Consider the following 53,764-nt stretch of genomic DNA (forward strand, 5'->3'; position numbering starts at 1 on the left):
GACGCCCCACAACCGGGACGGCCGCCCGGCGCGAGCCCGGACCGCACCTCAGCCTCCGCCACCACCACAGCCGACACCCCGCGCTCAGGATGACCGCCCGGCACGCCCCACAACCGGGACGGCCGCCCGGCGCGAGCCCGGACCGCACCTCAGCCTCCGCCACCACCACAGCCGACACCCCGCGCTCAGGATGACCGCCCGGCACGCCCCACAACCGGGACGGCCGCCCGACGCGAGCCCGGACCGCACCTCGGCCTCCGGCACTGCCGCGCCCCGCACCCGGGCACCAGCGGCGTCGGCCGGCGCCCTACGGTCGGATTGGGGACCCGACGCGAGCACGCGCCGTACCCCCACCTCCGCCACTGCCCCACCCCGTACTCGGGCACCCGCAGCCGCGGCCGCGGCCAGCGTCCTTCGGTCGGGGTGACTGCCCGGTGCGAGCACGGGCCGTACCTCGACCTCCGCCATCAGGCCTCGCGCCGACACCACGCGCCACAGCGAGACGAGCAGCGGGTCGTCACCGACGAACGCGGCCGCGGTGCCCGCCGCGCCGTCGCGGTCCCGGTAGCGGATGTGTACGGGCTGCACCGGCACCCCGGCGTCCAGCGCCGCCTGGAACACGGCCCGCCGGAAGTGTCCCTGGGCGCGGCCGCACCAGGTGCTCCCCTCGGGGAACACCGCGACCGCCTGCCCGGCGCGCAGCGCGTCGGCGATCCGGGCGACCGTGGCGGGCAGCGCGCGCAACCGGTCGCGGTCGATGAACAGGACACCGCCGCGGGCGACCAGCGCACCCGCCACCGGCCACCGCCGGATCTCGTCCTTGGCGAGCATCCGGGCCGGGCGGACGGCCGCCAGCAGCGGGATGTCCAGCCAGGAGATGTGGTTCGCGACCAGGAGCAGCCCGGTGCCGGTGGGCGCGCTCGCGCCGGTCGTCCGGACCCGCACCCCCGCCGCCCGTACGACGGACCGGCTCCACCACCGCACCGTGCGGGCCGGGAGCCTGCCGCTCAGCGGCGCAAGCACCACCCCGGCCGCGACCAGCACGACCACCGTCATGAGCCGCAGTACCGCCCGGGGCACGCCCGTGCGGGACACGGTCGTCCTCACGCACGCCCGCGGGGTGCAGGGCGCGCTGGGCAGCCAGACGCTCATCAGGCCGGGACGAGGGAGAGGAAGTGCCGCAGGTAGCGCGGGTTGACCCGGCTCATCGGCAGCAGCACGTACAGGTCGGCGACGCCGAAGCCGGGGTCGTGGGCGGGCTCCCCGCACACCCAGGCGCCGAGGCGGAGGTAGCCGCGCAGCAGTGCCGGGAGTTCGGTGCGGACGGCCCGGCCGGTGGGGTTCGGGGTCCAGGGCAGCAGCGGCCGTACCCGGTACTCCGGCGGCGCGAGGTGCTTGTCGCGCACCCGGTCCCAGGTGACCGTCGCGAGGACGCCGCCGTCGGCCAGCGGGACCGAGCAGCAGCCGGCCAGCCACTCGTGGCCCCGGTCCACCATGTAGCGGGCTATCCCGGCCCAGATGAGTCCGATGACGGCGCCGTCGCGGTGGTCGGGGTGCACGCACGAACGGCCGACCTCGACCAGGCCGGGCCGGATCGCGTCGAGCGGGCTCAGGTCGAACTCGCCCTCGGAGTACAGCCGTCCGGCGACCGCGGCCCGCTCGGGCGGCAGCAGCCGGTAGGTGCCGACCACTTCGCCGGTGGCGTTGTCCCGGATGAGGAGGTGGTCGCAGTACGCGTCGAAGGCGTCCGTGTCCAGGCCCGGTTCGGGGCCGTCGAGCCGGGCGCCCAGCTCCCCGGCGAACACCTGGTGCCGCAGCCGCTGCGCGGCCCGGACGTCGTCCTGGTCGCGGGCGAGCGACACGACGTAACCGGAACCGCCGGGCGGGACGGCGAGGGCGGGGGGCGAGAGGGGCATGGCGGTCATGGAGGTCTCCTGCGCCGAGCGGAAGAAGCATGGGGACGGTGCACGGGGAATCTGCACCTGCTTTCTTCCGCGCCCGGCTGGCCTCGGCGTGACCGGCGCGGGGCCCATGGATGTGCGGCTGCTGAATGCCGGGAGTCAGCGCCCGCCCCGCGCCTCGGATGCCTGGCGGGGCCGGGGATGAGCACCACTCCCGGCCCCGCCCGTCCGCACCTTGCCGGCGAACGTCTCTCTCGTGGAGCGGTGGAGCGGGCGTCAGGGCACTCCCCTGAGGGCGCGGGGAACCGCGACCGGCCCGAAGGGGCCCGCAGACCGAAAACGACGCTCCGCCCTACGGCGCTACCGCTTGGCGGCCTTGCGGGTGGCCCGCAGCCACTCCTTGTTCATCCCGGTGATGGACATCAGCGGGATGCCCTTGGGACAGGCCGTCGCGCACTCCCCGGCGAGCGTGCACCCGCCGAACCCCTCCTCGTCCATCTGCGCCACCATGTCCAGCACCCGCGTCTCCCGCTCGGGCGCGCCCTGCGGCAGGACGTTGAGGTGGTTGACCTTGGCGGAGGTGAACAGCATCGCCGCCCCGTTCGGGCAGGCGGCCACGCAGGCGCCGCAGCCGATGCACTCCGCGTGCTCGAAGGCGAAGTCGGCGTCGGGCTTCGGCACGGGCGTCGCGTGCGCCTCGGGAGCGGCGCCGGTGGGGGCGGTGACGTACCCGCCGGCCTGGATGATCCGGTCGAAGGCGCTCCGGTCGACCACCAGGTCCTTGACGACCGGGAAGGCGGCGGCCCGCCACGGCTCGACGTCGATCGTGTCGCCGTCCCGGAAGGACCGCATGTGCAGCTGGCAGGTGGTGGTGCGCTCCGGTCCGTGCGCGTCGCCGTTGATGACGAGCGAGCACGCGCCGCAGATGCCCTCACGGCAGTCGTGGTCGAAGGCGACCGGGTCGTCGCCGCGCAGGATGAGCTCTTCGTTGAGGGTGTCGAGCATTTCGAGGAAGGACATGTCGGGCGAGATGCCGTCCACCACGTACGTGGACATGGCGCCGTCGGCGTCGGCGTTCCGCTGCCGCCAGACGCGCAGGTTGAGCCTCATGCGTAGCTCCGCTGGGTGGGGTGGACGTACTCGAAGACCAGGTCTTCCCTGTGCAGGGCCGGGGCCTCGCCCGTCCCGGTGAACTCCCAGGCGGCCGCGTACCCGAACTCGTCGTCCCGCCGGGCCGCCTCGCCGTCCGGGGTCTGTGACTCCTCGCGGAAGTGGCCGCCGCAGGACTCGGCGCGGTGCAGTGCGTCGAGGCACATCAGCTCGGCGAGTTCCAGGTAGTCGACGACGCGGTTGGCCTTCTCCAGGGACTGGTTGAACTCCTCGCCGGTGCCTGGCACCTTGATGCGCCGCCAGAACTCCTCGCGGATCTGCGGGATGCGCTCGAGGGCCTTGCGCAGCCCTGCGTCGGTGCGGGCCATGCCGCAGAACTCCCACATCAGCTCGCCGAGTTCACGGTGGAAGGAGTCGGGAGTGCGGTCCCCGTCGACGGAGAGGAGCAGGTTGAGCCGGTCCTGGGTCTCGGCCAGCACCTCCTGTACGAGCGGGTGTTCGTCGCTCACCTCGCCCAGGTGGGGGTTGCGGGCGAGATAGTCGGCGATGGTCGCCGGGAGGACGAAGTAGCCGTCGGCGAGACCCTGCATCAGGGCACTCGCCCCGAGCCGGTTGGCGCCGTGGTCGGAGAAGTTGGCCTCGCCGATCGCGAACAGGCCGGGGACGGTGGTCTGCAGGTCGTAGTCGACCCACAGCCCGCCCATCGTGTAGTGCACGGCCGGGTAGATCCGCATCGGGACCTCGTACGGATCCTCGTCGGTGATCCGCTGGTACATGTCGAAGAGGTTGCCGTACCTGGCCTCGACGGCGGCCCGCCCCATGCGCCCGATGGCGTCGGCGAAGTCGAGGTACACGCCCTGTCCGCCGGGTCCGACGCCCCGGCCCTCGTCGCAGACGTTCTTCGCGGCGCGGGAGGCGATGTCACGCGGGACCAGGTTGCCGAAGGAGGGGTAGACGCGCTCCAGGTAGTAGTCGCGCTCCTCCTCGGGGATCCGGTTCGGCGGACGGTCGTCGCCGCGGGCCTTCGGCACCCAGATCCGGCCGTCGTTGCGCAGCGACTCGCTCATCAGTGTCAGCTTCGACTGGTGGTCGCCGGTGCGCGGGATGCAGGTCGGATGGATCTGTGTGAAGCAGGGGTTGGCGAAGTACGCGCCACGCCGGTGCGCCCGCCAGATCGCGGTGGCGTTGGAGTTCATGGCGTTGGTCGACAGGTAGAAGACGTTCCCGTAGCCGCCGCTCGCGAGTACGACGGCGTCCGCGAAGTACGTGTCGGTCCTCCCGGTGATCAGGTCCCGTGCCACGATGCCGCGCGCCCGGCCGTCGACGACGATCAGGTCGAGCATCTCGGTGCGCGGGTGCATCTCGATGTTGCCGGCGGCGATCTGCCGGGACAGCGCCTGGTAGGCGCCCAGCAGCAGTTGCTGGCCCGTCTGGCCGCGGGCGTAGAACGTCCTCGAGACCTGTACGCCGCCGAACGAACGGGTGTCGAGCAGTCCGCCGTACTCCCGCGCGAAGGGCACGCCCTGCGCCACGCACTGGTCGATGATCTCGACCGAGATCTGCGCGAGCCGGTGCACGTTGGACTCCCGTGCCCGGAAGTCGCCGCCCTTGACGGTGTCGTAGAACAGGCGGTGGACGGAGTCGCCGTCGTTGCGGTAGTTCTTCGCCGCGTTGATCCCGCCCTGCGCGGCGATGGAGTGGGCGCGGCGCGGGGAGTCCTGGTAGCAGAACTGGACGACGTGGTAGCCCTGTTCGGCGAGGGTGGCGCCGGCCGAGCCGCCCGCGAGGCCGGTGCCCACGACGATCACCGTGTGCTTGCGCCGGTTGGCCGGGTTGACCAGCCTGGCTTCGAAGCGGCGCTTGTCCCAGCGCTCGGCGACGGGGCCGGAGGGCGCCCTGGTGTCGGCGACGGGCTCGCCGGTCGAGTATGCGGTGTAGGTCATCTTCAGCTCACCACTCCGGTCATGACGCCCACGGGTACGGCGACGAAGCCGGCCGTGAGCAGCAGCGCGAGGACGTTGGCCGTGGTCTTCAGGGCGCGGTCGCGGGTGCGGCTGCCCGCGCCGAGGGTCTGGGCGGCGGCCCAGAAGCCGTGCCGGACGTGCAGGCCGAGGGCGAGCATCGCGACGATGTAGACGACGTCGCCGTACCAGGTGGAGAAGGTGTCCACGACGTTCTGGTACGGGTGGCCCTCCTGGAAGCCGCCGCTGTGGACCGTGCCGGTCGTCAGGTCCAGGAGGTGCCAGACGATGAACAGCGCGAGGATGATCCCGCCCCAGCGCATCGTGCGGGTGGCGTAGCTCGCCCGGGGCTTCCTGTGCACGTACCTGCTGGGCCGCGCGCTGATGTCGCGCCGGCTGAGCTGGTAGGCGGAGGTGGCATGGGCCACGACGGCGGCCACCAGCACGACGCGGATGAGCCAGAGCGTCCACTCGTAGTGCATGAACGGTTCGCCGACGGTGCGCAGCCAGTGCGCGTAGTGGTTGAACTCGCCCGCCCCGAAGAAGATCTTCAGGTTTCCGACCATGTGGACGACCAGGTACAGCAGCATGATCAGGCCGCTGACGGCCATCACCGTCTTCTTGCCGACGGAGGAGTCCCATACCGTGCGCGCCATCGACGGCCGTCGGTCCGTCCGTGTTGCCAGAGCCATGTCTCAAGACGCTAGGGCCGGTACCCCTCATCGGTCCAAGACATGGTCCGGCTCGTTTCCATAGCCTGTGCCTATCATGAGGCATGCAGTTCCAGCAGCTCCAGTACTTCGTGGCCGTGGCCGAGACCCGGCACTTCACCCGGGCCGCCGAGCTGGTCCATGTCGCTCAGCCTTCGCTGTCGCAGCAGATCAAGGCGCTGGAGCGGGAGTTGGGCGCGGACCTGTTCCAGCGCGCGCGGGGCAACATCACGCTCACCGACGCGGGCGAGGCGCTGCTGCCGCTGGCCCGGCGGATCCTCGCGGACACCGAGACCGCCCGGTACGAGGTACAGGAGCTGGTGCAGCTGCGCGGCGGGCGCGTGCGGCTGGGGGCGACACCGAGTCTGTGCACGGGCCTGCTGCCGGACGTGCTGCGGGCCTTCCACGACCGCTACCCGGGCGTCCGACTGCTGATCGAGGAGGGCGGCTCGCACGACCTCGTACGGGAGCTGGCCCGCGGCGCCCTCGATCTCGCCCTGGTCGTGCTGCCGTTGCCGACCCCGTCCCCCGCGCTGACGACGGTGGAGCTGCTGCGTGAGGACCTGGTGGTGGTGTCCTCGCCGGAGGCCTCCCGGCCGGGGAACGGGCGGCGGACCGTACGGATCGCCGATCTGGAGGGCGAGCGCCTGGTGATGTTCCGGCACGGCTACGACCTGCGGGAGCTCACCGTTGCCGCGTGCCGGGCGGAGGGGTTCGAGCCGGACTTCGCGGTGGAGGGCGGAGAGATGGACGCGGTGCTCGGGTTCGTGCGGGCCGGCCTCGGCGTGGCCGTCGTCCCCCGGATGGTGGCCGCCCGGTCGGGCCGGGGGCTGCGGGTCACGCCGCTCGCCCGGCCCGGCCTGCACCGCGCGATCGCCCTCGCGCACCGCAGCGACGTGGCGCCGCCCAGAGCGGCCCGCGAACTCCAGCGGATGCTGCTGGAGCGCTGAGGCCCGGCCGCGGTCAGGTGCCCGCGCCGAACCGACCGGGCCCCGCGTCCGCACATGGTCCGCCGACCCGCCGCCATGACCTGCCCGGCCGCTCACCCCACGGGAGAACGACGCCGACGACCGGCCCGGGCGGCCGGCTCCCGCACGTGCACCCGGGGAACCGGACCCCGCATCCGCGACACGGTCCGCCCAGCCGGCGTCAGGCCTGGACGGCTGGTTCGAGTAACTCCTCGCACCACTGGCGGAAGCTCATGGGCGCCGTGCCGGGGGTGCTGGGCTGGGCGGAGCCGTAGAAGCCCTGGCTGTTCAGGGCGTCCACCGTTTCGGCCACGCCTCACGCTCGTCGGCCTGGGCGGTCTCGTCGGCCTGCTCCCCGCGTCCGTCGCCGGTCGCCATCCCCGGCCGGGCGTCGTCCACCGCCCCGTCCTGGACGCACCCGCCGCCGTCATGGCCGTCGCCTGGCCCCGGCCGTCGCCCTCGACGGCGACGGCAGCGCTCGTCCGGGCCGCCGTGTCGGTGGCCGGGGACGTCCGCGAAAGGAAGGCCGGCTGACGGCTACTCGGCCTCCGGCGGCACCGGTGTCCCCTGGTGGTAGTACATCCGCCAACCGGTCTCCTCGCCGCACTTGCGCCACAGCGAGCTGCGGCGGGTGCGCCGGCCGTCGAAGTCCGTCTCGAACGTGAGGTGCACCAGGCCGGGGGCCAGGACGACGCCCGTGATCGCCGACGGCTCGTAGCGGGGTCCGTCCCGGGCGGCCCCGGGACGGCCGGGCAGCCAGGCCACCATGTCCTCGTACGTGTAACGGCGGCCCGAGGAGCCGACCTCGACGAACTCGGGGTCGAGCAGCCGCTCGAAGAGGGCGCGGGAGGCGCGCACGGCGGGGTCCATGAGGGCGAGCTCGCCGGCGATCGCCTCGGCCGTGCCGTTCGCGTCGTCGTTCACGCCGCAGTTCACGCCGCAGTTCGAGTCGTCGTTCCCGTGGGTCGCCCGCCCGTCTTCGTGGGTGCCCCCCGCGCCCCCGCAACCGGGTTGTCCGCTCACCCCGTCGCATCCACCAGGGCGAGCTGGTGCAGCCTGTCCGGCGGGCCAGGGCGGGCGTAGTACCAGCCCTGGGCCGTGTCGCAGCCCAGTATCCGCAGCTGCTCCGCCTGCGCGCCGGTCTCCACGCCCTCCACCGTGACCGCGAGGTTCAGGCTGTGCGCGAGCGAGACGATCCCCTCGACGATCTTGAGGTCGACGGGGTCCGCCGGGAACTGCTGCATGCCCTGGGTGAAGGAGCGGTCCAGCTTGAGCACGCTCACCGGGAGCCGGCGCAGATTGGCCAGGTTGGAGTAGCCGGTGCCGAAGTCGTCCAGGGCGATGTCGACGCCCATCTCGGCGAGCCGCCGCAGCGGCTTGAGCAGATCGTCGTCGGCGCCGATCAACGCCGACTCCGTCACCTCCAGGCACAGGGCCTGCGGTGCGACGCCCGCGCGCTCGAGGATGTCGACGGTGTCCTGCACCAGACCGGGATGGGTGAGCTGGCAGGGGGAGAGGTTGACGTTGATGCGGAGCGGGTCGGTGCCCCCGTTGCGGTCCCGCCACTCCCCGGCCTGGCGGACCGACTCCTCCAGGACCCAGCGCCCCAGCGGCACGATCAGCCCGGTGTGCTCGGCGAGCGGGATGAACCGGTCGGGGCCGAGCACCCCGTGCTGCGGGTGCAGCCAGCGCACCAACGCCTCCGCGCCGCGCACACTGCCGTCGCCGAGGTGGACGAGCGGCTGGTACTCGATGAAGAACTCGCCGCGGTCCAGGGCCGCCGGAAGCGCTGTGGTCAGGCCGTGCCGGGTGATCGCACGGGCGTCGGCCTCCGGGTCGGCGAGCTCGAAGCGGTTGCCGCCCGCCGACTTGGCCCGGTACATGGTGATGTCGGCGCTGCGCAGCACCTCCGCCGCGCTGCGCTCCCCGGCCGGCCCCTCGACGATGCCGATGCTGCCGCGCACGGTCAGGTCGCGGCCGTCGATGCTGACCGGCGCGAGCAGGGCGTTCATGATGCGCGCGGCGAGTTCGTCGACCTCGTGGCGGGTGTCGGGACCGGTGGTCAGCGCCACGAACTCGTCGCCGCCCAGACGCGCGACCATCTCGCCGGGCGCCGTCGCGCAGGACTGCAGCCGGTCGGCGACCTCGACGAGCAGCCGGTCGCCGGCGGCGTGCCCGAGGCTGTCGTTGATGGTCTTGAAGCCGTCCAGGTCGAGGTAGCACAGACCGAAGCGCTGGCCTTCGCCGGCGCCGAGCGCCTTCTCCAGGCGTTCGAAGAACAGGGTGCGGTTGGGCAGACCGGTGAGCGCGTCGTGGGTGGCCTCGTAGCGCAGCCGCAGGTTGAGCAGCCGGCGCTCGGTGGTGTCCTCCATCAGGGCCAGCTGGTACTGCGGGTTGCCGTCGGCGTCCCGCAGCAGGGAGACCGTCAGGTTGGTCCACAGGGCCGTTCCGTCGGGGCGGCTGAACGCCTTCTCCGTGTGGTAGTGCTCGCGTTCGCCGCGGACGAGCTCGTCGTAGAGCTTCCAGGTCTGGGGCGCGTCCTCGGGATGGGTCAGGTCCTGGACCCTGCGGCCTCGCAGGTTCTGCTCGGAGCCGCCGAACATGCGCAGCAACGCCCCGTTGACCTGGAGGACGTTGCCGTCCAGGTCGGCGATGCCGATTCCTATCGCGGCGCCCTCGAAGACCGCGCGGAAGCGGGCCTCGCTCGCGTGCAGCGCCTGCGCGACCACGCCCTGGGCCCGCAGCGCGGCCTGGGCGATGGCCTCCTGTTCGGCGAGGGTGCGTTCGCGCAGCGCCTGTGCGTACCCGGCGGCCATGGCGTGCTGGAGCCGTGAGGCGCGGGTGCGCAGGTCCTCCTGGGGCCCGTCCTCACCGCAGTAGAGCACCAGGTAGGCGTCGACGCAGTCCAACGTCCGGCCGAGCGCCTCGGGGTCGGTGCAGTGCGCGTCGACGAGGGCGGCGCCGACCGCCCTGCCGGTGTCGGCGTCCAGGGCCCGCTCCAGCAGCGCCCCACGCAACCGCCGCGCCAGTGGCAGGAGTTGCTCCTCCAGTTCGGGCCTGGTCAGCGACGTCGAGGTCACCGGGTACACGGCCCGGCTCCAGATCGTCGCGAACCGCCGCAGTCTGTCCTCCGGCCCGTCCGGCTCCGCGGTCACGCCGTACGCCCCACGCCGGCGAAACCGGAGAGGGCCCAGGGGTCCTCGTCCTCCGGCGCCGTGTCCGGCCGCCAGTGCGGCATCGGCACCAGTCCGGGTTCCACCATGTCGTACCCCTCGAAGAACCGCCCGATCTCGTCACGCGAGCGCATGACGAGCGGGTTGCGAATGTCCTTGTACACGTCCACCGCGCGCTCGGCCCGCTCCGGTGGCAGCGGGATTCCCTCGTACGAGGCATGCGTGAGCACGAGCAGACTGCCCGGCGCTAGCGCGGCACCGAGTTCGGCCACCGCCGCGTACGGGTCGTCCGCGTCCTCCACGAAGTGCAGTACGGCGACGAGCAGCAGCGCCACCGGCCGGTCCAGGTCGATCAGTCGCCCCACCTGCGGGCTGTGCAGGATCTGCTGGGGTTTACGCAGGTCGGCGGCCACGACGTCGGCGTCGGCGTTGCCCGCCAGCACCGCCTCGCTGTGCGCGACGGCCACCGGGTCGTGATCGACGTAGATCACTCGCGCCCCGGGGCTGACCGTCTGGGCGACCTCGTGCACATTGCCGAAGGTGGGGATCCCGGAACCGATGTCGAGGAACTGGGTGACGCCCTCGCCGACCGCGTACCGCACGGCGCGGCGCATGAACGCCCGGTTCGCCTGGCTGATCTTCGGAAGTCCCGGCATGAACTCCATTGCCTTGCGGGCTGCTTCCCGGTCGACCTCGAAGTTGTGTGATCCGCCCAGGTAGTGGTCGTAGATCCGCGAGACGCTGGGCACCGAGATGTCGATGCTCCGAGGGGCCCAAGCGGGTCGCTCCATCTCTCTCTCCAAGGCGTAGGCGATCCGGTGTTCGAGCTGAGGCTACTGATCGCCCGCCAAAGGGGCGAGTGGAAACGGAAATTGACCGTCCGTTCCCGGTCACTGCCTGCGGCACGTGCCGAATCGACGTCCCCCCAGGGGCTACTCAAGGTACCCGGGCCGTTCCGGAGAGTCTCCGCAGCGGCCTTCGGGGCGGCGAAAGTCTACGCACAGGATGCGGCGGCGGGACAAGCACGCCGGACAAGCACAACGGTCCGCCCCCTCCGTGCGGCGCGGAGGGGGCGGACCAAGGTCGTGCGCGATGTGGCAGCTGCGGGGAATCAGCCCTGGGGAGGTGATCCCTACTGCGCCGGCGCTCCGACCAGCTTTCCGTTCGGCGCGACGGCGTACCAGGTGCCGCCGACGCCCTGGCCGTTGATGTCACCGGGCGCCTTGTCACCGGAGAAGGTGTAGATCGGCGAGCAGTTGATCGTCTGCTGCTTGGTGCCGTCGCCCCGGGTGAAGTTCATGTAGCCCTTCTTCTGGATGCCCTCGGTCTCGTTGAACTCGACGGGCGCGACGGCAGGCCACTTCTCCAGGCAGGCTCCGTTGCAGTTCGAGACCGGCTCGGGCCAGGCCTTGTCCTTCAGGAAGCGGTAGACCGTCATGCCGTTCTTGTCGACGACGATCTCACCGAGGTTGGCGTCCTTGCGGACGGACAGCCCGGGCAGCGAGGCCTCCGACGCGGAGCCCGACCCGGAGGCCGACTTGGCCTTCTTGCCGTCGGGGGCCAGCGCGAACCACTTGTTGCCCACGCCCTGGCCGGTGGTGTCACCGGCCTTGGCGTCCTTCGCGTAGTAGTAGGCGGGCCAGCCGCCGACGGTGAGCTGCTTGCTGCCGTCGGTGCGGGTGACCTCGCCCAGCAGCGACTTGTCGATGCCGTCACCGGCGGAGATGTCATCGGCGGAGACCGGCGGCCAGGTGGTCGCGCAGTCGCCGTCGCAATTCGACTTCGGGGGTTCCGCGGTGTCCGCGTCGAAGCGGTAGAGGGTCTTGCCGGCGCTGTCGGTAAGGATCTTGCCGAGCTGGCCGTTCGCGGATATGGCCAGCTCGCCGGCGCCCGTGGCCTGGGCACCGGTACCGGTGCCGGTGCCGCCGGTGGCGCTGGCGCTCGCACCGGCGCCGACACTGCCGTAACCGCTGCCGACGCCCGCGATGCCACCGGCCGGGGCCGTGGCCCCGACGTTCTGGCTCGACGCCGACGTGCCGCTCTCAGAACCGCACGCCGTCGTCAGCGCCAGAACGGCCACAGCACTAGCCGCGAGTGAGGCGCTCCGCCAGGTGGTCTTCATCGTCAACAACTCCCCGATCGTCACAAGGGTGTTGCAGCGCCCTGCTGCGCCGCCGCACGACATTGAGTACGCATGGTGACGGTCGTTGTGTTCAAACCCGGCACAAAAATCTTTCCGCGACCTGTGACGGCGCCCGGGACAGGCCTGCGGATCGCACACGCGCACGACGCGCCGGACGCGCGAACGCACGCCCGGCAAACCCGCGGACGAGAACTTCCCCCGTTCGGGGCAATCCCCACCGGGCATGGGCGTGGGCCGGTACGAGAAGCCGCATGATCTCCGTCGTGCATGGACCCGAACCGACCCGATCCGCCCTCGCCACCAGGGTGTTGGCTCTGGTGACCGTGGCCTGGATCCTCGCGGCCGCCCCGGCCGGGGTGGCCGCGGCCGACGCGTGCGCGTACGCCTCCACCGGTCCTGACGGCACCGAGGCGGTGGCGGTCGCGGGGAGTCACTCGTGGCCGACTCCCCCGGTGTGCCAGGAACCGACGCCGACGCCGACGCCCACCCCGACCCCCACACCCACCCCGACCCCGCCGAAGCCGAAACCGCCGCCCGAACCGAAGCCGAGCCCCACACCCACCCCGGCCCCGCCCCCGAAACCCACGCCGCCCCCGAAACCGGCTCCTCCACCGAAACCGGCCCCCGCTGCCCGGCCGCCGGCGCCGGAACCACGCCCGAAGCCGCCGGCGCCCGCACCGCCCCGCCCCGCGGCGCCGCTCCCCCGGCCGGCCCCCAGGCCCGCCCCGGTTCCCGCACCCGCGCCGACCCCCAGGCCCACGCCACGCCCGTCGGCGATCCCGGTGCACTACCCGGCGTACCACCCCTCTCCGCATCAGCGGACCGTCCGCCATGGCCAGTCGCCGGTCATCTACGTCCTGCTCATCACCGTGCCCGCGGTGATCGCCGTCGCCGCGCTGCGACCGCGCTAGTGCCGACCCTGGAGGCATCCCTTGCCGGAATGGCTTGTTCTCACCCTCGCGATGCTCGCCGCCTGCGCGGTGGTGGTCGTCATCACCCTCCTACGGCACCGCAGGGCGCCCGAGGACGAGGACCCCTCCGAGACCCCGGACGTCATCGAGTACATGACGATGTGGATCGGCGTGGTGTACGCCATCGTCCTGGGCCTGGCCATCGCCGGTGTCTGGGAGGCGCGCAGCGTCGCCCAGGACCACGTCCAGGCGGAGGCGCAGGCGCTCCACGAGATCTCGGAGCGGGTACGGGTCTACCCGCCCGACGTGCGTGACCGCATTCGGGAGGATGTCAACGCCTATGTCGGACAGGTCGTCACCACCGAGTGGAAGTCGATGGCCGACGGCCGCGGGGTGACGAAGCGGGGCGACGCACTCCTCCAGCGCGTCCGGGTGGACGTCACCGACTACCAGCCGGCGTCCGACTTCCAGGCGCAGGCCTATCAGCCGCTGCTCGACCAGATGGCCGCCGCGGACCAGGCACGCAACGCCCGCTCCGAGTCGACGGGGGCGACCATGCCCGGCGTGGTGTGGTTCGGGCTGCTGGCCGGGGCCGCCATCACCATCGGCATGGTCTTCGCGCTGCAGATCCGGCGTACGCCCCGCGAACTGGTCCTGGCCGGGCTGTTCTCCGCGCTGATCGCGTTTCTGCTCTTCCTCATCTGGGACTTCGACGCGCCCTACAGCCGGGGCGTCACCGCGTCGGCGGAACCGTTCCTCCATCTGTTCCCGGGCCTCAAGGGCTGACATCCGCTCACCTCACGTTCCCGTGACGGGGGCGGCCGCCACGCCGCCGCCGTCCCCCGGTTGCGGGAACGGTGTCCCCTGGGCGGCCCACATGGTTGCCCCATTCGCGCGACTGCGATCGCGGGAGCGCACACAAGTTCCTAGCGTTTCGGTCATCGAGGTGCATTTACGGCGCAAGCGGAAATGGTCCGCGGCTGCTCCTCGGGGACCGGAGGATCCACCATGCGCGCGATACGCGTCGCTTCGGCCGCACTGCTGGGCGTCACCGCCCTGACCTTCTCCGCACCGGCCGCTGCCGCGGGCGACGACGACAACCACTACGTCATGTCCAACGGCTACAGCGTGCTGCCCTCCACGATCGCGGCGGGCGGCCAGGTGATCCTCCAGGTGGACCGCGGCACCAGTGGCTGCCGAAGCTCCGTGACGGTCCACTCGGGGGTGTTCAACACGGTCGTCATCCCGAGAGGGTCCTCGTCGGCGGTGGCCGTGGTCGACCGGGACGCCAGAGCGGGCGCGTCGTACCGCGTGACGTTCGACTGCGGCGGGATCAGCGCAGTCAAGGAACTGACGATCGTCGGCGGCCGTCCGTTCGATCCCACACCGGTGCCCTACCCGGTCCCGCGGGGCGTGCACGCCGGTGAGGGCGGCACCGCCGACGGGTTCGACCTCGAGGAGATCGGACTGGGCGCCGCGCTCATCGCGGGTTCGGTCGGTGCCGCGTACTGCTTCTCGCGGCGCCGCGACGGTGAGGACGGCGGCTGACGGCACATCGCCGACGGCCACGCCGCGCACGGGCCTTCGCCCCGGATCCCGGACGGGACCGGGGCGAAGGCCTGTGCCGTGGGTGGGACGTGCGGTCTCCCGGGGCCGCCTCAGATGCGGCGCTCGGCGCGGCGCCGCATCCAGAACAGACCGCCGCCGACCACGGCAGCGGCGACGAGCCCGCCCCCGATGGCCATGTCGGTCGGGGTGGCGCCCGTGGTGCTGCTGCCGCCGAGACCGCCGCGGACACCGCCGATGACGGTGAAGGCGGCCGGGCGGGTCAGGGTCCGGCCGGAGCAGTTGACGGTGATGTCGTACGCGCCGGGCCGGGCGTTGTCGTTGATGATCGCCGTGCCCTTGGCCGTCTGGTTGGCGCCGTTGATGGGCGTCAGGTTGGCCTGCGGGAACGCCGCCGAGGTCATGGTGCCCCCGCCGGGGCAGCCGTCGACGGTGACAGTCATCTGGCCGCCCCGGGCGATGACGGCGGGCAGGGCGACGATGTTGCTCGGATTGGCGCCCATGCCGTCGCGAGCGACGGCGGCAGGGGCGGCGAGGCCGATGGCGGCGGCCGCGGCGGCCGAGACCGCCGTGGCCGCCAGAACACGAGTGGTACGCATGTGATCCTCCGCGGAAGGCGCCCCGGGGCCCGTCCCCGGCATGTCGGCGAGAAAGCGCCTCCCGGACCGACCCTCAGATGCCGTGCACGCGCCCGCATTTCGGGAATGGTCCGTCCTGGTGAGAGGACACGCCGAGCGAAATGCACACAATCGGATATAGCCGCAGGTCACGGACCGTCAGAAAAAAACTGCGGTCGGCAACTCGGATGGCGCACCGAAAGACACCGGGGCCACCCGTTCGCCGCTGCCCCGTCGCCGGTTCCGGCCCGGGGACTTAGCGTTCTCGTATGCGCGAAGGGACGTGGTGACGGCCGCGTCGAGAGGGGATGGCGAATGTCTGCGTACGAGCTGTCCGAGGCGGCGGAAGACGAGGAGCGGCGGAGGAAGCGCGCCCCCTGGGGCGTGATAGCGCTTGTCCTGCTCACCGGTCTCGCGCTCATCCGGAACGGATCGGGAGAGTTCGACATCGGCCCGCCGCAGCCCGCCTCGGCGGCGGCCGCGGACGCTCGCAGCGCCGCCGGGGCCCTCGGCCGGACCCCGGCGCCACTGGCGTTCGCCGTGCCGAACCGGGTACGGATCCCGTCGATCCGGGTGGACGCGCCGGTCATGTCGGTCGGTCTGGACACGGACGGCTGGGTCGGCGCCCCGCCGCCGGAGGACCCGAACCTGGCCGGCTGGTTCACCGGAGGCGTCTCGCCCGGCGAAAAGGGAACCGCGGTCGTCGTCGGCCATGTCGACAACAGACTGGGCCCCGCCGTCTTCTACGGCCTCGGGGCCCTGAAGAAGGGGAACCGCGTCGAGGTGGCGCGGGCGGACGGAAAGACCGCGGTCTTCGAGATCTACGGCATCGAGGTCTTCGAGAAGAACAACTTCCCCGGCGACCGTGTATACGCCTCCAAGGGAGCCCCCGAACTGCGGGTCATCACCTGCGGCGGCGGTTTCTCGAAGGCGAACGGATACGACGGGAACGTCGTCGCCTTCGCCCGCCTGGCCGAGGTCCGCTGAGCGGTTCCCGGCCGGGCGGGCGGGAGGCCTGGCGTCAGGCGTACCGCCGGTGCGGGACGGTGATGTGATAGCCGGAGTCCAGGAGCTGTGGCAGATATCCGCGCAGGGCCCGCACACTCTGCGAGCGGTCGCCCCCGGCGTCGTGCGAGAGCACCACGACACCGGGGGCGGCGCCCTTCTCGACCCGGTCGACGATGGTGCCGGTGCCGGGGGTCGTCCAGTCGAGGGTGTCGACCGTCCAGGCGAGCGGCTCCATGCCCAGTTCGGCGCCGAACTGGAAGGCGGCGCGGTTCCAGGCGCCGTACGGGGCCCGGAACCAGCGGGGCCGCTCCCCGTAGCCCTCCTCGATGACATCGCTGGTGCGGGACATCTCGGAGTGGATCTGGCGGCGGGTGAGGCGGGTCAGCAAGGGGTGGGACCAGGTGTGGTTGCCGACGATGTGGCCCTCGTCGGCCATCCGCCCCAGCAGTTCCTGGTTGTCGACGGCCATCTCCCCGCACACGAAGAACATCGCGCGCACGTCGTAGTGGGCCAGCGTGTCGAGGATGCCGGGGGTGTAGCGGGGGTCGGGTCCGTCGTCGAAGGTCAGCACCATGGTGCGGCCGCGGCCGGTCATCCTCAGCAACGGTTCGTGGCGCACCGGGGTGCGGCCGGGGGCGGTGCGCGGGGGTCCGTAGCCGGTCAGCGGCTGGAGGCGGTAGGCGGAGGGCTTCAGCGGCAGGCTCTGCGCCGGGGCGCCCGCGGCGGGGGCGGCCGCCCTGACGGGCTTCCCGTCCTCGCCCCACAGGAACACTCCGGCCGTGCCGACCGCTCCTACGGCCGCGGCGCCGACGCCTGCGAGCAACACCCGGCGCCGCGTGAACAACTGATCGTTCTTCATGCAGTCATCAGTCGCCCGGCCGACCCCCGACCCACCACATCGGCACCGGACCGGCGGCATGATTCCACCCTCCCGGCGCAGTCGCGTCGGGCCGAGTGGTCGAAGAGGCCCGTCCCCGGTGACGGTGCGTCACCCGGTCGGCGCGAGCCGGTGTCAGCGGTGCCGCACCAGCGGGAACGGCAGGGTCTCGCGGATCGTGAGGCCGGTGAGGAACATGACCAGGCGGTCGACACCGATGCCGAGGCCGCCGGTGGGCGGCATCGCGTACTCGAGCGCGTCGAGGAAGTCCTCGTCGAGTTCCATCGCCTCGGGGTCCCCGCCGGCGGCGAGCAGTGACTGCTCGGTGAGCCTTCGGCGTTGCTCGACCGGATCGGTCAACTCGGAGTACGCGGTGCCTAGTTCGGTACCGAAGGCGACCAGGTCCCAGCGTTCGGCGAGGCGCGGGTCGGTGCGGTGCTGCCGGGTGAGCGGGGAGACGTCGGTGGGAAAGTCCTTGTAGAAGGTGGGGAGTTGGGTTCGCTCCTCGACCAGTCGCTCGTACATCTCCAGGACGACGTCGCCCCGGCCGTCGTCCGGTGTGTACGGAACTCCGGCGCGGTCGCAGTGCCGCTGCAGAACCGCCAGGTGGGTGTCGGCGTCGATCTCCTCGCCGAGCGCCTCGGAGATCGCGCCGTGGACCGTCCGGACCGGCCACTCCCCCGAGATGTCGTACTCCTGTCCGTCCTTGCGGGCGACCGGCGAGCCGAAGGCGGCCGTGGCCGCTCCCTGGATCAGCTCGCGGGCCAGGTCGAGCATCACGTCGTAGTCGGCGTACGCCTGGTAGGCCTCCAGCATCGTGAACTCGGGATTGTGCTTGTAGGAGACGCCCTCGTTGCGGAAGGTGCGGCCCATCTCGAAGACCTTCTCCAGACCGCCGACGCAGAGCCGCTTGAGGTACAGCTCGGGGGCGATGCGCAGATAGAGGTCGAGGTCGTAGGCGTTGATGTGGGTGGTGAAGGGCCGGGCGTTGGCGCCGCCGTGGATCTGTTGCAGCATCGGGGTCTCGACCTCGAGGTAGCCGCGCTGCAGCAGGCCCTGGCGCAGCGCCTGCACGGCGTGCGAGCGGGCGCGGACGACGTCGCGGGCGGCGGGGCTCGCGACCAGGTCGAGATAGCGCATGCGGACCTTGGCCTCGGGGTCGGTGAGGCCGCGGCGCTTGTCGGGCAGAGGCCGCAGACACTTGGCGGTGAGCTGCCAGGAGGTGACGAAGACGGTGGGTTCGCCCTTGTCGCTCGTCCCCGCCGTACCGGTGACGGCGAGGTGGTCGCCGAGGTCGGTGGCGGTCCTGAAGGAGCCGAGGGTGTGCCGGGTGAGGGCGAGTTGGTGGTCGCCGGACCAGTCGCGCAGGGTCACGAAGACGATGCCGCCGAAGTCGCGTACCCGCATGATCCGGCCGGCGACGGTGACCGTCTCTCCCGGGCGGATCTCGGCGAGGGTGCGGGTGCGGGGCGGGACGCCGACCGGGTAGGGGTCGGTGCCCTCGGCGCGCAGCCGGGCGAGCTTGTGGTGCCGGACGCGGACCTGCTCGGGCAGACCCGCGTCCGGACCGGTGCCCCCGGCCTCGTCCCCTCCGTCGAGGCCGAGCGCCGTCAGCGGCGGCAGGCCCTCGGTGGTGGCGGGACGGGGCCCGCCCTTCGCGTTCCGCTTGCCCCAGAGCTTGCGCAGCGAGGGTACGGAGACGAAGCCCTCGGCGATGCCGGAGGCGAGGCCCACCCGGGCGAGGGAGCCGGCGTCGGCGTAGCAGAGGAAGCGCGGGTACCACTCGGGGTGGTACTTGGCGTTGGAGCGGTAGAGGGCCTCCAGTTGCCACCACTTGGAGAAGAAGAGCAGCAGTCGGCGCCACAGCCGCAGGACCGGTCCCGCGCCGATGCGGGCGCCCTCCTCGAAGGCCGAGCGGAAGACGGCGAAGTTGAGCGAGATCCTGCGCACGCCGAGTTTCGGGGCGGCCGCGCACAGGTCGGCGACCATGAACTCCATGACACCGTTGGGGGCGGAGCGGTCGCGGCGCATGAGGTCGAGGGAGATGCCGTCCCGGCCCCAGGGGACGAAGGAGAGCAGGGCGAGGAGCCGGCCGTCGCCGTCCAGTGCCTCCACGAGGAGGCAGTCGCCGTCGGCGGGGTCGCCGAGGCGGTCCAGGGCCATGGAGAAGCCGCGTTCGGTCTCGGTGTCGCGCCAGGCGTCCGCGCGGCCGACCAACTCCTCCATCTCCTGGTCGGTGAGGGTGCGGTGGCGGCGGACCCGGCAGGAGGCCCCGGTGCGGCGCACCCGGTTCACCGCCTGCCGGGTGACCCGCATCTCGCGCCCGCCGAGGTCGAAGGAGGCGACCGGCAGGATCGCCTCGTCACCGAGTTGCAGGGCGCCGAGTCCGGCGCGGGCGAAGGCCTTCGCGCCGTCCTCGGAGGCGCCCATGACCGCGGGCGACCAGGCATGGCGGCGGGCCGCGTCCAGCCAGGCGGCGATGGCGTGCGGCCAGGCCTCCCGGTCGCCGACGGGGTCCCCGCTGGCCAGGCAGACACCGGTCTCGACGCGGTAGGTGACGGCGGCCTTGCCGCTGGGTGAGAAGACGACGGCCTTGTCGCGCCGGGTGGCGAAGTACCCGAGGGAGTCCTGGTCGCCATAGGCCTTGAGCAGGGCCCGGATGCGGGGTTCCTCGTCGCCGTGCAGGGCCGCTTCCATCCGCTGGGAGCGGAAGAGGGTGGCGGCGGCGTTGAGCAGGGCGAGGGCGCCGAAGAGGCCGAGCAGGAAGAAGAGGGGGCGGGGTGGGCGGCCGTCGAAGGAGCGGGCGGAGACCAGGCCGCCCAGGACCCGGTTGGCGGCCCATCCGAGGCGCTGGCTCTGCGGCAGGGTGCCCGGGAACAGTTCCACCAGGCCCCAGCCCGCGAGGATCGCCAGGACCAGCCCGACGAGGAGTACGGCGAGCGCCCGCCGGACCGCCGCGCGGCGGGAGGCCGCGTAGAACTCCCCGCGGGCGACGACGAGGAGGAGGAGCGCGAGCGCGCACACCACCAGGGACGGGACGGACTCCGCGTACAGGCCGACGGCCACGCCGAGGACATCGGTGAGGACGAGCAGGCCGAGGTAGACGACGACCAGCCACCAGGCGACCTTCTTGCGGGCGGCGGTGGCGGCGGCCAGCAGGAAGAGGAAGACGGCGTAGGCCAGGTTGGCACTGACGGGGACGATCAGCAGGTCCAGGAAGCGGACGACCGGGCGCAGCAGACGGCGCAGCGGCGGGACCAGTGCCAGCAGGACGCAGAGCAGGCCGAGGGAGCCGAAGAAGGCCGCGAAGCCTTCGGGCACCCGGCCGAGGAGGCGGCCGGCGGGCCGCCGTGCCGGGCCCCGGCCGGCTTCGGCCGTGGCGGTCTCCACGGTGGCACTCATGTTCCGACTGTAGGAACCCCGGGGCCGCCCCGCTCGTCGAGCGGCCCGCGCACCGGGCGGACCTGCGGCTTCCGATAGCCTCTGGGCCGTGACGGAACAGCACTCGCAGCAGCCAGCGCACCAGTTCGAGCGGGGCACGGACGGGCCGAAGGTCATTCTCGTCGGCGTGGACGGCTCCGACCCGTCGCTGCGGGCCGCGGCCTACGCCGGCGGCCTGGCCCGGCGCCAGCACGCGTTGCTCGCCGTGGTGTACGTGCAGCCGGTGCTGGCGGCGGGCGCGGCGCTGGGGGTGCCGGTCGCGGAGACGACCGACGAGATCGCCGAGGGTCTGGTCGCGCAGATCCGGGAGGCCGCCGAGCGGACCCGGGGGATATTCGACGTGCGCTGGGAGTTCCACACCTTCCGCGGCGACCCCTACAGCGGCCTCGTGAAGGCGGCGGAGCAGTTGACGGCGGACGCGGTGGTGGTGGGCGCCTCCGAACAGGCCGGCCACCGGATCGTGGGATCCGTCGCGGTGCGGCTGGTGAAGGCGGGGCGCTGGCCGGTGACGGTGGTGCCGTAGCCCCGGCCGTGCCGCAGCCGCGGCCACCGTGCCGCAGTCCCGGCCACCGCGCCGTGGCCCGCGGGCACGGTGCCGCGTGGCCCTCGGCCGGCCCACGGGCTCCTGTCACCGGGCTCACCGGCCCATCACCAGCCCGTTCTTGGCGGCGCCCCGGCTGAGGACGACCTGCCGGATGCGGTCGCGTACCCCCGCGACGCCGGCGCCCTGGGCGATGGCCTCGTCGAGGTCGACCAGCCGGCCCGCGTCGATGTCGAACATCTGAGGCACGAACTCGGCCCTGCGCACTTCCCAGCGGCCACCGGGCCGGGCGGGCGGGGCGAAGGTGAAGCGGGCGACGGTGGACTGGTTGCCGCGCGCGTCCCGGACACCCTGGTTGCCGGACATCTCGCCCGCGATCTGGTCGCCCAGCCCGAAGACGACCCAGGTGCCGTTGACCTTCTCGTAGGCCTGGGGGACGTGGGCGTGCGTACCGAGGATCAGGTCGATGTCGGGGCGGCCGTCCGTGCGGGAGGCGGTGAGGGTGCGGGCGAGGGTGAGCTGCCTGTCGTCCGGCGCGTCCTGCCATTCGGTGCCCCAGTGCACGGAGACGACGACCACGTCGGCGCCCGCCTTCCGGGCGGCCTTGGCGTCGGCGACGATCCGGTTCCCGTCGAGGAGGTTGACGGTCCAGGGCTGCCCCTGCGGGAGCGGGTGGCCGTTGGTGCCGTAGGTGTAGGCGAGGTGGGCGACCTTCGCCGGGCCCGCGCGCAGGAGCGTGACCGAGTTGCCCTCGGCCTCGGTGCGCGCGGTGCCCGCGTGCCGTACGCCGGCGCCGTCGAGCGCGTCGAGGGTGCGCTGTACGCCGGCGGCGCCGTCGTCGAGGCTGTGGTCGGAGGCCGTGGCGCAGCCGTCGTAGCCGGTGGCGGCAAGGGCATCGGCGATCTCCGGCGGGGAGGTGAAGGACGGGTAGCCGGTGTAGGCGCCGTTCGCGCCGTACACGGTCCCCATGTGGCACAGCGCCAGATCGGCGCGGGCGACGACGGGTTCGGCGCCGGCGAACATCGGGCGGAAGTCGTAGCCGGTGCCCCCGGCGTCGAAGCGGGCGCGGTCGATGATGCCGGTGTGCGGGAGGATGTCGCCGGTGGCGACGAGGGTGAAGCCGCGGGCGGCGGGCGGCGCCGGACGGCCGGGCGGTTCGGCCGCCCCGGGGTCGCGGGCCTGGCAGGCGGCGGCCGAGGCGAGGAGAGCCGTCAGGGCCAGGGCCACCTGGTGTCTGCGTGCGATCACCGGGTCACCCCATTTTCCAGGCATTGTCATATTTGCGCATGTATGAGTACTAGTCCATGGGAGGTGACGGCCCGCCCCGGCGCTCCCTTCGTCCAGGCGGATGCCCGCGATCGGCGTAGCCGGGACCGTTCGTCGGACCGTTCGTCGACGCGATCGACCGTCCGTCGCAGAGCCGTGTGCGCGCCCTGTCCCGAACCGGCGCACTGCGGTGCCATACGCCCATGACCGCCGGAACCACCCTCCACGCCAGGACGACGACCGCCGAGCACGAGCTCGCCGTGCTCCAGCGCGAGCACGGCCGACCGCTCTTCGCGCTGCTGCTGAGGCTGTCCGACGGCGATCGCCAGCGCGCCGAGGACCTCGTCCAGGAGACCCTGGTACGCGCCTGGCAGCATCCCGAGGCCCTGCGCGCCGACACCTTCGACTCCGTACGGCCCTGGCTGCTCACCGTAGGGCGGCGGCTCGCGATCGACGCGCGGCGGGCCCGGCAGGCGCGACCGGCGGAGGTCGGCGACGCCTTACTGGAGAACGCGCCCGTGTGCGCCGACCACGCCGAGCGGGCGGCCGCCACCCTCGATGTGCGCGAGGCTGTGAAGACACTCACTCCGGAGCACCGTGAAGTACTGGTGCTGGTGTATTTCCAGGGGGCCAGTGTGGCGGAGGCCGCCGCAGCCCTCGGAATTCCGCCCGGTACCGTGAAGTCCCGCGCGTACTACGCGCTGCGCGCCCTGCGCCGGGTGCTTCCGGGATACGCGGCCGACCTGCGCTGAAACCCACGCCTGGGTCAAGTCTCCGTAAAGCGCCTTGCCGAGGACCCCCTCGGGGTAATCGGGTGTCCTTATCCGTGTTCCGGACGGGGCCCGGTGACCGGGTCCCCTGCGTCCCGGCAACGGGCGAGCGCAAGCACCGGAGGAAGGCAGGAAGGGATGCTGCACAGAGGTCACCAGAGCACGGACGGCACCGGCGGCGGTGAACTCACCGTCCCCATGGCCTGGTTGTACGCCGAGTACATCGCCGACGAACTGCTGCGGACCGGCGATCTGATGCCGCCGACGTCCTTCGAGTTCCGCGCCGGGCGCGACGCCCTGGCGCTCACCATCTTCCTGTCCGACACCGACGGCGAACTGCCCGGCATCCGGGTCGTCACTCAGCTGGAGACCTGGCTTTCGCTCACGGCGTACGACCAGCCGTGGCAGGACTGGGTCGCGGAACGTATGTCTCAACTGAGGGCCGAGGCCGCCCGGTCGGACGGACCGGCTCCCGATCTCGACCTGGCGGCCGCGGCCTGGCGCTGGCTGGAGGAGACGGAGCTGCTCGCTCCCGATCTCAACGCGGTGCCCGGCGGTGCGCCGGTGGCCGGCGAGGACGACGGACCCAAGGTCTGGACGCCCGCCTGGCAGCTGGGGCTGCCTCTCGGCCATCTGGCGATTCATCTTTTTTAGAATCACACCAATCCGCGGACCGGACCGCTCCGAACATCTGGGTCACGATTCGGTACGCGGCTTGAGTGATTCGTCGGCCGGGTGCGTACCGGTGGGAGCAAGGAGTAACCCCACTGGCACTCAACGGCACGAGGTTTCGGCATGAGGTCCCTGGAAAGGCATCGCGACGTCGGCGCGTACGCGCTCGGCGTGCTGGACGAAGCGGAAGCCTTCCGCTTCGAGGACCACCTCATGGAGTGTCCTCAATGTGCGGCGCAGGTCACCGAGTTCGGCCCGACCGCCCGGCAGATGATGCTCTACCGGCGCGCCACCCCGCGCGCCGTGCACCCCTTCGCCGGGCCCGGCCCGCAGCTGCTCGACCGGCTGCTCGCCGAGGTGGCGACCCGGCACCGGGCCGTGCGCCGCCGGGTGCTGTACGCCGTGGCCGCCTCGGTGGTGGTCGCCCTGGCCGGCCCCGTGATCGCGATGATGGCGGGCGGCGGCAGCGGCGGCGAGACTGCCGCACGGGTCACCGCGACGGACGAGAAGTCCGGGGTCTGGGCGCAGGTCACCACCGAGAACGAGGCCTGGGGCAGCCATGTGGAGCTGGAGGTCAAGGACGGGGCGGGTCCCCGCTCCTGCCGCCTGATCGCCATCGGCCTCGACGGCTCCGAGCAGACGGTCACCAGCTGGACGGTCCCCGAGCACGACGCCCGCCCCAACACGGTGCAGGGCGCCGCGGCCTGGCACCCCGACGAGATCCTCCGCTACGAGCTGCGCACGGCGGCCGGAGAGCACCTGGTGACGCTCGAGTCCCACTGACGTCGGCACGGAGTGAGTTCAGGTCACTTCGATGTCGACGCGGTGCCGACACGGGCCGAGCGGGGCGGGGCGCCCCGGGCGGCGACACACCGCCCGTATCTGGAACCACTGGCTCGGCGGCCGGGACCCGCTCCGACCCCCGCCGGGCTACTTCAGCAGCCGCGACATCCTCCGGTCTGCCAGGGGCTTGCCGCCCGTCTGGCAGGTGGCGCAGTACTGGAGCGAGGAGTCGCTGAAGGAGACCTCCCTGATGGTGTCGCCGCAGACCGGGCAGGGTTCGCCGGTCCGGCCGTGCACTCGCAGGCCGCTCTTCTTCTCGGCCTTCAGGCGACCCGCGGCCAGGCCCCGCGAGCGCTCCACCGCCTCCGTGAGCGTCGTGCGCAGGGCCTCGTAGAGGGTGTGGGTCTCCTCCGGTGTCAGCGAGGCCGCCAGCTTGAACGGGGACATCCTCGCCACGTGCAGGATCTCGTCGCTGTACGCGTTGCCGACGCCCGCGATCAGTCCCTGGTCGCGCAGGGCGCCCTTCAGCCGCCGCCGTTCACCCGCGAGGAGCGCGGCGAAGCGGGCCTCGTCGAACCCGGCGGCGAGCGGGTCGGGGCCGAGCCGGGCGACGCCGGGGACCTGCTGCGGGTCGTCGACGACGTACACCGCGAGCCGCTTCTGGGTGCCGGCCTCCGTCAGATCGAAGCCCTCCCCCGTCTCCAGGGCGACCCGCAGCGCCAGGGGTCCCTTGCCGGGGCGGGGCGGACCGTCCGGGAGCCGGTCCTTCCAGTGCAGCCAGCCCGCCCGGGCGAGGTGGGTGACGAGGTGCGGGCCGTCACCGGTCGCCAGGTCGAGGAACTTGCCGTACCGGCGCACGGCGGTGACCTCGCGGCCCTCCAACGCGGTGACGGGCGGGTCGTACGTCTTCAGCACGCTGATCGCGACGGGCAGTACACGGACGATCTCGTGGCCGACGAGATGTTCGGCCAGGAAGTCCTTGAGCGCTTCGACCTCGGGGAGCTCCGGCATACGTCCAGAGTGCCATCGCGGACCGCAGTGTTCAGCTCCGCTCCGGCACCACGAACTCGCACCACACGCACTTGCCGCCGCCCCGCGCCTCCACGCCCCACTCGTCGGCGAGCAGGTCCACCAGCAGCAGGCCCCGCCCGGAAACCCCCGACTCACCCGCCTCGCGGCGGCGCGGGAGGGCGCTGGAGGAGTCCTCCACCTCGACGCGCAGCCGCTGTTCGGTGCCGGTGAGCACCCGCAGGGTGACAATCGCGGCGCCCTCGGTGTGCATGAGCGCGTTGGTGATCAGTTCGTCGGCGACAAGTTCGATCTCGTCGGAGCGGTCCCGGGCGCCCCAGGTGCGGACGGCGGCGCGGATCATGTGCCGGGCCTCGCTGAGGGCCTCGGGGTCACCGGGGGCCACATGCTGCTGGAGCCGGCTCCCGGCCTGCGGGCCGTCGGGGCCGCGCCGGCGCAGCAGGAGCAGGGCTACGTCGTCGTCCCCGGCGCGCTCCTCGGCTACCTCGATGAGCTGGTCGGCGAGTTTACGGACGTCCTCGGGGCCGGCGGCGATCAGCGCGGCCAGGGCCCGCATGCCGTCGTCGAGGTCCGCGCCGGGCTGCTCGACCAGGCCGTCGGTGCACAGCAGCAGCGTGTGGCCGGGGTCGAGCTCCACGGTGGCGACCGGGTAGTCGAGGCTGCCGAACTCGGCGGACAGGCCGAGCGGCAGTCCGCCGGGCACCTGGAGGCGTCGGCAGGTCCCGTCGAGGCCGCGCAGCAGCGGGTCGATGTGCCCGGCGCGGACCACCTGGACGACGCCGGTGGAGAGGTCGACCTCCGCGTACAGGCAGGTGGCGAAGCGGTCCGTGTCGAGTTCGTGCAGGAAGACGGAGGCGCGGGCCATCACGGTGGCCGGGGGGTGGCCCTCGGCCGCGTAGGCCCTCAGGACGATGCGCAGCTGGCCCATGACGGCGGCGGCGTGCGTGTCGTGGCCCTGGACGTCACCGATGACGGCGCCGACCCGGCCTCCCCCGGAGGGGGTACCCCCGGGCAGCGGGATGAGGTCGTACCAGTCGCCGCCGATGTCCCGGCCCAGGGAGCCGCCGATGGTGGCGGCGCGGTAGCGGACGGCGACGTCGGCGCCGGGCACGCTGGGGATGGTGCGCGGCAGCATGGCCTGCTGGAGGCCCTGCGCGATGTCCTTCTCCTGCTCGTAGAACATGGCCCGTTGCAGGCTCTGCGCGATGCTGCTGCCCAGGGCGACCAGGATGTTGCGGTCCTCCTGGGTGAAGCCCCGGCGGTCGCTGTAGAGCAGGCCCATCGCGCCGATCGGGCGGGCCTGCACGATGAGCGGCAGATAGGCCGCCGAGGTGATCTTCAGATCGGTGAGGTGCGGCCACAGCACGGGGTAGTCGTCGGCGAACTCCTCCGGCGACTCGATGAAGCGGGGAGTCAGGGTCCGCACGACCTCGCTCATCGGGTAGGGCTCGTCGAGGCGGGTGACCAGCGTGCCGGGCACGAAGCTGCCCTCCGGCCCCTCGGCGATCAGCCGGATGCGGCCGGCCTCGACCAGCCCCATGACCAGGCTGGTCGCGCCGAGGTGGGTGAGGCCGTGGGTGTCCTTGGCGACGTCGATGACGTCGCGCACGGTGCGGGCGTGTGCCAGGGCCGCCGTGGTGAGCTGGACGACGTTGGTCTGCTCGCGGCGCGCGTCGTCGAGGTCGGCCTCGTCGCGGCGGGCGGCAAGATCGCTGAGCTCGTCGGTCGCGTCCCGCACGATGCCCACGATGCGGCGCGGGCGGCCGGTCTCGTCGCGCCGGATGTAGCCCTGGGTGTGGGTCCAGCGCAGGGTGCCGTCGCGCAGCCGCAGGCGGAAGTAGGCGCCGTAGTTCTCGCTGCCGTCCTTGATCGCCTGAGCGACCAGCTCGTCCAGCCGGATGCCCTCGGCCGGGGGGACCCGGGCGGCGAGGGTGACGGGGTCCCCGTCGTATTCGTCGGGGCGCAGGTCGAAGATCTCGTGGGCCCGGGCGTCCATGTGGAACTGCCCCGAGTCCAGGTCCCAGTCGAAGCTGCCCATGCGGTTGAGGACCAGGATCGGATCCGGGTGGGCGGGCCAGTCGCTTGGGAGTGACAGGGCGCTCGCTCCCCGATCAACCATGGGGCCACCTTGCCAGGGTTTGCCCGATTCTTCGACCGGGGAGCGGCGGGCCCGGGGCCACGGTCAGCCCATGAGGACGTCGACGGGGCTGCCGAAGATGCTGTCGGACGCATCCAGGGCGTCGGACTCGTCGGGCCCGTCGGGGATCAGCCCGCCGCCGTCGGGCAGGTCGGGCACCTCCGGGACGGTCTCCGGGCCGATCGCGTCGGGGGCGACACCGCGGGCGAGCTCGGAGCCGAGCCCCTCGCCCGGGCCCGCCTCCGCACCGGAGTCGGGATCGCCTGCTCCGAGGCCAGGCTCCGAGCCGGTGCCCGGCTCGGTTCCGATGCCGGTGCCGGTGCCGGTGCCGGTGCCGGTGCCGGTGCCGGCGAAGGACCCGGTGCCGGTGCCGGTGCCGGCGAAGGACCCGGTGCCGGTGCCGGTGCCGGCGAAGGACCCGGTGCCGGCGAAGGACCCGGTGAAGGAGCCTGCGTCCTGGTCGGCGGCCGTGGGATCGGCGAAGCGGTCGCCGAAGGGGTCGCCGGAGACGACACGGCCCTCGGCCGCCGGGAGGACGGTGTCCGTGCCCGGCATCGTGATCCTCTCTCCCGCACCGCCGCGTCCGGCGACGAGGAGCGCCGCCGAGAGCGCGCAGGCGGTGAGGAGAGTTGCAGTGGGTAGTCGCACCACGTTCTCCCGCATCGTCTCGACCCGTCCCCCCGAAGTGTTTCGCCCACTATTGTCTGCGTCACCCGCCGGGGTCACGCAACCGGAAGGGACGCACACACACAGTGACCAGGCCGGCCTGGCCCGTCAGGCCCGACCCGACCTGACGAGACCGGAGCGGACCGGAGAAGAGGAGCGCACGGCCGTGGACTGGTTCACCGCACCCGAGTACTGGATGAGCCGACTGGTCTTCCAGCGGGCCCTGGCCGGGGTCTACCTGATCGCGTTCCTGACGGCGGCCCTCCAGTTCCGGCCGCTGCTGGGCGAACGGGGGATGCTGCCGGTGCCCCGCTACGTCGAGCGGGTGCCCTTCAGGCGGGCGCCGAGCCTGTTCCAGCTGCGCTACTCCGACCGTCTGTTCGCGGTCTGCGCCTGGACGGGCTGCGCGGTGTCGGTGGCGCTGATCGCCGGTCTCGACGGCCTGCTGCCCCTCTGGGCGGCGATGTCGCTGTGGCTGGTGCCCTGGGCGCTGTACCTGTCGATCGTCAACGTGGGCCAGACCTGGTACGGCTTCGGCTGGGAGTCCCTGCTGCTGGAGACGGGCTTCCTCGCCGTGTTCCTCGGCAACGACGAGGTGGCCCCGCCGGTCCTCGTGGTCCTCCTGATGCGCTGGATCCTGTTCCGGGTCGAGTTCGGCGCCGGTCTGATCAAGATGCGGGGCGACGCCTGCTGGCGGAAGCTGACCTGTCTCTACCACCATCACGAGACACAGCCGATGCCCGGCCCGCTGAGCTGGTTCTTCCACCACCTGCCCAGACCGCTGCACCGCGTCGAGGCGGCGGCCAACCACTTCACCCAACTCGTCGTGCCGTTCCTGCTGTTCGCCCCGCAGCCGATCGCGACGGCCGCCGCCTCCCTGATGATCCTGACCCAGCTGTGGCTGGTGCTGTCGGGCAACTTCGCCTGGCTGAACTGGATCACCATCGTCCTGGCCGTACCCGCGCTCCAACTGCCCTCCGGACACCGGTCGGCCGCCGGCACCCCGCGCTGGTACGAGGTCGTCGTGCTGGCCGCGGCCGCGCTCCTGCTGCTCCTCAGCTACCACCCCGTGGTCAACATGCTCTCCCGCCGCCAGGTGATGAACCGCTCCTTCGATCCGCTGCACCTGGTCAACACCTATGGCGCGTTCGGCAGCGTGAGCCGGATCCGCTACGAGGTGGTGGTCGAGGGCACACTCGACGAGGTACCGCGCGAGGACTCCGACTGGCGGGAGTACGAGTTCAGGGGCAAGCCGGGCGATCCCCGGCACTGGCCGCGCCAGTTCGCCCCCTACCATCTCCGCCTGGACTGGATGATGTGGTTCGCGGCCCTCTCCCCCGCGTACGCCGGGGCGTGGTTCACCGCCCTCGTGGAGCGGCTGCTGGAGAACGACCGGGCCACGCTGAAGCTGCTGCGCCGCTCCCCTTTCCCGTCCGACGAGCCCCCGCGCCACATCCGCGCCCGGCTCTTCCGCTACCGATGCACGACCTGGCGGGAGCTGCGGGAGACGGGCGCGTACTGGCGGCGGACCTACGTACGGGAGTACCTGCCGCCGACGCGGCTGGCGGGGACGGCTCAGAGGCCGTAGATGCGGACCGCGGTGGTCTCGAAGATCTGCTCATGGGTACTCGGTTCGGTCAACTGCCGCGCGATGTAGAGGACTTCACCGTAGGAAGCGGTGGGTGTGCACACCGGCCAGTCCGAGCCGAACATCAGCCGGGCCGGGCCGAAGGCCTCCAGCACCGTGTCCGCGTACGGACGCAGATCGTCGGGGGCCCAGGACCCGGGGGCGGCCTCGGTGACCAGGCCGGAGAGCTTGCAGACCGTGTTGGGCAGCGCCGCGAGGGCCCGGACGTCGGACGCCCAGGGTTCCAGGGCGCCCGAGGCGATCGGCGGCTTGCCCGAGTGGTCCAGGACGAAGGTGAGCCCGGGCAGCGAGGCGGCCGCCTCGACGCAGGCCGGTAGCTGGTGGGGCAGCACCACCAGGTCGTGGACGAGGCCGGCGGCGGCGACGGCTGTGAGACCCCGGCGTACGTCCGCCCGCAGCAGCCACCGCGGGTCCGGCTCGCCCTGGACCTGGTGGCGGATGCCCTTGAGGTACCGGCCGCCGGGCAGCTCCCGCAGCCGGGCCAGTTCCTCGGCGACGTCCGGGCGGGTGAGGTCGGTCCAGCCGACGACCCCCGCGATCAGGTCGCTCGCGGCCGCGAGGGCGAGGAACTCGGGGGTCTCCTCGGCCACGGTGACCGTCTGGACGAGGACCGTACGGTCGACCCCGGCCGCGCGGGCCTGCGGTGCGAGGTCACCGACGGTGAAGTCCCGCCGGAGCGGGCTGCCTTCGGCGATCCAGTCCTGGTCCCGTACCGACAGCTCCCACACATGGTGGTGCGCGTCGACGGTCACGGCAGCTCCCACACGACGGGCAGACCGGCGCCGGCTCCCTCGTCGGAGTAGTCGTGCACCACGTCGAGCAGCTCGGCCATCCGCGCCTGCCACACCACGTTGACGGGGAGCTTCTCCAGCTCGGCGAGGAGTCGTGCGTAGTCCTCGCACTCCAGCAGGTGGAACAGATCGGTGCCGCTGCGCCAGATCGTCCATGAGACGGCGCCGGCGGCGCGGATGGCGTCGGTCAGTTCCTCCGGCACCTCCCGGTGCGCGGCCTCGTACGCGTCGACGCGCTCCGCGCGGACCCTGGTGTGCAGGGCGACCCTCATGACGGCTCCTCGGGTGACGGCTCCTCGGGGGCAAGCAGGCCCGTGTCCCCCAGCTCCTGCCAGAAGGCGGCGGGGACGGGGGTCGCGAACTGTTCGGCGCAGTCCCGCACCTCGGCCGCCGAGCGGGCGCCGACCAGGACACTCGCGACGGCGGGGTGGGCGGCACAGAACGCCAGGGCGGCGGCCCGCAGGGTGATGCCGTGCCGGTCGGCGATCTCCTTCATCCGCAGCGCGCGGTCCAGCAACTCGGCCGGAGCCTGCGTGTAGTTGAACGTGGCGCCCGGCCGGGGGTCGGCCAGCAGGCCGGAGTTGAAGGCGCCCCCGACGACGACCGACACACCCCGCTCGACCGCGGCGGGCAGCAGCTCGGCTCGGGCGTCCTGGTCGAGCAGCGTGTACCGGCCCGCGCACAGGACCACGTCGACGTCCGTGTCCCGCACGAAGCGCGTGAGCATCTCCGCCTGGTTCATTCCGGCACCGATCGCGCCGACGACACCTTCCGAGCGCAGCTTCTCCAGCGCCGGGTAGCCCTCGCGAAAGGCCTGTTCGGCGTGGTCGTCGGGGTCGTGGAGGTAGACGACGTCCACGCGGTCCAGGCCGAGCCGTTCCAGGCTGGCCTCCAGGGAGCGGCGTACGCCGTCGGCGCTGAAGTCCCAGACCCGGCGGTGTGTGGCGGGGACGGCGAAGCCGTCGGCCAGGTCGTCGCCGCCCCGGTCCGTCCGTTCCAGGCGGCGGCCCACTTTGGTGGAGATCGTGTACTGCGGGCGGGGGTGCTCGCGCAGAGCCGCGCCCAGGCGGCGTTCGGACAGGCCCAGGCCGTAGTGCGGGGCCGTGTCGAAGTAGCGGATGCCCTGCTGCCAGGCGGCGGCCACCGTCTCGTACGCCTGCTCCTCGCCGACCTCGGTGAAGAGGTTGCCGATGACGGCGGCGCCGAAGGCGAGCGGGCTGACCGGGACACCGCTGCGCCCGAGCCGGTTCACCGGCCCACCGGACGCAGCCGCAGGCCCTGCATCCCGCCGTCGACGGCGAGGGCGGTACCGGTGGTGGCGCCGGACAGAGGGCTCGCCAGGTAGGCGATGGCGCCGGCGACCTCGGCGGCGCTGACCAGCCGGCCGGTGGGCTGGCGGGCCTCCAGGGCGGCGCGCTCGGCGGCCGGGTCGTCGGCCGCGTCGAGCAGCTTGCCGACCCATGGGGTGTCCGCGGTACCGGGGTTGACGCAGTTGACGCGGATGCCCTCACGCACATGGTCGGCGGCCATGGCGAGGGTCAGCGAGTACACCGCGCCCTTGGTGGCGCCGTAGAGCGCGCGCTGCGGCAGGCCGGCCGAGGCGGCGATGGAGCACGTGTTGACGATCGCGGCGTGCGAGGAACGCCTCAGGTGCGGCAGGGCGGCGCGGGCCGTGCGGACCATACCGACGACGTTGACGTCGAAGACCCGGTGCCATTCGGCGTCGTCGTTGTCCTCGACGGTTCCCTGGGCGCCGATACCCGCGTTGTTGACCAGGATGTCCAGCCCGCCGAGGCGGGCGACCGCGGCCTCGACCGCGGCCCGTACGGAGGTGTCGTCGGTGACGTCGGCGCGGTGGCCGAGAAGGGGCTCTTGCACGCCCGACGGGTCCAGGTCGAGGACGGCGACCCGGGCGCCGCGCTCGGCCAGAAGCTCCGCGGCCGCCCGGCCGATGCCCGAGGCACCCCCCGTCACCAGGGCCCTCAGCCCTTCGAAGTCGCTCACGCCGCCTTCTCCTTCCGGATCTTGGGGTCGGCGGCCCGGAAGTCGCCGCCGGGGAACGTGTACCGCGGCGAGCTGTCGTGTTCCGGGTCCGCTGCCGCATATTTATCAGACCACTTCCGCTCCGCAACACCCCCCGGGTAGCTTTCAGGCGGGTTCGCCGCTCAGGTGGTCCGACCACATCGGTGGCCGGCCCGCGGCGCACCGCCGACAGGAGGGGCCACGTGGAAGACTCCCCGCGCATCGGGAGCGCCGTTGCGAAGGGCACGGTGACGCAGCGCGCCATCGACCGGATCAAGACGATGATCACCGACGGAACGCTGGAGCCGGGACAGCGGCTGCCCACCGAGCGTGATCTCGCGGCCCAGCTCGGCATCTCCCGCAGTTCGATGCGCGAGGCGATCCGCGCGCTCACGGTCCTCGGGGTGCTGGAGGCCCGGCACGGTTCCGGGATCTACGTCACCGCGCTGAAGGCGGGGGACCTGCTGGAGACGTTCGGGGTGGTCGCCGATCTGTCACGCGGCCCACGTCTGATCGAGCTGCTCCAGGTGCGCCGGATCCTGGAGTCGACGGCCACCGCACTGGCGGCGGCCCGCATCACCCCCGATCAGCTGGCCGTCGTGGAAGGGCACCTGGCGGCGATGAACGCGACGGACGACCCGGAGGAGATCCTCGCGCACGACCTGGAGTTCCACCGGGTGATCGCGGAGGCCGCCGGCAACGAGACGATGGCGGCGATCCTCGAGGGTCTCTCCTCGCGCACCTTCCGGGCCCGTGTGTGGCGCGGCTACCAGGAGGAGGGCGCCTTCGCCCACACCCGCCGCGAGCACGCCGCGATCCACCGCGCCCTGGCCGCCCGGGACCCGGAGGCCGCCCGGGCGGCGGCGGCCGCGCATGTCGGCGAGGTGGAGGAGTGGCTCAGGGGGCAGGTGGGGCCCTGAGTCGCGGCCGCCTCTCGACGCGGGACGCCCGGCGGGGCAGAGTGCTCCTACGTACTCGCCAGTAGTGCACGCACACCGAGGGAGCTGCCTGTGACCAGCTGGGCCGGCCGGACCGCCGTCGAGATCGCCGCCGCCGTACGCGCGAAGGAGGTCACGCCGCGCGAGGTGGTGGCCGAGCATCTCGCGCGGATCGAGCGGCTGGACGGCCGGATCGGAGCGTTCCGTACGGTGCGGGCCCGGGCGGCCCTGGCGGAGGCCGACGCGCTGGCCGCCCGCGGCGACCTGGACGGACTCCCGCTGGCCGGGGTGCCGGTGGCGGTCAAGGACAACCTCGGCGTGCGGGGCGAGTCGACCCGGGCGGGCTCGGCGGCGACGCCGGACACGCCGGCCGAGGCCGATCATGTGACGGTGGCCCGGCTGCGGGCCGCCGGCGCCGTGGTCGTGGGCCTGACCAATGTGCCGGAACTGTGTGTCTTCGGCACCACCGAGGGCGTGCACGGCACCGCCCGCAACCCGTGGGACACCTCCCGCACGGCGGGCGGCTCGTCGGGCGGCAGCGCGGCCGCGGTCGCCGCCGGCATGGTGCCGATCGCGCTGGGCAACGACGGCATGGGCTCACTGCGCATCCCGGCGGCCAACTGCGGCCTGGTGACCATCAAGCCGGGCCACGGGGTCGTGCCGGCCGGCATCGGCGAGGGCGACTGGTTCGGGATGTCGGAGAACGGTCCGCTGGCGACCACGGTCGAGGACGCGCGGCTCATGCTGTCGGTCCTCGCGGACACCGAGGTCGCGGCGCCCGCGGAACCCGGTGCGCTCAGGATCGCCGTCTCCGTGCGCAGCCCGCTGGCCGGGATCACGGTGAGCAGGCCGTACACGGGTGCGGCGCGGGACGCGGCCGGGGTGCTGGTCCGTGCGGGGCATCACGTGGAGCGGGCCGAGCCGCCCTATCCGCTGTCGCTGGGTGTCACCTCGCTCGCGCACTGGACGGCGGGCACGGCCGTGGACGCCGCGGGCCTGGACGCCCGGCTGCTGACCCGGCGCACCCGGGTGCACGCGGCCGTCGGGCGGCGTTTCCTGTCCGGGGCGCGCGGCGGCTCGGCGCGGGACGTACTGCGCCGGCGTCTCGAGCCGTTCTTCGCGGAGTACGACGTGCTGCTCACCCCCGCGCTGGCGCGACGGTCACCGGAGTCGGCGCCGTGGCACGAGCGGGGCTGGCTGCGCAATGTGCTGGTGAACACGAACTACTCGCCGCTGACCCCACCGTGGAACCTGACCGGCTGGCCCGCGATGGCGGTCCCCTTCGGCAGTCTGCCGTCCGGTGCGCCCACCTCCGTGCAGCTGGTGAGCCGGCCGGGCAGGGAGGGCGAACTGCTGCGACTGGCAGAGCAGTTGGAGGAACTGCGGCCGTGGCGGCGGACGGCTCCGCTCGACTGAGCGGAGCGGCGAGGCCGGCATGGGCGTGCCTGACGCACGCCCATGCGGGCGGTCACGAGCGGGGTCAGTCCACGCTGGGCAGGATGTGGGGCTCGGCGAGATCCTCCTCGTAGCCCGCCAGGCGGATGGGGGCGGAGCGGGCCCACACGTCGAGGCTGCCGATCTCGCCGGGCCGGCGGCCGGCCCGCTCCGGGCGTTCCTTGGGGCGTTGCTCGCGATTCGTCTTCTCCGGTGTCACCGCGCACTCCTTATGTGTCGGGTCACCCTCGGGGCGTGCCGCCAGTCTGCGGTCCGGCGCCTGACGCTCCCTGGGGTCTTGCTCAAGTCGGTCAAGGACGCGGTGGCGCCGGCAACTTCTTGGAGGGCGAGCCGTTGTGAAGCGGCTTGTCCCATGACGGACCGTGGGTGTGGGTGGCACTCCGTACTGCTGTCCGTCGGTACAGGGTAACCAAATGAGCGGGTAGCCGCTCGATAGGGCTGAAAATTTGAGGTAACCATGGCAAGTCACCCACATGTCCCCGCAGGTGAATTGAACCTGTTTACCCCCTGATGCACCTTCTGGGTTCACCCGTTCGGGGGACGATGATGGGCGTGGCGCTTCAAGACGGCCGCGCACTCGCCCGCGAGTCCGTCGCGCAGTTCAGGTGCCGTTCGTCCGGCCGCAAGCCGGCCGTGCTCTGCTGGCGTCCGGCAACGGCGCTCTCGCGGAAGGACTGACGCATGCAGCTGCGCAGCGTCGAGGAGCTGATGGACCTGCTGTACGCCTGCCGGGGCGTGCGGGACACGACGGACCGCGGCGAACCGGGCGTCGACCTGCACGATCACGCGCTGCAGACGGCCGCGCTGCTGCGCCGGAATCGTCCCGCCGACAAGGAACTCCAGCTCACCGGGCTGGTCCACCCCATAGGGCGGCTGTTGAGCCCCGCCGACGCCACCGGCCGGCCGGAACGGGCCGCCGACGCCGTACGGCCCCTGCTCGGCACCCGCGTCTCCCGCCTCGTCGCCCTGCACCCCTGGCACGGCGCCACCGCCGACAACGACCTGCTCAGCCTGCGCCAGGCCGACGAGGACGGCCGGGCGGCCGGGTTCGACGCGGGTGTGCTGGAGGACTGGCGCACGGTGCTGGAACTGGTGGCGGCGCGGAACTCGCGCCTGGGGGCTGTCGACTGACGGACCGTCATGAGACGGTACGCCGATGACGTCGTCGTACGGGTTGCGGGGCAGGGCCGCCGTCGTCACGGGGGCCACGCGCGGGATCGGCTGGGCGGTGGCACGGGCGCTCGCCGACGCCGGGGCGCGGGTGTGCGTCGGCGCGCGGGACCCGGACGGGGTGCGCCGCGCGGCCGGGGAGCTGGACGGCGTCGGGCTGGCGGGTGACGTCGGGGACCCGGAGCACCCCCAGGAGCTGACCCGGCTGTGCCTGGACACGTTCGGCCGGATCGACGTGCTGGTCAACAACGCGGCGACCAACCAGCCCTACGGACCGCTCATGGACGCCGATCCGCTCGCCTGGCGGGACGCGTTCACGGTGAACGTCGAGGCGCCGCTGCGGCTGGTGCAGTGCGCGTGGCGGGGCTGGATGCGCGAGCACGGCGGCGTGGTCGTCAACATCTGCACCGAGGGCGCCACCCATGCCGGACCCCGGGTGGGCGCCTACGGCACCAGCAAGGCGGCCCTCCTCCACCTCACCCGGCAGCTCGCGGGCGAACTGGGTCCGGGGGTGCGGGTGAACTCCGTATCCCCCGGCCTGGTACGGACCGAGATGGCCCGGTTCGTATGGGAGCCGGGAGAGGAGGAGACAGCCGCGGGACTGCCACTGGGAAGGATCGGCGAGCCGGAGGACGTGGCGAGGGCGGTGCTCTGGCTGTGCTCCGACGCGGCCGAGTGGATCACGGGGGCGGATCTCCTGGTGGACGGCGGCACGCAGGTGCGCCGAGCGCACGTCGCAACCTGAGGGACACGGGTCGTACGGACCTGCGGCCGCGCCGTGCGGGTACGGGTGCGGCCAGTCACAGACCGCCCGCACCCGCGAACATCACCACTTACCGGGCGCGTAGTCCTTGAGGAACACCCCGTACAGGTCCTCACCCTGCTCGCCGCGCACGATCGGGTCGTAGACGCGGGCCGCGCCGTCGACCAGGTCGAGCGGGGCGTGGAAGCCCTCCTCGGCGAGGCGCAGCTTGTCGTAGTGCGGGCGCTCGTCGGTGATCCAGCCGGTGTCGACCGAGGTCATGAGGATGCCATCGCTCTGGAACATCTCCTGGGCGCTGGTCCGCGTCACCATGTTCATCGCGGCCTTGGCGGCGTTCGTGTTCGGGTGGCCCGCGCCCTTGTAGCCGCGGCCGAAGACGCCCTCCATCGCCGAGACGTTCACGACGTACGCGCGCCCGCTCGTCGCCTTCTCAGCGGCGGCGGCCATGGCCGGGCGGAGCTTGCTGATCAGGATGAACGGTGCCGTGTAGTTGCACAGCTGGGTCTCGAGGAGCTCCACCGGGGAGATCTGCTCGATGGTCTGCACCCAGGTGTTGCTGTCGACGACGTCGGGGACCAGGCCGCCCGCGTCGATGGCGGTGCCGTCCAGGTGCCGGGCGATGCTGGCGTTGCCCGCGACCAGGGCGAGGTCGGCGACCTTCTGCGCGTCCGGGCCGCCGGTACCGATGGGCAGCGCGGCGAGCCCGTCGACCGCGCCGGAGCCGAAGGCGCCGATGACGTGGTGGGCGGGCAGCTCGCCGGCGGGCAGCGCGGCGCTCTCGCCGCCGACCAGGGCGGCGTAGGCGGAGGGCAGACGGCGTACGGTCTGCGTCGCGTTGTTGACGAGGATGTCGAGCGGGCCGGCCTCGGCGACCCGGTCGGCGAGGGCCACGGCCTGCGCCGGGTCGCGCAGGTCGATGCCGACGATCTCCAGACGGTGCAGCCAGTCGCCCGAGTCGTCCATGGCCTTGAAGCGGCGGATGGCGTCCTTCGGGAAGCGCGTGGTGACCGTCGTGTGCGCCCCGTCGCGCAGCAGCCGCAGCGCGATGTACATGCCGATCTTGGCGCGGCCGCCGGTGAGCAGCGCGCGCTTGCCGCCGAGGTCGGCGCGGGCGTCGCGGCGGGAGCGGTTCTCGGCGGCGCAGCCCGGGCAGAGCTGGTGGTAGAAGTAGTCGACCTCGACGTAGCGGTTCTTGCAGGTGTAACAGGAGCGCGGCCGCTGGAGTATGCCCGCGATCCGGCCCTCCTCGGTGACCGAGGACGGCAGGATGCCCTCGGTCTCGTCGTCGATGCGCTGGGCGGAGCCGGTCGCGGTGGACTCGGTGACCGCCTTGTCGTGGGCGGTCTTGGCGGCCCGGCGGTCCTGGCGGCGGCGCTGCTTGACGGTGCGGTAGACGCCGGCGGTGGCCCGGCGCACGGCGATGGCGTCCGGGTGGTCGACGTCCAGCTTGTCGAGCTCGTCCAGCACCGCGAGGCAGACGGCGAGCCGCTCCGGGTCGATACCGGGCCCGTGCACGACCTCGTCCACGACCTCCTGCGTGATCGCCGTCGAGCCGTCCTCTGTCACCGTCATCGCGCTGCCGCTTCCCTGATCACCCGTGCGGCGCTCCGACCGAGTCCGCCTTCGAAGGGTGAATTTTACGGAGCGCCGGGCCGCTCCTCCAAACCCGTTCCCGTCAAGAGCCGCAGGCCGTGATGAGCGTCTCCACCTCGGCGGTCAGGGCCCGCGCGAACCGGTCGAGGTCGGGGACCGCCTCGGCGTCGGCGACGAGCCCGTAGTGGACCTGGCCGCGGTAGGTGGAGACGGCGACCGCCAGGGCCTGGCCGCGGGCCAGCGGGGCGTACGGGAAGACCTCGGTCACCGGGTTGCCGCCGAGCTTCAGACCGAGGCTGGGCAGGGGCACGCTGGTGACGAGGATGTCGAACCAGAGCCGGGCGGCCTGGCTGACCAGCGGGCCGCCCAGGCGGTGGCCGAGGGCCGGGACGTGGTCGGCGAGGAGAGCGACGGCGCCGGCGCCCCGGCCGGGTCCCGCGTCCTTGTTGCGGTCCATGGCGGCGCGGACCGTGCCGAGGCGGCGCAGCGGGTCCGGGTCGTCGACCGGGAGCCGCATCAGATACCCGGAGAGCCGGTTGCCCTGGGGGTGGGCGGTGCGCGGGCGGCGCTTGGAGACGGGGATGAGCGCACGCGGTACGACGCCCTCGCTGCCGTCGCCGCGTTCGTCGAGCCAGCGGCGCAGCGCCCCCGCGACGACCGCGATCAGCACGTCGTTGACGGTGCCGCCGGCGACCTTGCGGATCCGGTGCACGTCGTCGAGGTCGATGACGACACCGGCGGTGCGGCGGGTGCCGGTGGACGCCGCGGTGAGGGCGGGGGTGGAGCGCATGCCCAGGGTGTGCACGGCGACCGAGGCGCCGATGTCGAGGGCGCGGCCCACGTCGGAGACGGCTCCGCGCAGCAGGTCGGGCAGTCGGCGCACGTCCGGGAGGAGCCGGCGGGCAGGTTCGGCGGGGCGGGGCCGGGGGGCCGGCAGATCCATGGGGTCGAGGACGGCCGCGGCCAGGGACAGGGCGCGCAGACCGTCGGCGAGGGCGTGGTGGAACTTGAAGAGCACGGCGAAGCGGCCGCCGGCCTCCGCAGGCAGGACGTGCGCCTCCCAGGGCGGCCGACCGCGCTTGAGGGGCCGTTCCATGAGCCGGCCGGCCTCGGCCTGGAAATCGGCGGTGGGTGTGTGCAGCGTGACGTGGTTGAGGGGGTCGAAGCCGGGGTCCGCCTCCCGGGTCGCGCCGCCGAAGGCGAGCGGCCGGCGCAGGTCGAAGGGCTCCGAGCGGTCGAACGGCCGCCACACGTCCCGGATCCGCATGCGCAGTCCGGGGACCGCGGCGGCACGGGCCGCCAGCAGGTCGGCCGCGTGGGCGCCCGCGGTGGGCGACTGCGCCGTGAAGACACCGAGCGCGCCCAGGTGCATGGGGTGCTCGGCCGACTCGAGGTTCCAGAACGCCAGGTCGAGAGGCGCCAGCAGATCATCAGCAGTCACGGGCTTGCCTCGCATCGACGAAGGGTGAGGCAAGCAGTCAAGCCGGTCCGGGCGATTACGGTCAAGTACGATCAGGCTACACACAGTTAACACTGCATTAAGTTCAGGGCACCTGCTGGCCCTTCCCCAGGGCGATCACGCCGCCCCTCGACACCGTGTACAGCTCCGCGTCGCGCTCCGGGTTCACGCCGATGGTCGCACCCGGAGGGACCTCCACGTTCTTGTCGAGGACCGCCCCGCGCACGACCGCACCCCGTCCGATGTGCACGTTGTCGTGCAGGATCGAGCCCTGCACGACCGCTCCCGGGTCGACCAGGACGCCCGGTGAGAGCACCGAGCGCGAGACCTGGCCGCGGATCAGGCAGCCCGCGCTGATGATGGACTCGCTGGCGATGCCGCCGGCGTTGAAACGGGCCGGGGAGAGCTGACCCGAGTGGGTGTAGATCGGCCAGCTCCGGTTGTACAGGTTGAAGGCGGGACGCTCGGCGATCAGGTCCATATGGGCGTCGTAGTACGCGTCGAGCGTGCCGACGTCCCGCCAGTAGCCCTGGTCCCGGGTGGTCTCGCCGGGCACGTGGTTGTCGTGGAAGTCGTACAGCCGGGCCTCGCCGCGCTCGGTGAGCTGGGGCAGGATCGAGCCCCCCATGTCGTGGACGGAACTCTCGTCCTCGGCGTCCCGCTGGAGCGCCTCGATGAGCGCCTTGGTGGTGAAGATGTAGTTGCCCATCGAGGCGAACACGGATTCCGGGTCGTCCGCGAGACCCGGCGGGTCGGCGGGCTTCTCCAGGAAGCGGTCGACCGTCTGGCCGTCCGAACCGGGGGTGATCACCCCGAAGGAGGAGGACTCGCCGCGCGGGACCCGGATCCCGGCCACGGTCACGCCCGCGCCGCTGTCGATGTGCTGGGTGAGCATCTGGCGCGGATCCATGCGGTAGACGTGGTCGGCGCCGAAGACGGCCACGTACTCGGGCCGTTCGTCGTAGATGAGGTTCAGCGACTGGAGGATGGCATCCGCGCTGCCGAGGTACCAGCGCGGGCCGAGGCGCTGCTGGGCCGGGACCGGGGTCACGTAGTTGCCGAGCAGGCTCGACATCCGCCAGGTGGTGGTGATGTGCCGGTCCAGGGAGTGCGACTTGTACTGCGTCAGCACGCAGATCCGCAGGATGTCGGCGTTGACGAGATTGGACAGCACGAAATCGACGAGCCGGTACGTGCCACCGAAGGTGACCGCCGGCTTGGCACGGTCCGCGGTGAGCGGCATCAGGCGCTTGCCCTCACCGCCCGCCAGCACGATTCCGAGCACCGTTGGCCCACCACGACGCATGACCGCTCCCCTCACCTGGTTCAACCATGATTGCCCCCGGCGGGGGGAACTAAGCCTGTTTGGCGATCTCCTCGTACAGCCGGACCGTACGCCTGGCCACCGCGTCCCAGCCGAACTCCTCCACCGCCCGGGCCCGCCCGGCCTCGCCCATGCGGCGCGCGCCCTCCGGGTCACCGAGGACGGCGTCCAGCGCACGGCCGAGACCCGCCTCGAAGGCGTCGCCCCCGCCGTCCACGGACACGAGCGTGCCGGTCACGCCGTCCTCGACGACCTCGGGGATGCCGCCGACGCGGGAGGCCACGACGGGCGTGCCGCAGGCCATCGCCTCCAGGTTGACGATGCCGAGCGGTTCGTACACCGACGGGCAGACGAACACGGCGGCGTGCGTGAGGAGCTGGATCACCTCGGGGCGCGGCAGCATCTTCGGGATCCAGTGCACGCCGTCCCGGGCCCGGCTCAGCTCCGCGAAGAGGTCGCGGAACTCCTGGTCGATCTCGGGGGTGTCGGGCGCTCCCGCGCACAGCACGACCTGCGCCGCGGGATCGATGTCCCGTACGGCCCGCAGCAGATGGGGCACGCCCTTCTGCCGGGTGATGCGGCCGACGAACAGCACGAACGGCCGGTCCGGGTCCAGGCCGGTCCGGGCGAGCGCGTCGGTGCCGTGGTCCGGGCGGTAGAGGGCGGTGTCGATGCCGTTGTGGACGACGTGGACCCGGTCCGGGGCGAGCGCCGGATAGCAGGCGAGGATGTCCTCGCGCATCGCGCTCGAGACGGCGATCACCGCGTCGGCCGCCTCCACCGCGGTCCGCTCGGCCCAGCTCGACAGGGCGTAGCCGCCGCCGAGCTGCTCGGCCTTCCAGGGCCGCAGCGGCTCCAGCGAGTGCGCGGTCACCACGTGCGGCACGCCGTACAGCTCCTTGGCGAGGTGGCCGGCGAGATTGGCGTACCAGGTGTGGGAGTGGACGAGTTCACGGCCCTCGAGGGCGGCCGCCATGGCGAGGTCCACGGAGAAGGTGCGCAGCGCGTCGTTGGCGCCGTCGAGCGCGGACCACGGGCGGTGCCGCCGGACCCCCTCGGTGCGGCCCTCGCCCCAGCAGTGCACGTCGAGGTCGACGAGCCGCCGCAGCTCCCGGGCGAGGAACTCGACATGGACACCGGCGCCGCCGTACACGTCCGGGGGATACTCCCGGGTCAGCAGTCCCACTCGCACCCATGACCCCCATCTCAGCGACCGGTCCCCTTCATGGTCACCCAGACGGGGCGCGTGGGGAAGAGCGCGGGGGTCGTGTGAAGCAACAGTCACCGCAGACGCCCCCGCCGGGCACCCGGTAGTACAGGCAGCAGCTGCGGCGGCGGAAGGCGGTGCCGGTCAGCGTGCCGGTGTCCGCGAGGAGGGGGTGGGTGAACAGCTCGGCGGTGAGGGCACGCGCGCGTGCCGCGACGTCCGGGCGGCCGTGTGTACGGGCCCAGCGGTCCAGCTGACGGGCGGCCCCGGCCAGCGCCGACGCCGAGTTGCCCCGCAGCAGGCCCGCCGCGACCGGGTGGCGGGCGCGCAGTGCCGCGGCGAGCGGCTCGAGGTGCCCGTCGAGGACCGTGGCGGCCACGGTGGCCGCGTCCCCGGGCCGGGCCCGGACCTCGGTCAGCCACAGGTCGTCCGGGGCGGCGGCGTCCGGGTCCCAGCGCAGCAGGCGCGGCGCGAGCCCGGGGATGCTCCCGTAGAGAACGGCGCAGCCCAGCGTCACCGACCACAGCCGGGCCGCGAGCCCCTGCTGCGTCACGGAGGCCGCGATCCGGTCCTCGGGGGCGCGCAGCGCCTCGGTGACCTTCCGGACGCGGAAGGCCAGCGGATCTCCGTGACCGTCCGGTGCCCCGCCCGCGGAGGTGTCGCCGTAGGCCCGGGCGAGGGTCGGCAGCGCCCGCGCCGGGTCTCCTGGGCTGCCCGACAGGGGGCGCAGGGCGAAAAAGGGGCCGAGCGGGCGGAGCGCGGCGAGATCGGGGTCGAGGTCCACGAAGTGCAGTAGTACCAAGGCTGTCAGGGGTGCGTGTCGGGGGGATCCCTGGTCCGTCACCCGCCTGAGGGAGGACAGCGGGCCCGCAGTACTCCATCGGTAGTAGGACTTATTGCGTGCTTAGGGACGACGACGGGAACAGATCGACAGGGCATCGTGTTTGTCATGAGAGCCGACCGTTCGCCGCGCCGGGCCCCGCGCCCCCGCCTCACGCAGAGGAGCAGCTCATGAGCGCCCTCGCGTTGTCCGTGGTCCTGTCGCTCGTCTCCGCTGTCGCGTACGCGGCCGGGGCGATCGTGCAGGAGCAGGTCGCGCTGTCGTCGCCCGACGAGCAGTACGCCCCGCTGCGGCGTCCGGGCTGGTGGGCCGCGGTGGCGCTGAACGGTCTCGGCGGACTGCTGCACGTGGTTGCGCTCGCCTACGGTCCTCTCAGCCTGGTCCAGCCGCTGGGCGCGCTGACCATCGTGTTCGCGCTGCCCATGGCCGCGCTGTTCGTCGGTCGCAGGGCCGGGGCGGCGGCCTGGCGGGGCGCGATCATGGCGACGGTCGGACTGGCCGGTCTGCTGTCCCTGGTCGGGATGGCCGACGCGCAGTCGCTGAGCACCCCGCAGCGGGTCGCCGTGGCCGTGGTCACCGCGGGTGCGGTCGTCGCCCTGATGGTGGCCGGGCGGGCCGCGCACCGGCATCCGGCGGTACGCAGCATGCTGCTGGCGACCGCGTCGGGCATAGCGTTCGGCATGTCGTCGGTGTTCACCAAGACCGTCGCGGTCGACTGGACCGATGGCGTCTCGGTGGCCGACGTCCCGTCCCTGGCCGTGATCGCCGTGCTGGCCACGGCCGGCATGCTGCTGTCCCAGGCCGCCTACCGTGGCGCGGGCCTCGCGGCCCCGCTGGCCACGCTGACGGTGGTCAACCCGGTGGTGGCGGCGGCGGTCGGCATCACGATGTTCGGCGAGACCTTCCGCTACGGCACCACGGGCACCGTGCTCGCCCTGGGCTGCGGTGTGGTGGCGGCGGGCGGTCTCATCCTGCTGACGACCGAGCGCCTCGAGGGAGAACGGCCTCGGACGGCGCCGGCCGGTCTCCCGGCCGCGCGCACCCGGCCGGAATCCGGTACTGCCACGGCCCCGGCGGCCGAGGAGATCGACGGTGCGACGTCCGCAACCGGGTTCCCGGCGCGGCAGGTCGCGCCGCTCCCGGAGAACGCGCGGCTGATGGAAGCGGCGCCGGTGAACGTGCGGCTGACGGAAACCGCTCTGGAGGATCTGCGGCTGACGGAAGGGGCGCTGGAGGACCTGCGGTCGGTCGCGGCGGCGCTCGAGGACGTACGGCCGGCGGAGGTGCGGGAGGAACGGCTCGTACCCGCACCGGCCGCCGGGGAGGACCGATTCGAGGAGGGCCCGCCCGGCGCGGACGTGCCTCCGTCCTTCTACACCCCCTTGTACGGAGGGCTGTTCGTCCCGATGCCGGTCGTGGACCGGCACCGGGAGCGGGTCAAATCCTGACGCCACCGGCCCGTAGATACGCCACCGGGTCGACGTCCGTGCCGAAGCCGGGCCCCGTCCGCACCTCGAAGTGCAGATGCGGGCCCGTGCTGTTGCCGGTGGAGCCGGACCGGCCGATGCGCTGCCCGCCGCTCACCGACTGCCCGTCCCGTACGGAGATCGCCGACAGGTGGGCGTACTGGGAGTAGCGGCCGTCGGCGTGCCGGATGACCACCTGGTATCCGAAGGAACCGGCCCAGCCCGCGCTCACCACCTCGCCCGCCGATACCGCCTTCACGGACGTGCCGGTGGCCACCGGGAAGTCGACGCCGGTGTGGTAGCCCTTCGACCAGGAGGAACCGGTCGCGTGGTAGGGCGTTCCGGTGGAGGCGCCGACGGGTGCCACGAGGGGATGGCCGGTGGTCGCCTTGTGGTCGGCGTCCTTGGCCTTGGCGCTCTTGGCCGGCTTGCTCTCCTTGGCGCCCCGGGAGGTCTTCGGTTTCTGCGTCCGGGGCCTGGTGCTGCCCGGGGCCCTGGTCGCGGCGCCCGCCCGCTCGCTCAGGCTGAGCCGCTGGCCCGGGACGATCAGGTCGGGGTCGCCGCCGATGGTCGTGCGGTTGGCGGCGTAGAGCCCCTGCCAGCCGCCCTTGACGTCCTCGGTGTCCGCGATGGCGGAGAGCGTGTCGCCGCGGACGACCGTGTACACCTCCGCGGTGCCCGCCCGGGACTGGGGCGTGCTCTGGGGACGCACGTCGTCCAGGGATGTCTTCCTGGTGGACGACTGCGACGACGACCGGGCGGACGGCTCGGCGGACGGCTTGGCGGACGTTTGGGCGGGCTTCGCCGACGTGCCGTCCGGGTGGATGCCGGGGGTGTCCCCGCCCCGGCTCAGTCCGGCCCGCACCGAGCAGACGGGCCAGGCTCCGGGCCCCTGTCCGTCCAGCACCTTCTCGGCCACGGCGATCTGCTGGTCTCGGGTGGCCAGATCCGCACGGGGCGCGTACCGCGTACCGCCGTACGCCTCCCAGGTGGACTGGGTGAACTGGAGTCCGCCGTAGTAGCCGTTGCCGCTGTTGATGTCCCAGTCGTTGGTCGACTCGCACGCGGCGACCTTGTTCCAGGTGTCCACGTCTGCCGCCTGGGCGGAACCGGTGGCCATGAGCGGCAGCGCCATGCCCGCACCGCCCGCCGTGACGGTGAGCGAGGCGCGGTTGATCCTGTTCGGCTGATACCGGCGGTGCCGGCCGCGTACGGCCATGGAGGTCCCCCTCGACAGTGCGTCAGGAGGGGCAAAAGTAAGGGCGGCGAACAGGCCATGACAAGACGACAACCGGCCGCTCCGACTCGCGGGCGACGGCGGGACGCCCCGCGCGGGAATCCGGCCGCGGACCCGTCAAGATGGTCCTCAGGACGATACTGACCGGATGCACGGGCACACCCCTGAAGGAGCCAACCGTATGAGCACGTCAGCTCAGATCGGCGTCACGGGACTCGCGGTCATGGGCCGCAATCTCGCCCGCAACTTCGCACGCAACGGCTACACGGTCGCGTTGCACAACCGCACGGCGGCGCGGACGCACGCCCTGGTGGAGGAATTCGGCCACGAGGGCGAGTTCGTCACCGCCGAGACCGCCAAGGAGTTCGTGGCGGCACTGGAGCGGCCCCGCCGCCTGGTGATCATGGTGAAGGCCGGTGAGCCGACCGACGCGGTGATCCACGAGTTCGCCCCGCTGCTCGAACCCGGCGACATGATCATCGACGGTGGCAACGCGCACTTCGCCGACAGCCGCCGCCGCGAGCGCGAACTGCGCGAGCAGGGCATCCACTTCGTCGGCACGGGCATCTCCGGTGGGGAGGAGGGCGCGCTGCACGGCCCGAGCATCATGCCGGGCGGCTCGCCGGAGTCGTACGAGTCGCTGGGCCCGATGCTGGAGAAGATCTCGGCGAAGGCGGCGGACGGAACGCCCTGCGTCACGCACATCGGCCCGGACGGGGCCGGTCACTTCGTGAAGATGGTGCACAACGGCATCGAGTACGCCGACATGCAGCTGATCGGCGAGGCCTACCAGTTGCTGCGCGATGTCGCCGGGTACGAACCGGCGCAGATCGCGGACATCTTCCGCACCTGGAACACGGGCCGCCTCGACTCCTATCTGATCGAGATCACCGCCGAGGTGCTGTCCCATGTGGACGCGGCGACGGGCAGGCCCTTCGTGGACGTGGTCGTCGACCAGGCCGAGCAGAAGGGCACCGGCCGCTGGACGGTGCAGATCGCGCTCGACCTGGGCGTTCCGGTGTCCGGGATCGCGGAGGCAGTCTTCGCCCGGTCGCTGTCGGGTCACGCGCCGCTGCGCGAAGCCTCGCGCGACCTGGCGGGACCGAAGGCGTCCGCCCTGGGCGAGGCGGAGGCGCAGGCCTTCGCCGACCGGGTGGAGCAGGCGCTGTACGCCTCGAAGATCGTGTCGTACACGCAGGGCTTCCACGAGATCGCCGCGGGCTCCGAGGAGTACGGCTGGGACATCGACCTGGGCGCCGTCTCCGCGATCTGGCGCGGCGGCTGCATCATCCGCGCGGCCTTCCTCGACCGGATCCGTGCCGCGTACGACACGCGGGCGGACCTTCCGAGCCTGCTGTCCGACGCGACGTTCGCCTCGGAGATCGCGGCGGCGCAGGACCCGTGGCGTGAGGTGCTGGTGGCCGCGACGCTCCAGGGGGTGCCCACGCCCGGCTTCGCGGCGGCGCTCGCGTACTACGACGCGTTGCGCGCGGAGCGGTTGCCGGCGGCGCTCACGCAGGGGCAGCGGGACTTCTTCGGCGCGCACACCTACCGCAGGGTGGACCGGGAGGGGGCGTTCCACACCCTGTGGGGCGGGGACCGGTCGGAGGTGGACGCGTAGCCCCGTCCCGCTCCGGGCGACCGCGGCGGGCCGCGTGCGCGGTGGACAGGAGCGGCGGCGGGCGGTGTCGAGCCGCCCGCCACCGCTGTGCCGGGTCAGGTGTTCCGGCGGGTCAGGTCAGGGGCGGGCCGGGTTCCGGACCGGGAACCGGCTCCGGGCCCGGCGGGATCGGGGACGGCGACGGGTCCGGGGCCGGTACGGGCTGCGGAGGCGTCGGTCTCGGGCCGGGCGGTTGAGGGCCGGGCGGTTGCGGCTCGGGCATGGGCACCGGGTTCGGGAAAGGATCCGGCGGGACCGGGTCCGGGCCGGGCGTCGGTCCGGGCGGGACGGGGTCGGGGTACGGGTCGGTCATCGTGTCCTCCGGCCGCTTGGGGGCTTGATTCTGAACTACTCCCCCGCGTACCCGGGGCCGCCCCGGGCACTCACCCGGACGGCTCGACCGGCCCGTCGCCCCGACGGTGTCCGTCCGGACAGCCGGTGCGACGACCGTGGCCAGGGGTCCCGTGCCCCGTCGGACGGAACGTCAGAACCGGCCGGGGTGCGCGCGCAGCCAATCCCTGGCGGCCCGCAGCAGCTCGGGGTCCGCCGCCGGAGCCTCGTCCGGGTGGCGTTCGGCCCACTTGACGACGTACGGGCAGAGCGGCGCCACGGGGATGCCCTCGCGCCCGGAGGCGGCGTACAGCTCCCGCGCCAGCGACCCGGCGATGCCCTTGCCCTCGTGCGCCGGCTCGACGATGGTGTGCACCGGGACCAGGGCGGGCGCGGGCGACTCCAGGACGAAGTACTCGATGTGGCCCACTACTTCGCCGGCGTCACCGAGGGCCTCGAGGCGGCCCGCCGCCCGGTCGTCGCGGATCTCGATGTCGCTCATGGGCACTCCCGGTGCGATGGGTGCGAGGGCTGCTGCGGTCAGACCGACACTGCCTGCGGGCTGCGCTCCTGGTCGGAGCCCGGTACCGGCTCCGAGGGGTCCGCTCCCAGGGCCACGATCCGGTTGTCGCGGTCCACGTGCACGACCCGCGGCTCCAGCACCCGCGCCTCCGCGTCGGTCACCTGAGCGTAACTGATGATGATCACCAGATCACCGGGGTGCACGAGATGGGCGGCGGCCCCGTTGATCCCGATTACACCGGAGCCGCGCTCCCCCTCGATGACGTACGTCTCCAGCCGCGCCCCGTTGGTGATGTCGACGATGTGGACGAGCTCACCCGGCAGCAGATCGGCGGCGTCGAGCAGCTCGGCGTCGATGGTCACCGACCCCACGTAGTGCAGGTCGGCCTGGGTGACGGTGGCGCGGTGGATCTTGGACTTGAACATGGTGCGAAGCATTTTCAACTCCTGGAAGACGGCTCCCTGCCTGCTTTGTGCAGGTCAAGGGCGGTGTCGACTGTACACCCGGACACGCCGGTCGAGAATTGTGAGGAACATCGCTCCGCTCGGGCGAGACGGCTTCACGCCTGGGCTTTCGCGCCGCACCGGCGCCTGTTCAGGCAATCCTCCAGGAAAGCCCGGCGACTCATGCTGACCGGATGCTGACTTACCTGATGAGCCATCAAAGATGCGGAGACCACTCTGCCCACGGACGACGTGCCTCCACGCACCGACCTGTCGGGCACCGACATCGCTCTGGTTCGTGGAACACGGTCCCTTTGGCCGTCGGCCGGTCGGCGCTCGACCGCCCCGGAAGCCGGCTCGCTGCCTTCCGCCCGCCCGAGGCCCCCTCGGCAGCGTGGAACTCGCGAGCGAGGCGCGTCCAAGGCGCCGACACCGGCCCGCCCGGGCCAAAGTCCAAGTCCCGCGCCCCTGCGCACTTGCGTGCGCCGCTCCTCTCTTCCGTACGGTCCAGCCGATGGCGAACCGCGCTCGCACAACGTGAAGGAGAGTCGTTGAAGCCGACCGAGGAAGTGCTCCAGGACCTGACCCAGCCCTCGAACGTCTCCGTCCACTCCGACGACGCGCTCGTAGGGAAGGTGAAGGCCGCCATCGCGGCGGACGACGAGAAGCGCAAGGAGAATGAGGACGAGCCGCTCCGCCGGAAGCCCGCCCTCGTCCCGATCCTGCCGACGGAGCTGCCTCGGCACTTCGAAGTGACCCTCTGGGACGTGCTCCACACCCTCGCCCGGGCCACTGCCCTGTCGTGGCGTGGTGCGGGCCGGGGGCTGGCGGAACACTGGGGCGCACTCAAGTACACCCAAGCCCTGGCCGGCGGCCGTGACTCCTTCCTCGGCCTCACCGACGAAGGCCGCCGCATCGCGGACCACTACAAGTCGCTGCAGTCCGGCGAGCTCAGCATCGGCTTCGCGCTCACGCTCACCGAGCACATGCTGCGCAGCCGTTTCCCCGACCATTCGGTGACGATTGTCCCCGCCGACACGGCGTTACGCGCGGGCTGGGCCCTCACCAGCAGGGACAAGGGCGAGAAAGTGAAGTACCGCTATCGTCCCCAGTACTTCGCCGAAGTCTGGCGGCCGGGCGAGCCGTCCCTTGTCATCCCCCTCGCCTGCAAGGGCAACCACAGCGACTCCGCCACCTCCGCCGAGCAACTGGCCTCCGCCTCGGCCCACGCCGAAGCGGTCCACATCGGCGCGTGGAACGAGACCCCCAGCCTGCTGTTCAGCACGCAGCTCCCGACGGACGGCGGCACGATGACCGTCCACGCCCTCCAGGCACGGGGCAGTGGTGGTCGGCTTTCCCCGGCAGAGGGTCGGGAAGCGAACCGGAACGCCCCGCCGTTCCAGGCGAACGTGATGCCGGACATCCACCCGCCGGCCGAGGGCCTGGTGGCACCGGAGCCCGTACGGGGCTGCCACGTGCAACCGAAGGACTACGCCTGGTTCCAGGAGGCTCTGGCCCACACCACCGCGGCGGGCCTCATGGCCTTCACCGGCTCCGGCCACGCCACCGCCCGACACCTGACCGACCGGCAGGGCCGCAAACGCTTCACCGGCCTCGAACACGCGGCCAGCATGAGCATCCAGGACGCCGCCCACACCCTCTTCGGCAACGAGTACGTCGGCACCGACCACGTCTTCCGCCTCAACGGCCCCCGCGTCGAGGCGTTCTCCGGCGTGGACAAGGAAGTCTTCCGACTTCTCGCCAGAGGCGACGTCGAGGAGTACCGCGCCCTCGTCCACGCGAGCCGCGGAGTCCGCCCCCGCCTCACCTTCGACAAGAACTGGGGCGGCCCCGTCTCCGTCCACGCCGACGGCTCTGTCTTCGCCCTGCGACTACTGCCGGGGCAGAACGAGGAACCCTGCGCGTGCTCGTCTCGCTGACGCTCCTCTGAGACAGCAGATCCGTCCGGACGGCCTCTGGGCGGACGACCAAACCACCTGACGGCCAGGAGCGTGGGCCTCGACTCGCGGTGACGGTGTAGGCGCGGGGATGCAGCGCATGCCCTCGCTCACCCGCCCCGAAGGAAGGCCCACGGCAGTGACCGAGCGGCGTACGAGCGGGCAATGGTCAGCTAGTCCACGTTGTACGCCGTATGGCCCGGAGAGTGGTCCAGCGGCCGCACTACCACGGCCGGACGAAGTGGGAGCGGGATGCAGTGTTTGACCGCTACCGCAGCCCGGTTTCGCCGTGAGTCGACTGCTGGGTATCGCTCGGCTGCCCTGCACATCCGCCGTGCAGGGCAGCCACCCACCGGGGACGGCTCCGGGGTGAATCTGCCGGCTACACCGCATCCTCTCGTTGCAACGGCGGTTGCGGGGATGGACACGATGACCGCCTCTCAGGCGTTCTCGTCATGGATCCGTGCCCCCAGATCCTCCGCCCACTCCAGCGCCCACGCCTTGAGTTCTTCGATCTGCCGGGAGGTGAGCCCGTACGCGGTGTAGTCCTCATCCTCGTACCAGTCCGCGCCGATAAGCCGGTCCCGGAGGTCTTCGAGGCTGAACTCGTCGTGGGCGCGACGGCGGCCCAGTGATTCGAGGTCGGCGGTGGAGCGGTGACGGGAGGCAGCCTGGACGTCGATGAGGTCGCGGACGGTGCCGCGGTCGGCGAGGGCACGGACCTTGGTGCCGATCACGTCGTCGAGGGAAAGAACCGGGCCGTAGGGGGTCTGGGCAGGCGGAGCCCAGAAGGCCTCCTTGAGGACGTCGACCTCGCACTCCTCGCCCGTGTCCGGATCGGTGACGAGGAACCGACCGCTGAGCGGATCAGTCTGGACGTGCGTGGTCCGCCATCCGCGCGCGCTGAGACCTGCTGTGAGAGAGGCGACGATCTCCTGCATCGGGGCGGGGTTCTCGGTGGCGACGTCGAGGTCGCGGCTGAAGCGTTCGACCAGGCCGTGGGCCTGCACGGCGTATCCGCCGGTGAGGACCAGGGGGTAAGGGGAGCCGATGTCGAGGATGTCGGCGAGGAGACGCTCGTGGAGCGGGGTGAGCTTCACGCGGCGGTCGTGTCGGACGGAGCGGCGCGGAGCAGCTCGGGGAAGGCGCCCTCCCACACCTCGCGGATGTAGGGACTGACCAAGCGCCGCAGCACGGGCCACTGCTCGGTGAGCAGCCGGTGGTGCAGGAGTGTCACCAGGTCCTCGCGCAGTCCTTCGGCGAGGACGGTCCGGTAGAGCGTCATGCGGGACTTCGGACGGTCCAGGCTGTAGCTCGTCCGCCCGGACCAGACGATGTGGAGCGGCAGGTCCACGTTGCCCTCGACGGGGCCGGCCAGCTCCTGCAGGCGCGCGGGCAGTCGGCTGCGGTAGCGCTCCCGCAGCACCTCGGCGCGGGGGGCGGCGATCGTCGTGTCCATACATCCAGTATCGCTACTGGGAGGCGACAGCATGGCGGATGAGCCCATTCACTCAGGACCCATGTAGCGAACGAGCTGTCGCGTCACGCAGCGAACCCGCCATGCAGAGCCAGGCACCTGTGTCCAGGTCCCCCGTCATGGCCGCCATCTGGTCAGCAACTGGGACGCTCCCGCGCCCGATGCTGACCGTCACGCGGGCAAGAAGGCTCCTCGCCTGCGCTTCCGCCTAACGAGTTGGTGCGTGATAGCGGGTGAAGCGTGTTTGGCCTGGTCGTGGTCTGTTTTCAGGCGTTGATGGTGCGGTCGGGTACGAGGCTGGCGATGGCGCGGTAGGTGTCGGGCAGGCGGTCGGGGCGGTGGGTCCAGCGCGTCAGTTGCTTCCAGCGTTTGTGATCGGCGAGGGCGTGTTCGACGGTGATGCGGTCGGATGAGTGCCGGTGGCGGTCGCGTTCCCACCGTTCGACTCTGCCGGGCAGTGCGCACGGTCGCGGTTTTCTGGGCGGTGTGATTGCTTGTCCGCGGTGGTCGCGGCTCAGGCCGAGATAGCCGTCGTCCAGGAGGACCTCGACGTCGGAGAAGTGCTGGAAGCAGATGGCGACGCCCTCGTTGCGGGCAGCCGTGGCGTCGTGCATACGTCCAGGTCGAAGAGCATCGGTCCATAACGTGCGGCCGCGCCAGTCGGCGATGACGGTGGCCTTCATGATGTTCTGCTTCTTCTTCCCGGAGACATCGCCCAGGCCCCAGCAGTGGCCACCCGGCAACTCAACGCCCGAGCCCGGCCCTGGATCTGGGGGCGGCCGACCCCGCCCACCCGCCAACTACGACGCCGATATGTGTATATCCAATGAGAAATCCAGCACCAGCCAGCCGGAGCAGCTTCCTCACCCAATCGCTTCGACCAGATCTGCCAACAGGATGTCAGCCACCGGTTCCTCGACTACGGCGGTGCCGTAGTCGAACATCTCCGGCCGCGGTCTTGGCGGTTCACCGGCGGATGAACCCCGAGCTTCTCAAGATCCACGACAGAGTCGAGCTCAGATGTCGATCCTGGACCGGTCCAGCGTGGCAGCGGAGCTGGAGATGAACTCCTTGCGCGGCGCCACATCGTTGCCCATGAGCAGGTCGAACACCTGCTCGGCGGCCTCCAGGTCGGAGAGGTTGATGCGTCGCAGGGTGCGGTGGCGCGGGTCCATCGTCGTCTCGGCCAGCTGGTCGGCGTCCATCTCG

General features: G+C 72.2%; 50 protein-coding genes and 1 pseudogene. 17 read left to right on the forward strand and 34 right to left on the reverse strand.

Annotation, left to right across the window (positions count from 1 at the left end; all coding sequences use genetic code 11):
* Positions 1-84: 84 nt before the first annotated feature.
* The 5 genes from ACFWBB_RS14765 to ACFWBB_RS14785 all read right to left on the reverse strand — a co-directional run bounded on the left by ACFWBB_RS14765 (position 85) and on the right by ACFWBB_RS14785 (position 5,628).
* Complete coding sequence (locus ACFWBB_RS14765; protein WP_385270972.1) at positions 85-1,152, reverse strand: lysophospholipid acyltransferase family protein; 1,068 nt, start codon at positions 1,150-1,152, stop codon at positions 85-87.
* Positions 1,152-1,925 (reverse strand): GNAT family N-acetyltransferase, encoded by a 774-nt coding sequence (locus ACFWBB_RS14770; protein WP_385270975.1) that lies wholly within the window; start codon positions 1,923-1,925, stop codon positions 1,152-1,154. The genes ACFWBB_RS14765 and ACFWBB_RS14770 overlap by 1 nt, the downstream gene beginning before the upstream one ends.
* A 336-nt stretch (positions 1,926-2,261) precedes the next feature.
* A complete protein-coding gene (locus ACFWBB_RS14775) occupies positions 2,262-3,011 on the reverse strand; it encodes a succinate dehydrogenase/fumarate reductase iron-sulfur subunit (RefSeq protein WP_385270978.1) in 750 nt (249 codons plus the stop codon).
* Complete coding sequence (locus tag ACFWBB_RS14780; RefSeq protein ID WP_385270981.1) at positions 3,008-4,954, reverse strand: fumarate reductase/succinate dehydrogenase flavoprotein subunit; 1,947 nt, start codon at positions 4,952-4,954, stop codon at positions 3,008-3,010. Before ACFWBB_RS14780 ends, ACFWBB_RS14775 begins: the two co-directional genes overlap by 4 nt.
* 2 nt (positions 4,955-4,956) lie before the next feature.
* A complete protein-coding gene (locus tag ACFWBB_RS14785) occupies positions 4,957-5,628 on the reverse strand; it encodes a succinate dehydrogenase (protein ID WP_385271123.1) in 672 nt (223 codons plus the stop codon).
* 119 nt (positions 5,629-5,747) lie between these two features.
* Between ACFWBB_RS14785 and ACFWBB_RS14790 the strand changes: the two genes are divergently transcribed.
* Positions 5,748-6,632 (forward strand): LysR family transcriptional regulator, encoded by an 885-nt coding sequence (locus tag ACFWBB_RS14790; RefSeq protein ID WP_385270984.1) that lies wholly within the window; start codon positions 5,748-5,750, stop codon positions 6,630-6,632.
* Between the two features lie 199 nt (positions 6,633-6,831).
* Here the strand turns inward: ACFWBB_RS14790 and ACFWBB_RS14795 are convergent, their stop codons facing one another.
* The 5 genes from ACFWBB_RS14795 to ACFWBB_RS14815 form a co-directional block, all read right to left on the reverse strand.
* The gene (locus ACFWBB_RS14795) at positions 6,832-6,963 is read right to left on the reverse strand and encodes a hypothetical protein (protein ID WP_385270988.1); all 132 of its coding nucleotides are present in this window, start codon (positions 6,961-6,963) and stop codon (positions 6,832-6,834) included.
* Between the two features lie 224 nt (positions 6,964-7,187).
* Complete coding sequence (locus ACFWBB_RS14800) at positions 7,188-7,520, reverse strand: DUF4440 domain-containing protein (protein ID WP_385271126.1); 333 nt, start codon at positions 7,518-7,520, stop codon at positions 7,188-7,190.
* A gap of 149 nt (positions 7,521-7,669) precedes the next feature.
* A complete protein-coding gene (locus tag ACFWBB_RS14805) occupies positions 7,670-9,805 on the reverse strand; it encodes a putative bifunctional diguanylate cyclase/phosphodiesterase (protein ID WP_385270991.1) in 2,136 nt (711 codons plus the stop codon).
* Complete coding sequence (locus ACFWBB_RS14810; RefSeq protein WP_385270994.1) at positions 9,802-10,614, reverse strand: SAM-dependent methyltransferase; 813 nt, start codon at positions 10,612-10,614, stop codon at positions 9,802-9,804. Before ACFWBB_RS14810 ends, ACFWBB_RS14805 begins: the two co-directional genes overlap by 4 nt.
* A 341-nt stretch (positions 10,615-10,955) precedes the next feature.
* On the reverse strand, positions 10,956-11,945 hold the full coding sequence (locus ACFWBB_RS14815; RefSeq protein WP_385270997.1) for an SCO0930 family lipoprotein: 990 nt from the start codon (positions 11,943-11,945) through the stop codon (positions 10,956-10,958).
* A gap of 803 nt (positions 11,946-12,748) precedes the next feature.
* On the opposite strand from ACFWBB_RS14815, the gene ACFWBB_RS14820 reads away from it, so the two are divergent.
* The 3 genes from ACFWBB_RS14820 to ACFWBB_RS14830 all read left to right on the forward strand — a co-directional run bounded on the left by ACFWBB_RS14820 (position 12,749) and on the right by ACFWBB_RS14830 (position 14,425).
* Positions 12,749-12,877 carry a hypothetical protein gene (locus ACFWBB_RS14820; RefSeq protein ID WP_385271000.1) on the forward strand — a complete coding sequence of 43 codons (129 nt, stop codon included), beginning with the start codon at positions 12,749-12,751 and terminating at the stop codon, positions 12,875-12,877.
* A 21-nt stretch (positions 12,878-12,898) separates the two neighbouring features.
* Positions 12,899-13,663: a DUF4239 domain-containing protein gene (locus ACFWBB_RS14825; protein ID WP_385271003.1), complete on the forward strand. Its 765-nt coding sequence runs from the start codon at positions 12,899-12,901 to the stop codon at positions 13,661-13,663.
* A gap of 222 nt (positions 13,664-13,885) precedes the next feature.
* The gene (locus ACFWBB_RS14830; protein ID WP_385271006.1) at positions 13,886-14,425 is read left to right on the forward strand and encodes a hypothetical protein; all 540 of its coding nucleotides are present in this window, start codon (positions 13,886-13,888) and stop codon (positions 14,423-14,425) included.
* A gap of 110 nt (positions 14,426-14,535) precedes the next feature.
* Here ACFWBB_RS14830 and ACFWBB_RS14835 read toward each other — a convergent pair whose 3' ends face one another.
* Positions 14,536-15,042 (reverse strand): hypothetical protein, encoded by a 507-nt coding sequence (locus ACFWBB_RS14835; RefSeq protein ID WP_385271009.1) that lies wholly within the window; start codon positions 15,040-15,042, stop codon positions 14,536-14,538.
* A gap of 333 nt (positions 15,043-15,375) precedes the next feature.
* Between ACFWBB_RS14835 and ACFWBB_RS14840 the strand changes: the two genes are divergently transcribed.
* On the forward strand, positions 15,376-16,047 hold the full coding sequence (locus ACFWBB_RS14840) for a class F sortase (RefSeq protein WP_385271012.1): 672 nt from the start codon (positions 15,376-15,378) through the stop codon (positions 16,045-16,047).
* A gap of 34 nt (positions 16,048-16,081) precedes the next feature.
* Here the strand turns inward: ACFWBB_RS14840 and ACFWBB_RS14845 are convergent, their stop codons facing one another.
* Both ACFWBB_RS14845 and lysX read right to left on the reverse strand, forming a co-directional pair.
* Entirely contained in the window at positions 16,082-16,927 is an 846-nt protein-coding gene (locus ACFWBB_RS14845; protein ID WP_385271015.1) for a polysaccharide deacetylase family protein, read from the reverse strand.
* Positions 16,928-17,080: 153 nt separating this feature from the next.
* Positions 17,081-20,347 (reverse strand): bifunctional lysylphosphatidylglycerol synthetase/lysine--tRNA ligase LysX, encoded by a 3,267-nt coding sequence (lysX, locus tag ACFWBB_RS14850; RefSeq protein WP_385271018.1) that lies wholly within the window; start codon positions 20,345-20,347, stop codon positions 17,081-17,083.
* A gap of 88 nt (positions 20,348-20,435) precedes the next feature.
* Here lysX and ACFWBB_RS14855 point away from each other — a divergent pair, with 88 nt between their 5' ends.
* The gene (locus ACFWBB_RS14855; protein WP_385271021.1) at positions 20,436-20,909 is read left to right on the forward strand and encodes a universal stress protein; all 474 of its coding nucleotides are present in this window, start codon (positions 20,436-20,438) and stop codon (positions 20,907-20,909) included.
* Positions 20,910-21,023: 114 nt separating this feature from the next.
* On the opposite strand, the gene ACFWBB_RS14860 is transcribed toward ACFWBB_RS14855, so the two are convergent.
* Positions 21,024-22,175 carry a CapA family protein gene (locus tag ACFWBB_RS14860; protein WP_385271024.1) on the reverse strand — a complete coding sequence of 384 codons (1,152 nt, stop codon included), beginning with the start codon at positions 22,173-22,175 and terminating at the stop codon, positions 21,024-21,026.
* Positions 22,176-22,396: 221 nt separating this feature from the next.
* On the opposite strand from ACFWBB_RS14860, the gene ACFWBB_RS14865 reads away from it, so the two are divergent.
* The 3 genes from ACFWBB_RS14865 (at position 22,397) to ACFWBB_RS14875 (ending at position 24,418) form a co-directional block, all read left to right on the forward strand.
* Entirely contained in the window at positions 22,397-22,945 is a 549-nt protein-coding gene (locus ACFWBB_RS14865) for a sigma-70 family RNA polymerase sigma factor (protein ID WP_385271027.1), read from the forward strand.
* A gap of 156 nt (positions 22,946-23,101) precedes the next feature.
* Entirely contained in the window at positions 23,102-23,617 is a 516-nt protein-coding gene (locus tag ACFWBB_RS14870) for a hypothetical protein (protein ID WP_385271030.1), read from the forward strand.
* A 141-nt stretch (positions 23,618-23,758) separates the two neighbouring features.
* Positions 23,759-24,418: a zf-HC2 domain-containing protein gene (locus ACFWBB_RS14875; RefSeq protein ID WP_385271033.1), complete on the forward strand. Its 660-nt coding sequence runs from the start codon at positions 23,759-23,761 to the stop codon at positions 24,416-24,418.
* Positions 24,419-24,565: 147 nt separating this feature from the next.
* Here ACFWBB_RS14875 and ACFWBB_RS14880 read toward each other — a convergent pair whose 3' ends face one another.
* The 3 genes from ACFWBB_RS14880 to ACFWBB_RS14890 form a co-directional block, all read right to left on the reverse strand.
* Positions 24,566-25,429 (reverse strand): Fpg/Nei family DNA glycosylase, encoded by an 864-nt coding sequence (locus ACFWBB_RS14880; protein ID WP_385271036.1) that lies wholly within the window; start codon positions 25,427-25,429, stop codon positions 24,566-24,568.
* A 31-nt stretch (positions 25,430-25,460) separates the two neighbouring features.
* Positions 25,461-27,566: a SpoIIE family protein phosphatase gene (locus ACFWBB_RS14885; protein WP_385271039.1), complete on the reverse strand. Its 2,106-nt coding sequence runs from the start codon at positions 27,564-27,566 to the stop codon at positions 25,461-25,463.
* Between the two features lie 63 nt (positions 27,567-27,629).
* On the reverse strand, positions 27,630-28,232 hold the full coding sequence (locus ACFWBB_RS14890) for a hypothetical protein (RefSeq protein ID WP_385271042.1): 603 nt from the start codon (positions 28,230-28,232) through the stop codon (positions 27,630-27,632).
* Between the two features lie 184 nt (positions 28,233-28,416).
* Here ACFWBB_RS14890 and ACFWBB_RS14895 point away from each other — a divergent pair, with 184 nt between their 5' ends.
* Positions 28,417-29,838, forward strand: coding sequence for a lipase maturation factor family protein (locus ACFWBB_RS14895; RefSeq protein WP_385271045.1), 1,422 nt, complete (start codon positions 28,417-28,419; stop codon positions 29,836-29,838).
* On the opposite strand, the gene ACFWBB_RS14900 is transcribed toward ACFWBB_RS14895, so the two are convergent.
* Genes ACFWBB_RS14900 through ACFWBB_RS14915 form a run of 4 tightly spaced genes read right to left on the reverse strand, consistent with a single transcriptional unit; the run spans position 29,826 to position 32,693 of the window.
* Positions 29,826-30,650: an amidohydrolase family protein gene (locus tag ACFWBB_RS14900; RefSeq protein WP_385271048.1), complete on the reverse strand. Its 825-nt coding sequence runs from the start codon at positions 30,648-30,650 to the stop codon at positions 29,826-29,828. The genes ACFWBB_RS14895 and ACFWBB_RS14900 overlap by 13 nt on opposite strands.
* On the reverse strand, positions 30,647-30,961 hold the full coding sequence (locus tag ACFWBB_RS14905; protein ID WP_385271051.1) for an L-rhamnose mutarotase: 315 nt from the start codon (positions 30,959-30,961) through the stop codon (positions 30,647-30,649). The genes ACFWBB_RS14900 and ACFWBB_RS14905 overlap by 4 nt, the downstream gene beginning before the upstream one ends.
* On the reverse strand, positions 30,958-31,941 hold the full coding sequence (locus ACFWBB_RS14910; RefSeq protein ID WP_385271054.1) for an aldo/keto reductase: 984 nt from the start codon (positions 31,939-31,941) through the stop codon (positions 30,958-30,960). The genes ACFWBB_RS14905 and ACFWBB_RS14910 overlap by 4 nt, the downstream gene beginning before the upstream one ends.
* The gene (locus ACFWBB_RS14915) at positions 31,938-32,693 is read right to left on the reverse strand and encodes an SDR family NAD(P)-dependent oxidoreductase (protein ID WP_385271057.1); all 756 of its coding nucleotides are present in this window, start codon (positions 32,691-32,693) and stop codon (positions 31,938-31,940) included. Before ACFWBB_RS14915 ends, ACFWBB_RS14910 begins: the two co-directional genes overlap by 4 nt.
* A 221-nt stretch (positions 32,694-32,914) precedes the next feature.
* Between ACFWBB_RS14915 and ACFWBB_RS14920 the strand changes: the two genes are divergently transcribed.
* Both ACFWBB_RS14920 and ACFWBB_RS14925 read left to right on the forward strand, forming a co-directional pair.
* A complete protein-coding gene (locus ACFWBB_RS14920) occupies positions 32,915-33,631 on the forward strand; it encodes a FadR/GntR family transcriptional regulator (RefSeq protein WP_385271060.1) in 717 nt (238 codons plus the stop codon).
* 90 nt (positions 33,632-33,721) lie between these two features.
* Positions 33,722-35,065 carry an amidase gene (locus ACFWBB_RS14925; protein WP_385271063.1) on the forward strand — a complete coding sequence of 448 codons (1,344 nt, stop codon included), beginning with the start codon at positions 33,722-33,724 and terminating at the stop codon, positions 35,063-35,065.
* Positions 35,066-35,129: 64 nt separating this feature from the next.
* Here the strand turns inward: ACFWBB_RS14925 and ACFWBB_RS14930 are convergent, their stop codons facing one another.
* A complete protein-coding gene (locus tag ACFWBB_RS14930; RefSeq protein ID WP_020127513.1) occupies positions 35,130-35,303 on the reverse strand; it encodes a hypothetical protein in 174 nt (57 codons plus the stop codon).
* A gap of 482 nt (positions 35,304-35,785) precedes the next feature.
* Between ACFWBB_RS14930 and ACFWBB_RS14935 the strand changes: the two genes are divergently transcribed.
* Both ACFWBB_RS14935 and ACFWBB_RS14940 read left to right on the forward strand, forming a co-directional pair.
* A complete protein-coding gene (locus tag ACFWBB_RS14935) occupies positions 35,786-36,235 on the forward strand; it encodes an inositol oxygenase family protein (RefSeq protein ID WP_385271066.1) in 450 nt (149 codons plus the stop codon).
* A 25-nt stretch (positions 36,236-36,260) separates the two neighbouring features.
* A complete protein-coding gene (locus ACFWBB_RS14940; RefSeq protein ID WP_385271069.1) occupies positions 36,261-37,019 on the forward strand; it encodes an SDR family oxidoreductase in 759 nt (252 codons plus the stop codon).
* An 81-nt stretch (positions 37,020-37,100) separates the two neighbouring features.
* Here the strand turns inward: ACFWBB_RS14940 and ACFWBB_RS14945 are convergent, their stop codons facing one another.
* The 5 genes from ACFWBB_RS14945 to ACFWBB_RS14965 form a co-directional block, all read right to left on the reverse strand.
* Positions 37,101-38,609, reverse strand: coding sequence for an SDR family NAD(P)-dependent oxidoreductase (locus ACFWBB_RS14945; protein ID WP_385271072.1), 1,509 nt, complete (start codon positions 38,607-38,609; stop codon positions 37,101-37,103).
* A 103-nt stretch (positions 38,610-38,712) separates the two neighbouring features.
* Positions 38,713-40,086, reverse strand: a complete 1,374-nt coding sequence (locus ACFWBB_RS14950; protein ID WP_385271075.1) for a wax ester/triacylglycerol synthase family O-acyltransferase — start codon at positions 40,084-40,086, stop codon at positions 38,713-38,715.
* Positions 40,087-40,174: 88 nt separating this feature from the next.
* Positions 40,175-41,395, reverse strand: a complete 1,221-nt coding sequence (gene glgC / locus ACFWBB_RS14955; protein ID WP_385271078.1) for a glucose-1-phosphate adenylyltransferase — start codon at positions 41,393-41,395, stop codon at positions 40,175-40,177.
* A 49-nt stretch (positions 41,396-41,444) separates the two neighbouring features.
* Positions 41,445-42,605, reverse strand: a complete 1,161-nt coding sequence (gene glgA / locus ACFWBB_RS14960) for a glycogen synthase (protein ID WP_385271081.1) — start codon at positions 42,603-42,605, stop codon at positions 41,445-41,447.
* 37 nt (positions 42,606-42,642) lie between these two features.
* Positions 42,643-43,404, reverse strand: coding sequence for a (2Fe-2S)-binding protein (locus ACFWBB_RS14965; RefSeq protein ID WP_385271084.1), 762 nt, complete (start codon positions 43,402-43,404; stop codon positions 42,643-42,645).
* 227 nt (positions 43,405-43,631) lie between these two features.
* Here ACFWBB_RS14965 and ACFWBB_RS14970 point away from each other — a divergent pair, with 227 nt between their 5' ends.
* Positions 43,632-44,909, forward strand: coding sequence for a DMT family transporter (locus tag ACFWBB_RS14970; RefSeq protein WP_385271087.1), 1,278 nt, complete (start codon positions 43,632-43,634; stop codon positions 44,907-44,909).
* Here the strand turns inward: ACFWBB_RS14970 and ACFWBB_RS14975 are convergent.
* Positions 44,899-46,146, reverse strand: a complete 1,248-nt coding sequence (locus tag ACFWBB_RS14975; RefSeq protein ID WP_385271090.1) for a transglycosylase family protein — start codon at positions 46,144-46,146, stop codon at positions 44,899-44,901. The two genes, ACFWBB_RS14970 and ACFWBB_RS14975, sit on opposite strands and share 11 nt — an antisense overlap.
* A 199-nt stretch (positions 46,147-46,345) precedes the next feature.
* Here ACFWBB_RS14975 and gndA point away from each other — a divergent pair, with 199 nt between their 5' ends.
* On the forward strand, positions 46,346-47,785 hold the full coding sequence (gndA, locus tag ACFWBB_RS14980) for an NADP-dependent phosphogluconate dehydrogenase (RefSeq protein ID WP_385271093.1): 1,440 nt from the start codon (positions 46,346-46,348) through the stop codon (positions 47,783-47,785).
* A gap of 523 nt (positions 47,786-48,308) precedes the next feature.
* Here gndA and ACFWBB_RS14985 read toward each other — a convergent pair.
* Positions 48,309-48,656: a GNAT family N-acetyltransferase gene (locus ACFWBB_RS14985; protein ID WP_385271096.1), complete on the reverse strand. Its 348-nt coding sequence runs from the start codon at positions 48,654-48,656 to the stop codon at positions 48,309-48,311.
* Positions 48,657-48,694: 38 nt separating this feature from the next.
* Positions 48,695-49,114, reverse strand: a complete 420-nt coding sequence (panD, locus tag ACFWBB_RS14990; protein ID WP_385271099.1) for an aspartate 1-decarboxylase — start codon at positions 49,112-49,114, stop codon at positions 48,695-48,697.
* Between the two features lie 557 nt (positions 49,115-49,671).
* On the opposite strand from panD, the gene ACFWBB_RS14995 reads away from it, so the two are divergent.
* A complete protein-coding gene (locus ACFWBB_RS14995; protein ID WP_385271102.1) occupies positions 49,672-51,060 on the forward strand; it encodes a hypothetical protein in 1,389 nt (462 codons plus the stop codon).
* A 458-nt stretch (positions 51,061-51,518) separates the two neighbouring features.
* Here the strand turns inward: ACFWBB_RS14995 and ACFWBB_RS15000 are convergent, their stop codons facing one another.
* The 4 genes and pseudogenes from ACFWBB_RS15000 to ACFWBB_RS15015 all read right to left on the reverse strand — a co-directional run.
* Positions 51,519-52,178 (reverse strand): nucleotidyl transferase AbiEii/AbiGii toxin family protein, encoded by a 660-nt coding sequence (locus ACFWBB_RS15000; RefSeq protein ID WP_385271105.1) that lies wholly within the window; start codon positions 52,176-52,178, stop codon positions 51,519-51,521.
* On the reverse strand, positions 52,175-52,537 hold the full coding sequence (locus ACFWBB_RS15005; protein ID WP_385271108.1) for a hypothetical protein: 363 nt from the start codon (positions 52,535-52,537) through the stop codon (positions 52,175-52,177). Before ACFWBB_RS15005 ends, ACFWBB_RS15000 begins: the two co-directional genes overlap by 4 nt.
* Positions 52,538-52,821: 284 nt before the next feature.
* Positions 52,822-53,268, reverse strand: a pseudogene (locus ACFWBB_RS15010) (transposase family protein); the annotation flags it as partial.
* Positions 53,269-53,571: 303 nt separating this feature from the next.
* Positions 53,572-53,764, reverse strand: a 193-nt coding sequence (locus ACFWBB_RS15015; RefSeq protein ID WP_385271111.1) for a hypothetical protein, incomplete at its 5' end; no start/stop codon positions are given.

The sequence above is a fragment of the Streptomyces sp. NPDC060000 genome, assembly GCF_042737375.1.
In the GTDB taxonomy this organism is placed as follows: Bacteria; Actinomycetota; Actinomycetes; order Streptomycetales; family Streptomycetaceae; genus Streptomyces.

Bases quoted from the DNA above. Each gene is read 5' to 3' on its own strand.
- ACFWBB_RS14765 (WP_385270972.1), bottom strand. From the start codon at position 1,152: ATGAGCGTCTGGCTGCCCAGCGCGCCCTGCACCCCGCGGGCGTGCGTG.
- ACFWBB_RS14770 (WP_385270975.1), bottom strand. From the start codon at position 1,925: ATGACCGCCATGCCCCTCTCGCCCCCCGCCCTCGCCGTCCCGCCCGGC.
- ACFWBB_RS14775 (WP_385270978.1), bottom strand. From the start codon at position 3,011: ATGAGGCTCAACCTGCGCGTCTGGCGGCAGCGGAACGCCGACGCCGAC.
- ACFWBB_RS14780 (WP_385270981.1), bottom strand. From the start codon at position 4,954: ATGACCTACACCGCATACTCGACCGGCGAGCCCGTCGCCGACACCAGG.
- ACFWBB_RS14785 (WP_385271123.1), bottom strand. From the start codon at position 5,628: ATGGCGCGCACGGTATGGGACTCCTCCGTCGGCAAGAAGACGGTGATG.
- ACFWBB_RS14790 (WP_385270984.1), top strand. From the start codon at position 5,748: ATGCAGTTCCAGCAGCTCCAGTACTTCGTGGCCGTGGCCGAGACCCGG.
- ACFWBB_RS14800 (WP_385271126.1), bottom strand. From the start codon at position 7,520: ATGGACCCCGCCGTGCGCGCCTCCCGCGCCCTCTTCGAGCGGCTGCTC.
- ACFWBB_RS14810 (WP_385270994.1), bottom strand. From the start codon at position 10,614: ATGGAGCGACCCGCTTGGGCCCCTCGGAGCATCGACATCTCGGTGCCC.
- ACFWBB_RS14815 (WP_385270997.1), bottom strand. From the start codon at position 11,945: ATGAAGACCACCTGGCGGAGCGCCTCACTCGCGGCTAGTGCTGTGGCC.
- ACFWBB_RS14830 (WP_385271006.1), top strand. From the start codon at position 13,886: ATGCGCGCGATACGCGTCGCTTCGGCCGCACTGCTGGGCGTCACCGCC.
- ACFWBB_RS14835 (WP_385271009.1), bottom strand. From the start codon at position 15,042: ATGCGTACCACTCGTGTTCTGGCGGCCACGGCGGTCTCGGCCGCCGCG.
- ACFWBB_RS14840 (WP_385271012.1), top strand. From the start codon at position 15,376: ATGTCTGCGTACGAGCTGTCCGAGGCGGCGGAAGACGAGGAGCGGCGG.
- ACFWBB_RS14845 (WP_385271015.1), bottom strand. From the start codon at position 16,927: ATGAAGAACGATCAGTTGTTCACGCGGCGCCGGGTGTTGCTCGCAGGC.
- lysX (WP_385271018.1), bottom strand. From the start codon at position 20,347: ATGAGTGCCACCGTGGAGACCGCCACGGCCGAAGCCGGCCGGGGCCCG.
- ACFWBB_RS14865 (WP_385271027.1), top strand. From the start codon at position 22,397: ATGACCGCCGGAACCACCCTCCACGCCAGGACGACGACCGCCGAGCAC.
- ACFWBB_RS14870 (WP_385271030.1), top strand. From the start codon at position 23,102: ATGCTGCACAGAGGTCACCAGAGCACGGACGGCACCGGCGGCGGTGAA.
- ACFWBB_RS14875 (WP_385271033.1), top strand. From the start codon at position 23,759: ATGAGGTCCCTGGAAAGGCATCGCGACGTCGGCGCGTACGCGCTCGGC.
- ACFWBB_RS14880 (WP_385271036.1), bottom strand. From the start codon at position 25,429: ATGCCGGAGCTCCCCGAGGTCGAAGCGCTCAAGGACTTCCTGGCCGAA.
- ACFWBB_RS14885 (WP_385271039.1), bottom strand. From the start codon at position 27,566: ATGGTTGATCGGGGAGCGAGCGCCCTGTCACTCCCAAGCGACTGGCCC.
- ACFWBB_RS14905 (WP_385271051.1), bottom strand. From the start codon at position 30,961: ATGAGGGTCGCCCTGCACACCAGGGTCCGCGCGGAGCGCGTCGACGCG.
- ACFWBB_RS14935 (WP_385271066.1), top strand. From the start codon at position 35,786: ATGCAGCTGCGCAGCGTCGAGGAGCTGATGGACCTGCTGTACGCCTGC.
- ACFWBB_RS14940 (WP_385271069.1), top strand. From the start codon at position 36,261: ATGACGTCGTCGTACGGGTTGCGGGGCAGGGCCGCCGTCGTCACGGGG.
- ACFWBB_RS14945 (WP_385271072.1), bottom strand. From the start codon at position 38,609: ATGACGGTGACAGAGGACGGCTCGACGGCGATCACGCAGGAGGTCGTG.
- ACFWBB_RS14950 (WP_385271075.1), bottom strand. From the start codon at position 40,086: ATGCGAGGCAAGCCCGTGACTGCTGATGATCTGCTGGCGCCTCTCGAC.
- glgC (WP_385271078.1), bottom strand. From the start codon at position 41,395: ATGCGTCGTGGTGGGCCAACGGTGCTCGGAATCGTGCTGGCGGGCGGT.
- ACFWBB_RS14970 (WP_385271087.1), top strand. From the start codon at position 43,632: ATGAGCGCCCTCGCGTTGTCCGTGGTCCTGTCGCTCGTCTCCGCTGTC.
- ACFWBB_RS14975 (WP_385271090.1), bottom strand. From the start codon at position 46,146: ATGGCCGTACGCGGCCGGCACCGCCGGTATCAGCCGAACAGGATCAAC.
- gndA (WP_385271093.1), top strand. From the start codon at position 46,346: ATGAGCACGTCAGCTCAGATCGGCGTCACGGGACTCGCGGTCATGGGC.
- ACFWBB_RS14985 (WP_385271096.1), bottom strand. From the start codon at position 48,656: ATGAGCGACATCGAGATCCGCGACGACCGGGCGGCGGGCCGCCTCGAG.
- panD (WP_385271099.1), bottom strand. From the start codon at position 49,114: ATGCTTCGCACCATGTTCAAGTCCAAGATCCACCGCGCCACCGTCACC.
- ACFWBB_RS15005 (WP_385271108.1), bottom strand. From the start codon at position 52,537: ATGGACACGACGATCGCCGCCCCCCGCGCCGAGGTGCTGCGGGAGCGC.